Origin of the sequence: Candidatus Thiopontia autotrophica (genome assembly GCA_014384675.1) — a bacterium.
In the GTDB taxonomy this organism is placed as follows: Bacteria; Pseudomonadota; Gammaproteobacteria.
This window is the reverse complement of sequence record JACNFK010000027.1, coordinates 1-56,238: the sequence shown is the minus strand read 5'-3', so window position 1 is coordinate 56,238 and position 56,238 is coordinate 1. Positions and strand designations below refer to the sequence as shown.

Genomic DNA, 56,238 nt, shown 5'->3' with positions numbered 1-56,238 from the left:
ACCATGCTGGTCTTCCAGCAGCCAGAAGGCAAGAGGCCCATGAAAAATTCATGAGGGATGAGATCGATGTGGTGGTTGCGACAGTTGCCTTCGGAATGGGTATAGACAAGCCTGATGTTCGTTTTGTGGTCCACTACGATCTGCCAAAAAATATTGAGGGATACTATCAGGAGACCGGGCGCGCAGGGCGTGATGGCCTGCCTGCGGAGGCGCTACTGCTGTTTGGTGCGCAGGATATGGTGATGGCTAGACGTCTGGTGGAAAATAGCCAAAATGAGGAGCAGAAGAGAATAGAGACCCACAAACTGAACAGCATGATTGCATTTGCAGAGACACTTACCTGTAGGCGTAGGGTGTTGCTCAACTACTTTGGTGAAGAACTCGGTAAAGATTGTGGGAACTGTGATGTATGTTCTGATCCGCCGGAGTGTTATGACGCCACTGTAGATGCGCAGAAAGCACTCTCTTGTGTTTATCGTGTAGGACAGAGATATGGAATGCGCCATGTGGTGGATGTGCTACGAGGAATGGATAACGAGCGTATCAGAAATCTTCACCATAATGAGCTCACCACATACGGTATTGGTGGGGATCGTAGTGATGCAGAGTGGACAAGCCTGTTTAGGCAGCTTATTCATCGAGGCTACCTTATTCAGGATATAGCCAACTACTCCGTATTAAAACTTACACAAGATGCACGTTCGATTCTGAAAGGGGAGAAGAAGCTAGAGTTGGCCAAACCAAGACTCAAAGAGAAGGTCAAAAAGAGGAAAAAACTGGCAGTTGCTGTTGAGGGTAGAGATGAACTGTTGTTTGAACTATTAAGAGATCTTCGCAAGGATCTGTCAAACCAAGAGGGGATTGCGCCATTTATGGTTTTTGGAGATGCAACTCTGACTCAGATGGCCATACACCTTCCAAAAAATAGAGGTGAGTTCCTTGAGATCAACGGAGTTGGTGAGAAGAAGATGTATAAGTACGGTGAGATATTTCTGGGTGAGATTGCCGATTACATCGAGTCAAAATCTACTGTTGTGACTTAATCAGAGCTAACTGTCAGGCAAACACGGTGGCTGCATCAAACACAGGACCATCCACACAGACCCGTTTCATGGCAGGCCCTTCCGGTGTTTCAATCTGCACAACGCAGCCGGCACAGCCGCCAATTCCGCAGGCCATAAACTCTTCAAGTGATACCTGGCATGGCAGGTTGTACTCTTTTGCCAGTTTGGCAACTGCCTCCAGCATTGGATGAGGGCCGCAGCTGAAGAGCTCGACCTGATTGCGCTCTTCATCTGAAAGTGAGTTAAGCCAGTGTCTGGCAAGATCTGTTACATATCCATCATGAGTTCCAGGATAGCCCTGTAGACTGGATAGTCGACTTGGAATGCCCCAGTCCTCCAGTAGTGGCATTGAGCCGATAACACCATCAGGCATTCCAGGAATGACTATCTGTGAGGGGGTTACCGGGAACGGAAAGGGTACTTCTGAGCCAAGAATTACAAATGGTTTGTAGGCGGACTCACTCTGCAGTGAATCGGCAATAAATACCATTGGCGGCATGCCGACACCACCACCAATAAGAAGTGGGCGACTTCGTTCCGGATGGGGGGCAAATGGTTTTCCAATAGGGCCTAGTAGACTTAGTGGTTCACCAGTCTCGATCTCTGCCAGTGCTGCAGTTCCCTTGCCAAGTTTTTTGTAGAGTAACTCTATGGTTCCTTGTTCTTTGTTTGCACGCATTATGGATATAGGTCTGCGCAGGGTAAATTGTGGCCCACACTCTACATGTACAAAACTACCAGGCATGGCCCTGGAGGCAATCTCAGGCGCCTTGAGCTTGAGGATATGTTGATCACCATCCAGGTGGAGGTGCTCAAGGATGGTTGTCTCTTCCTTGAAGATAGAGTTTCGATCAGGATTCATGAACTATATTTCCACCCATTATGGTATGGGTAACTCTGCCCTGAAGCTCCCAGTTAAGGAAGGGGCTGTTCTTTCCTGTACTTTGCAGGCTTTCAGTTGTAACCGTCCACCATGCCTCTGGGTCAAAGATGGTGATATCGGCGCTTCTGCCTTCACCAAGTGTTCCTGCATCAATCCCCAGGATCTCGGCAGGCCGGTTGGTTACCATGGAGATGGCGTCAGAGATGGATATATCATGCTCTTTGGCAAGTCTGAGTGTGAGTGGCAAGAGGGTTTCAACACTGCTTATGCCGGGCTCTGTCTGTTCGAATGGGGCAGCTTTTGCATCCTCATCATGGGGTTGATGGTCGGAACAGATGGCCTGAATGGTTGATGAGAGTACTCCATTGACCAGGCCTGCACGATCACGTTCGGTGCGTAGTGGGGGCAGTACATGGCAGAGGCTGTTGAATTCACCAATATCCATCTCGGTAAGGTAGAGGTGGTGAACAGCAACATCAACACTTACCGGGAGCCCACTCTTCTGTGCAAGCTCAATCATCTGCAGAGCACGGAGACTGGAGATGCCGCAGAAGTGGGCACGTACACCAGTCTCACGAATTAGAACCAGGTCGCGTGCTACTCCAGCAGCTTCTGCTGCATCAGGAATTCCAGGTAAACCTAGACGGGTGCTTACAGTGCCTTCGTGTACGCATCCGCTATTGGTTAGCCACGGGTCTGCCGAGTGGAGGAAAACCGTCAGCTCATGGCTTGCTGCATACTCTAGTGCTCGTCGCATTACCAGAGAGTTGCTGATTGGTGATTGTGCATTGGAGACACCGGCACATCCCGCCTCTTTCAGTGCGCCCATATTACTTAGGTGCTCTCCGTCAAGCCCGTGAGTCAACGCCCCAAGAGGGATGACGGAGGCGTATCCAGAATCTTTTGCCCTGTTACGAATCAATTCAATGACTGCAGGCGTATCTATGATCGGCTGGGTATCTGGCGGTATGCATAGTGTTGTAACCCCGGCACTGGCGGCGGCACGGGTTTCACTCTCTATTGTTCCTTTATGGGTTTGTCCTGGTTCACGTAGCCGGGCACGCATATCCACCAGCCCAGGACAGACAATAAGATTGCTGGCATCAACTGTTTTATCAGCCTGGAAATCCTCTGTGGCAGAGATAATCTTGCCCTCCGAGATCCGGATATCACCGATCTGGTCTATACCATTGGCTGGGTCAATGATGTGCCCATTCTGGATCAGGATGTTCACTGTTCGCCTCCCTGTCCGCTTTGGCTCTGCATGGCCATTGAGAGGATAGCCATGCGGACAGCAATACCGTTTGTTACCTGTTGAAGAATGACGGAATGGCTGCTGTCTGCGACAGTGCTGTCGATCTCCACTCCACGGTTCATTGGCCCAGGGTGCATGATGATTGCATCATCAGCAGCCAGCTGGAGTCGCTCTTCGGTAAGGCCGTAGTATTGGAAGTACTCTTTTTTGCTCGGTAGATGTGCGCCACTCATCCGTTCATTTTGCAGACGTAGCATGATGATTACATCAACATCGTTTAGACCATCTTCTATGTTGGTAGTAACGTGTACGCCCAGGTCCTCCACATGAGATGGGATAAGTGTGCGTGGTGCAATAACCCGAACCTCTGGACACCCAAGTGTATTAAGTGCATGTATCTGCGAGCGCGCTACTCGTGAGTGCATTACGTCACCAATAATGGCGACCCGTAGACGGGTGAAATCTTCCTTGTGTCTGCGGATAGTAAACATATCAAGCATTGCCTGGGTAGGGTGTGCATGACGTCCATCACCAGCATTGATTACGCTGATATGGTTGGGAACATTCTGTGCCACAAAGTGTGCTGCACCACTGGCTGCATGGCGTACTACAAACATGTCGATCTGCATTGCAACCATGTTTTGCAGGGTGTCGAGAAGGGTCTCGCCCTTGGTGGTTGCAGAGGTGTTTATATTTATATTTAGGACGTCTGCCGAGAGTCTCTTCTCTGCGAGATCAAAGGTAGTGCGTGTTCTGGTGCTGGGCTCGAAGAAGAGGTTGGCAATGGTTTTGCCGCGGAGCAGAGGAACCTTCTTGGCGGTCTGGTTGCCTACACTTGTGAAGTGTTCTGCTGTGTCTAGTATTTCTGTAAGGAGATTACGGTTCAGCCCCTCAATAGAGAGGAAGTGGTGGAGTTTTCCGTTGGAGTCGAGCTGTATATTTCTCGACATAAATCTCATTCTCCTGACTGCTGAATCCTTAGTTCCAGTGGAACCGGCCCGTTGAGCTTGATTTGCTGCGCGGATTGTACATGAATATTGACTCCAGTGATATCTGCTTGTATCGGAAGCTCTCGTTCGTCTCTGTCTACCAGTACTGCGAGGAGTACTTTTGCAGGTCTTCCATAGTCGAATATCTCATTCAACGCGGCACGTATGGTGCGACCAGTGAAGAGCACATCATCAACCAGAATAATCAGTTTTCCATCAATATCAAAAGGTAGGTTGGAAGGGGTCACTTGAGGGTGGAGACCGATCTGGGTGAAGTCATCTCTATAGAATGAGATATTGAGTTCCCCCATTTGATGTTGGTTGTTTAACTCTTTGTGCAGCTGTTCTGCGACCCAGGTTCCACCAGTGTGTATTCCTATCAGGTGCGCACTCTCCAGCTGGTCTCCAAGCTGTTGGTGCAACTGATCAGCCATCTGGCTAATCAGTGCATCTACCGAAAGGGTATCTATGTCAATTGTATTCATCTCTATTCTGGTTGTTTAGCCAGCTCTGTAGTATTTGGGTTGCGGCGACTGCATCGATATCACGCTCTTCGGTTGGTCGTCGGTTTCCGCTATTTGAACGAATTATAGACTCTGCCTCGACTGAGGTCAGCCTTTCATCGATTTCATATACAGTCAGGTTGAATCTGCCACGTAGCTGATTACTGAATTTTCTTGAGAGCCGGCTCATCTCCTGCTCGTTTCCATCCATATCCAGAGGAATCCCGACGACTGCAGCAGTGACTCCCCACTCATGAATAAGCCCCTTAATCTGTTGCCAATCAGCATTTCTGTTGCTGCGATGGATGGTAGTAAGGGGTCGGGCTGATCCTGTGATCTCCTGACCAATGGCAACCCCAATACGGTGTGTCCCAAGATCAAAGCCCAGCAGGGTGTGGTCAGGCATGTCCCGCTTCTGTGGTAAGTGACGAGATATCAACCCCGATTCTGCCAGCAGATGATTCCCACCGTTTTGCATCATCGGTATCAAAAATCAGCTGGAGGTCTGCAGGAACACTGAGCCAGCTATTTTCACTGATCTCCTGCTCCAGTTGTCCGCCGGACCATCCAGCATAACCAAGAGTGACGATATGTTTTTCTGGCCCCTTGCCGGTTGCAATGGCATCCAGAATATCACTGGATGCGGTAATTCCAATTTCTGGTGTAACCTCGAGAGTGGAGTCCCAATTACCAACCGGGGTATGAATCACAAAGCCACGATCAGGCTGAACCGGGCCACCATTATGCAGCAGATTGTTTTTTGCTAGTGGAGCAGTGACTGTTATATCCATCTGTGCAAATAGTTCACCTATATGCAGGTTGGTGGGGCGATTGAGTACAAACCCCATGGCCCCCTCCTCATTGTGTTCACAGATAAGTGATACGGTATGGTCAAACCCTGAGTCTTGCAGTGAAGGCATGGCAATCAGCAGGTGGTTGCTAAGGTAGTTCTCTTTGCTATCTACTTTGTGGCTCATGGGTTTTTGTAATTTAGTTGCCGTATTTTGGGTGTTGTATCTTGCTGGAAATGAAGACGATCCTGCATCTCTGTAGTCATGTAAAAAATACCATCCTCACCAATAACCAAAACATACCTAATACCCATTTGAGCTGCAACCATTGATCGCTCTTCTGGTGAGGCAATCAACATGGCGGTTGCTGCAGCATCTGCAACCATGGCGTCAGAGGGGATGACGGTGGCAGAGCGGGCTCCTGTTGCAGGCCAACCTGTCTTCGGGGTGATAATGTGATGATAACGCTTGCCTGCATAGATAAACATCCTCTCATAGTCGCCAGAGGTGAAGATAGATTCATCATTTTGTGGATTAATAGAGGCTATTGCACCTTTCCCATCTGGCGATTGGATACCAATGCTCCATGCGCTTTCCCCTCTATTCCCTATGGCACGTAGGTCACCACCTGTATTTACTATGGCGTTTTTGATGCCTAGAGATTTGAGCTTGGTTATGGCGCGGTCTACGGCATAGCCTTTTGCGATACCTCCCAGATCAATTTTGATATTCCTGTTGTTGCTACTGACTGTTCCATTATTGAACTGGAGACCATCCATTGATGGACTGTTTTGTATCAGAATATCTATCTCCTCTTGAGAAGGGGGTGGCCCGCTCCACTCCTCACCATGAAACCCCCAGAGCGCAATGAGGTTGCCAATTGCCGGATTAAAAAGAGCTCCACTCTGACGGGAGAGGAGGGCGGTCTTCTTTAATAGCGAGGATGCCTCAGATGCAATCTGAATTGGAGCACCGTCCGCAAAGGCCTGGTTGATCTCACTTAGCAGGCCGCCCCTTTTCCATGCGTGCCAGGTGTCATGCATTGCGGCAAAGTCATCACGAATCACTCTGCTGGCTTTCAGGCTCTGCTCCTCGCTGCTGTCCCAGATAGAGATGGATACAATGGTTCCAAAGGCAAGGAACTGATCTCTGTAAACTTCCGGCGCTCGTTCGCATCCAGTAAGTATGAGAAGTGTGAAAAAGGATAGTGTCAGGCGGAATTTTATTGTCCCAGTCTCCGCTCAATTGCATCCATAAGATCTCCTGCAATATTCAGATCGTACTTATTATCAAGTTCTCTGATACAGGTTGGACTGGTGACATTGATTTCGGTGAGCCAGTCACCGATAACATCAAGGCCAACAAATAGCAGGCCTCTCTCTTGCAGAAGAGGAGAGACTTTTTGGGCAATCTCCAAGTCCCGCTCTGACAACGGAATACCTTCCCCACGCCCACCAGCAGCAAGGTTGCCGCGATTTTCACCTTCAGCCGGAATACGTGCCAGAGCATATGGAATAGGGTCTCCGTCAACCATCAGGATGCGTTTATCTCCTGCTGTAATTTCCGGAATAAAGCGTTGTGCCATTACGTAACTTGATCCGTTATTTGTAATTGTCTCGATAATAACCCCGGTATTCTGATCGCCTGAACGAAGACGGAATATTGATGTCCCACCCATGGCATCGAGTGGTTTCAGGATGATCTCCTCATGTGCATCAAGAAACTGTCTGATACGTGCCTCGTTGCTGGTTACCAGAGAGGGAGGAGAGAGTTCTGGAAACCATGATGTAGCAAGCTTTTCATTGAGGTCACGCAGAGCTTGTGGGCGGTTTACCACCATGGCGCCATCACGTTCTGCAAGTTCCAGAATGTGGGTAGCGTATAGATATTCTCTATCAAATGGAGGGTCCTTCCGCATCAGGATAACATCAAGATTTGATAGCGGCATGGCCTGTTTTTCCCCCAGAACATACCACTGCTTCATGTCATCCATAACCTGAAGTAGATGAGTCTGTCCCATGGCTGTGCCCTGTTCCAGAAAGAGGTCATCCATCTCCATGTAGTGGATCTCCCACTCCCGTTTCTGGGCCTCAAGCAGCATGGCAAGGCTGCTATCCTTGTATGGGTGGATCGTCTGAATTGGATCCATAACAATACCAATCCTCATGCGTTCTCTCCTCCAATAACTTCATGAATCTCTCTTGCGGCAGCCAGCATTGCGAGTCGTGCAATTACACCATAGGCATAGAAACGGTTTGGTTCTGCATCAGGTTCCTGGGTATGGTCTGGCAGATTGAGTGGGTTTGCAAATGAGAGTGGCTCAAAGTGCATGCCTGGTGCATTGAGATTTTCATTCGCTCCTCTTGAGGTGTGTACTCGATAAAAGCCGCCAATTACATGGTGATCCATCATGTAGACAACAGGCTCGGCAACGGCCTGATTTTCTCCAATGGTCTCAAATGTATATACGCCCTCCTGGATAATCACATCAGTAACCGATTGCCCCCCCTTGCTTTTTGCCATCTTGTTGCGTTGCTTGCGATTCAGTTCATGAACCTCACTGGCATTGTGGATAGTCATTATTCCCATTCCATAGGTGCCGGCATCTGCCTTGACCAGGACGAAGGGGGGCAGATCCACACCATACTGGTCATATTTTTTCTGGATCTCTTTTAACAGATGGTCAACATGGGCAGCCAGACACTCCTCTCCTTCGCGATTCTTGAAATCGATGGAGTCACATTTCTCGAACAGTGGGTCGATCAGCCATGGATCAATATCCAGTTGTGCAGCAAACTCGTTGGCTACCTGATTGTAGTGTTGAAAGTGGTCTGATTTTCTTCGGTTGTTCCACCCCAGTTCGAGAGGAGGAATAATTGATTGATCGACACCCTGTAGTATTTCGGGAATACCATCAGAGAGGTCGTTATTCAGTAGAATGATGCAAGGAACAAAGCCTTCCAGTTGTATATTGCTCCCGCTCTTCTGAATAGGTTCCAGAGTTATATCTGCGCCTGATGGTAGTGATATTGTCTCTGGATACTCCAGTGTCTCTATCAGGGAGCCAATACGAACGGCAAAACCGGCATGCTGGAGTAGCTTTCTCAGTGTTGCCAGACTTTCCAGATAGAAGGTATTGCGGGTATGGTTCTCTGGAATGAGAAGAATATTGCAGGCAGTAGGGCAGGCACGCTCCACTGCACTCTGAATTGCCTGTACCGATAGCGGAAAAAATGCCGGATTGATGTTGTTGAACCCAGCAGGAAATAGATTGGTGTCCACAGGCGCCAGTTTGAAACCGGCATTTCTCAGGTCTACTGAGGTATAAAAAGGGGCGGCACTTTTCTTCCATTCACTACGAAACCAGGTCTCAATCTGAGGCTGTCGCTCCAGCAGGTGAGATTCAATCTCCCGAAGTGGCCCAGTCAGAGCAGTTGTGAGGTTTGGAACTGGAGAATCTGATGTAAACATTGTGGCTATAAATCTCCCCAGAGTGTTTGCATAATGGTTATGGCTACGACAGATGCCGTCTCTGTTCGTAGAATTCGTGGCCCCATTGTTACCCCATGAAATCCTCTCTCGTGTGCAGAGATAATTTCTTGGTCAGTTAACCCTCCCTCAGGCCCTACTATGATACCAATACTTTCTGTGACTGGTTTTGGGGGAGGCAATTCAGAGAGCCTTTGCCTGGATTTTGGATCAAGTATAAATCCCTGTTTGGAATTGTTGTCAGCAAGCATTTTGTGCAGAGTTACTGGGGCATGAACTGGCGGAACAATATTGCGACCACACTGTTCGCAGGCAGAGATAACCACCTTTCTCCAGTGCCCGGTCTTCTTGTCGAGCCGTTTCTGGTCAAGTTTAACCACACTACGTTCACAAAAAACAGGGGTGATCTCTCTGACTCCGTTTTCAACAGCCTTCTGGATGGCGTAATCCATCCGCTCACCTTTTGATATCCCCTGGAACAGGTGAATGGCTAAGGGGCTTTCACGTTCCGGGTTTTCTCTATCTGTGATAAGAGCGGTAACTGACCGTTTTTCAATATGATCTATAGTGGCTGGAAATTCTCCTCCGTTGCCATCAAACAGAACAAGATGGTCATTCTGCTTTAGACGCAATACCTGAACAACGTGGCGTCGGCTTGCTTCACTCAGTTCAATGGTGCTGTTTGGAGACAGCTTGGACTCGCTGTAAATTCTGGGGATTGGCATGGGTGTGGGGGAGTATAATGTTTCAATGATAGTTAAGGAACCTCTGAACAAGCGTAATGGGATTGGGGTTTGGGGGAAGGGATCAACAGGTGCCCCCATAGGATAACTTGAGAGGGAGTTCTGATTGAGTCACGAAGTGACTTAATCAGAGCTTCCTTAAGGAATATGTAGTTGTCCTGAATGGTCAAAGGAGAGTTGCCAACAATGTATGATGTTATTGAGAAATATCTGAAAAGTTTTCGTGAGATCGCCTATCTGACAACAGAAAATGGCTGGGTTGATAACGCAACTCTCAAATTTGAGGTATTGGAGCAAGATGAGAAGAGGGCGCTGGTTGAGCTGAATTTTGAGGAGATCGTTATGAGCGCATCAGGCTGTACCATCAATCGGGTAGAGTGTTGGGGCAAGGTGGAGTTGCAGCTTGATGGACAAGAGGTGGTTGGGGTGACGATATTGTAGAAAATGGTTGCAACTACCTATATTGTTAATCTATAATATAGGGCTTGAGCTGATGTCGGATTCACCCTCCTCCTCGAATACCGTCATCAACAAAGGCTCATGCTGATGCGCTCTCTTTCCCCCAATTTAGAGAGCCGTCACCGCCGCCCTGGGCCCTGTGCTCAGAGGCGGTTTTTTTATGGGCGACTGGTGTACAGAAAATTATCTGGTTGGCTTTCCATCCATGCTGATCATGTTCTTCTCCTCCCAGTATTGACGGATTCCTTTTTCTCCCTTTTTCTCAATCCACTCATCCAGGGTCTCTCTCTTACCAAGAAACTCCATTCTTGGAACTCCAAACCCACATGAGCTATGGACAAGATCAACTTTAAGATCAATAAGTTGTCTTGCACCATTTCCTTGGGAGAAGTTGCTGTATAGATCATCCCACGAGGGTTCATCGGGGTGAATCGTCGATGCAGTTCCGTAGGCGCGAAGGATTAGTGGTTTTTCTTCAAAAGAGCAGAACATCAGAGTCATTCTGTGGTCCTCCAGCAGATGTGCTGCAGTCTCGTTTCCACTACCTGTAAGATTTAGCCAGAGTATGCGGTTGTTGTTGAGGACTCGGAGTGAGTCAAGCCCTTTTGGTGAGAGGTTGATGCGCCCCTCTTTGGGGGCAGTAGCAACAAAATAGATATGCTGCTGCTCAATAAATTCGATATGGCGCTCTTTCAGTGCGGAGAAGAGTTGTCCCATAGGTTAATCCTAGTTCAGATTGTTAAATACTTGTAGCGTTGGGGCTGATTGGTTCATGGTGTAGAAGTGGAGCCCTGGTGCGCCGGCACTTAACAGGTCCTGAGATAGTCTGGTAGTGACCTCCAGACCGAACGCACGCAGTGATTCCGTATCATCCCTATAGGCTATTAGACGCTCTTTGATCCAGCGAGGGATCTCTGCCCCACACATCTCGGAGAATCGTGCCAGATTGGTGTAGTTGGTGATTGGCATAATGCCGGGGACGATCGGTAGATCAAGCCCCATTGCAGCACAATCTTCACCAAAGCGGAGGTAGCCATCGATATTGTAGAAATATTGGGTAATTGCACTATCTGCACCAGCATCAACCTTGCGTTTGAAATTTTGCAGGTCGGTAAAGGCGTCTGGAGCCTGAGGGTGAAATTCCGGATAGGCAGCTACCTCAATATGAAAATGGTCGCCGCTCTCTTCACGGATAAATGAGACTAGTTCATTAGCGTAACGGAAGTCACCAGATGCCCCCATTCCAGACGGCATGTCACCCCGCAGAGCAACAATGCGGTGGATACCCTTCTCCTGATATCCTCTAAGAATTGCGGTGATGCTATCTTTGGTGGCACCAATACAGGAGAGGTGGGGAGCTGCATCAACCCCCTGTTGCTGGATCTCCATCACAGCATCATAGGTTCCCTCCTGGGTGCTACCACCTGCACCAAAAGTAACTGAGGCATAGGCAGGCTGTATCGTGCTGAATAGCTCTTTTTGAGCTGTCTGCAGTTTCTCTCTCCCCGCCTCTGTTTTTGGAGGAAAGAATTCCAGACTAAATTGTGGGGCTGATTGATTCATATATTTTGTCGTCTCGGTATCAGGAGGTTGGGTTATCCTTTTCCCCTCAGGCGCACCCGGTTTCGGCCAACAGGATAACTCAACCTCCTTGCAGTGCCTAGAGAATCTCTGAAAAAGCTAGTAGCGATAATGCTCTGGTTTATAAGGGCCATTTACCGGTACGCTGATATAGTCTGCCTGGGTCTTGCTTAGAGTGGTGAGATTGGCACCAATCTTCTCAAGGTGGTGGCGCGCAACCTCCTCATCCAGATGTTTCGGCAGGGTGTAGACCTCATTCTTGTACTCACCCTTCTGGTTGAAGAGTTCGATCTGTGCCAGAGTCTGGTTGGTAAAAGAGTTGGACATAACAAAGCTTGGGTGGCCTGTAGCACAACCAAGGTTAACCAGTCGTCCCTCAGCTAACAGAATGATCTTGTTGCCGCTTGGCAGGGTAATGTGATCAACCTGTGGTTTGATATTCTCCCACTCATACTTCTTCATGTTTACAACATCGATCTCATTGTCGAAGTGGCCAATGTTGCAGACGATGGTTTCATGCTTCATCTGTACCATATGGTCGTGAGTAATCACATTGAAGTTGCCGGTTGCGGTTACAAATATATCTCCCTGTGAGGCGGCATCATCCATGGTTACTACACGGTACCCTTCCATTGCCGCCTGTAGGGCACAGATAGGGTCAATTTCAGTAATCCAGACAGTTGCACCCAGGCCACGTAGCGATTGGGCACATCCCTTGCCAACATCCCCATAACCGAGAACAACGGCAATCTTTCCGGCAATCATTACATCTGTTGCACGCTTGATTCCGTCCACCAGTGATTCACGACAGCCGTAGAGATTGTCGAATTTTGATTTTGTGACGGAGTCGTTGACGTTAATGGCTGGGAATGGAAGCTCCCCATCCTCCTGCATCTGGTAGAGACGGTGAACGCCGGTTGTGGTCTCCTCGGTAACACCCTGAATGTTTTTCAGGATGTTGGAGTACCAGTTTGGGGATTCACTCAACTTGTTCTTGATCGCTGCATAGAGAACCTCCTCCTCCTCACTGGTTGGATTGTCCAATACGGAGAGATCACTCTCTGCCTTGGAGCCGAGAATAATAAGCAGAGTGGCATCACCACCATCATCCAGAATCATGTTCGGGGTGCTGCCATCAGACCACTCCATGATCTTGTGGCTATAGTCCCAGTAATCTTCCAGGCTCTCACCCTTGTAGGCAAAGACGGGAATTCCCTGGTCAGCAATAGCTGCCGCAGCGTGATCTTGTGTTGAATAGATATTACATGATGCCCAGCGCACCTCTGCACCAAGTGCGATCAGAGTCTCGATCAGTGCAGCAGTCTGGATGGTCATATGGAGAGAGCCGGCAATACGTGCCCCCTTTAGAGGTTTGTCCTCACCATATTTTTCACGCAGTGCCATCAGTCCAGGCATTTCACTCTCTGCGATACGAAGCTCTTTATGGCCCCAATCCTTGAGGCTCATGTCAGCGATGATGTAGTTGTCTGTGGTCTCGATATTGTTCATTCTCTTTCCTTTGTTTCAATAATCAATCAATCGAGAGCGCAGTTACTTGTATTTGCCTCAGTCCGGGCCTGGCGGGGGTGCCGTTGCAGCGCTCCCCGGGCTGAGGTTTTTGTGGTATTAAAAGTTCATCAGATTCCAGCAGCGTCGCGTAGCGCGTCAGCCTTGTCGGTATGCTCCCAGGTAAACTCATTTTCTGTTCTGCCGAAGTGTCCATAAGAGGCTGTCTTCTGATAGATTGGGCGTAGCAGATTAAGCATCTCGACAATTCCGCGAGGCTTCAGGTTGAAGAATTCCAGTACCAGCTCCTCTATTCTGGAGTCATCAATGACGCCGGTACCAAATGTCTCAACAGAGACCGAGGTGGGGTCAGCAACACCAATTGCGTAGGAGACCTGAATTTCGCAGCGTTCGGCCAGCCCCGCAGCAACAATATTCTTGGCAACATAACGTCCTGCATATGCCGCAGAGCGATCAACCTTGGATGGGTCCTTGCCAGAGAAGGCGCCACCACCATGGCGAGCCATGCCTCCATAGGTATCTACAATAATTTTTCTTCCGGTAAGACCGCAGTCACCAACAGGTCCACCTATAACAAAGTTGCCGGTTGGGTTGATATGGTATTTGGTATTGGCATCGAGCCACTCTGCAGGGAGGACAGGATTGATAATCTCCTCCAGTACAGCCTCTTGCAGATCCTTGTAAGCAATATCAGGATCATGCTGGGTAGAGAGCACTACTGCGTCAATACCAACCGGCTTGCCCTCACTGTAACGGAAGGTAACCTGGCTCTTGGCATCTGGGCGTAGCCATGGCAGTACACCGTTTTTGCGTAGCTCTGCCTGCCGCTCAACCAGTCTGTGCGAGTAGGTGATAGGGGCAGGCATAAGCACGTCCGTCTCGTTGGATGCGTAGCCAAACATCAAGCCTTGGTCACCAGCTCCCTGTTCATGCTCTTCTGATTCGTCCACACCCATCGCAATATCTGAGGACTGTTTACCAATTGCAGAGAGGACGGCACAGCTTTTCCCATCAAAGCCAACCTCGGCGGAGTCGTAGCCAATATCACAGACCACCTTGCGTACCAGCTCCTCGGTATCAACCCATGCATTGGTGGTGATCTCACCGGCCAGAACAACCATGCCGGTCTTGACCATGGTCTCACAGGCAACGCGTGAGTGAATGTCTTCCTTCAATAGCGCGTCCAGCACGGCATCAGATATCTGATCAGCCATTTTGTCGGGGTGCCCCTCGGATACTGACTCCGAGGTGAAAAGCGCTGTATTGTTTATATCGTTACTCATGTCGGTCTATCTCTCCATAAAAAAACCCGCTCAACCAGTTGGCGTGCGGGCTTTTGAATTCTGACCTGCATCGCTTTAGCCGTATTTTTATAGCGCTCGCAAGCTGAGCTCAAATCAGCGCTGAGGAGGATTCTCCATGATTGGCAGTTTTTCTGTCAAGTTTTTTTGTCAGGTATTTTGTAGAATTGGCAAAAAAACATAATAAGGAGATTGTAGTTATGGTTAGTCTGGAGACGCCTGTTTGTGAGTTTGGTGTAGTGCTACCAGATTTTGAGCTGCCTGATGTCTATGGTTCGTTATGGACGCCAGAGAGTCTTAAGGGTGACAACGGTTTGTTGGTCATGTTTATATGTAACCATTGTCCCTATGTTAAGGCCATTCGTGAGCGTCTGGTAAGAGACACCAGAGAGCTGAAGTCTATGGGGGTACATAGTGTTGCGATCATGTCAAATGATCCAACCCAGTATGAGGAAGACTCTCCTGAGAACATGAAAAGAATTGCCGAGGAGTTTGATTTTTCGTTTCCGTATCTGCTTGATGAGAGTCAGGAGGTGGCCAAGGCGTTTGGTGCGGTTTGTACCCCGGATTTTTTCGGATATAACGCGAATTTAACTCTTCAGTATCGTGGCCGACTGGATGAGAGTCGAAAAGAGACTGCTCTGGAGGGGGTGCGTCGGGACCTTTTTGAGGCGATGAGAGAGGTTGCGGAGAGTGGATCTGGTCCAAAAGAGCAAATTCCAAGCATGGGTTGTTCCATCAAATGGAAAGATGAGTAAGAGCAATATTTATGTAACATATTGTTTTTGATCTGTATTTGTTTTTGGGGTTACTTTCTATAATGGGGTAATCCAAAATTCTGAATGCCCATATCATTCTCATTGGTTGATCCGATGCCTCTACTGAGTGAAAATGCACCGTTCATTCGTGCCGAATAGATCGGCATAAAGATTTTTGTAAACCCTGCTTCGGGTATAACTCAATGAGTTTGCCAGAGGTGTTGATTTCTTGCAGAGAAGGGAGAAGTTAGTTATGTCATCAAGAAGAGAACTGGCCAATGCAATTCGTGCATTGAGCATGGATGCAGTACAGAAGGCCAATTCCGGACATCCAGGTGCCCCAATGGGTATGGCTGATATCGCTGAGGTTTTGTGGAATGGACATATGAAGTTCAACCCAACCAATGCCAAGTGGGCGGATCGCGACCGTTTTGTTTTGTCCAATGGTCATGGCTCAATGTTGATCTACTCTCTGCTTCATCTGTCCGGGTTTGATCTAAGTATGCAGGACATCAAGAATTTCCGTCAGCTTCATGCCAAAACAGCAGGCCATCCTGAATATGGTTATGCGGACGGTATTGAGACTACAACTGGTCCCCTCGGACAAGGAATTACCAATGCGGTTGGCATGGCAATTGCGGAGCGTACGCTGGCAGCAGAATTCAACAAGCCAGACCGCAAGATTGTAGACCACAACACCTATGTATTTATGGGTGATGGCTGTTTGATGGAAGGGCTCTCCCACGAGGCCTGTGCAATGGCGGGGACGCTCGGTCTGGGCAAGCTGATCGCGGGTTGGGATGACAACGATATATCCATTGATGGCCATATCTCCGACTGGATGGAGAAGGATGTTGGCGGACGTTTTGAGTCATATGGCTGGCATGTAATTCGTGATGTAGATGGTCACGATGCAGAGGCAATCAGCGCCGCAATTGAGGCAGCAAAGGGTGAGACATCCAAGCCTTCCCTGATTTGTGCACGTACAACGATTGGGTTTGGTTCGCCAAATCTGTGTGGTACACATGACTGTCATGGTGCCCCACTGGGTGATGATGAAATTGCAGCAACCCGCAAGGAGTTGGGCTGGGAGCATGGCCCATTTGAGATTCCAGAAGAGGTTTACGCTGGTTGGGACCATAAGGAGCAGGGCAAGGCCGACGAGGCTGCCTGGCAGGTTCGTTTTGATGCCTATAAAGCAGAGTATCCTACCGAAGCAGCAGAGTTTGAGCGTCGAATGGCTGGTGATCTACCTGCCAACTTTGAGGTGGAGATGGATAAATTCATCAACCAGACTCAGGCGGATATGCCAAATATTGCCTCTCGCAAGGCGTCCCAGAATGCCATCGAGGCGATGGGACCAATCGTTCCTGAGTTGTTTGGCGGTTCTGCTGACCTGACCGGATCCAACCTGACTAACTGGTCTCGTACGGTGAAAGTCACTCCAGACAATGCGAAAGGCAACTATATCTCTTGGGGCGTACGTGAGTTTGGTATGGCGCACATGATGAACGGCATGGTTCTGCATGGTGGCTTCAAGGTTTACGGTGCCACCTTCTTCATGTTCATGGAGTTCATGCGCAACGCACTGCGTATGTCTGCATTGATGAAGATCGGTACCATCTATGTGTATACCCATGACTCTATCGGTCTGGGTGAGGACGGTCCTACCCATCAGCCTGTTGAGCAGTTGGCAACAATGCGTGCAATACCTAACTTCCAGACCTGGAGAGCATGTGATGCAATCGAGTCTGCAGTCTCCTGGAAGATGGCAATGCTCCGTGGTGATGCTCCGACTGCACTGGTCTTCTCGCGTCAGAACCTGACTCCAATGGAGCGCAGTGCTGAGCAGCTCAAAAATATTGAGAAGGGTGGTTACGTAATTAAGGACTGTGCTGGTGATGCAGATCTGATCATGATTGCAACCGGTTCTGAGGTTGGTCTGGCAGTTGATTCTGCTGCAGCAATGGGTGACGTTAATGTGCGTGTTGTATCCATGCCATCAACAGATGCATTTGATGTACAGGATCAGGCTTATAAGGATTCTGTCCTTACCCCTGGTGTGAAGCGTGTAGCTATCGAGGCTGGTGTGGACAATGGTTGGCACAAGTATGTTGGTCTTGAGGGGGCTGTGGTCTGTATGGACTCATTTGGTGAATCTGCACCAGCTGGTCAGCTGTTTGAACAGTTTGGATTTACGGTAGACAACGTGGTTGCTACTGCAAAGAAAGTTTTAGGTTAATTTTTAAGGAGTAAAAGAGATGACAATTAAAGTCGGAATTAATGGATTTGGCCGTATTGGCCGTATGGTTTTTCGTGCCGTTTATGATGAGGCTGAGTTCAATGACATCGAGATTGTTGGGGTAAATGATCTGCTTGATGCTGAATACCTTGCCTATATGCTGAAGTATGACTCAGTACATGGTCGTTTCAGTGGTGAAGTCTCCTCTGAAGAGGGTGCCCTGATTGTTGATGGACGCAAGATTCGCCTCACTGCTGAGCGTGATCCTGCTGATCTTAAGTGGGATGAGGTTGGCGCTGATCTGGTTGTTGACTCTACCGGTTTCTTCCTGACTGAAGAGGGTTGTCAGAAGCATATTGATGCTGGTGCCAAGAAGGTTGTGCAGTCTGCCCCATCCAAGGATGGCACTCCAATGTTTGTATATGGGGTAAACCATAATACATACGCAGGTCAGGCTATTGTCTCAGCCGCATCTTGTACTACCAACTGTCTGGCTCCTGTTGCCAAGGTTCTTAATGACAAGTGGGGCCTGAAGCGTGGTCTGATGACTACTGTTCACGCCGCAACTGCTACTCAGAAGACTGTTGATGGCCCATCCATGAAGGATTGGCGCGGTGGTCGTGGAATCTTGGAGAACATGATTCCCTCTTCTACTGGTGCTGCAAAGGCTGTAGGTGTTGTTCTTCCTGAGCTGAATGGCAAGCTGACCGGTATGGCTTTCCGTGTACCTACTTCTGACGTATCTGTTGTTGATCTGACTGTAGAGCTGGATAACGAGGCAAGCTACGATGATATCTGTGCTGCAATGAAGGAAGCATCTGAAGGCGAGATGAAGGGTACTCTTGGTTATACTGATGAGAAGGTTGTCTCTACAGACTTCCGTGGAATCAGCCAGTCATCAATCTTTGATTCCGAGGCTGGTATTGCACTGGACGGAACTTTTGTGAAGGTGGTCTCCTGGTACGACAATGAGTACGGATACACCTGCAACATGATGCGTTTTGTTCAGCACGTTGCAAATAACTAAGTTGAATATGTGATAGATCAGCCCCCAATATTGGGGGCTGATTTGTTTTGGGACCACTTAAACCAATAGAGTTTTTCGCAAAATGAAATTTTGCAAAAAACTTTTAAATATTCAGGAGTAATAGAATGTCTGTAATCAAGATGACCGAACTGGAGCTTGCGGGTAAACGTGTATTGATTCGTCAGGATCTCAATGTGCCGATCAAGGATGGCAAGGTGAGCAGTGATAAGCGCATTCGTGCATCCATGCCCACTATCGAGCACTGTATCAAGGCAGGTGCACAGGTGATGCTGATGTCTCATCTGGGACGTCCAACAGAGGGTGAGCCTGCTGCAGAGTTTTCTCTGAAGCCAGTTGCCGATTACCTGGCAGATGCTTTGGGCAGAGAGGTTGCACTGGTTACCGATTATCTGGACGGCGCACCATCCATGAATGATGGGGATGTGGTGCTGTTGGAGAATGTTCGCTTTAATGTGGGTGAGAAGAAAAATGATGAGGCGCTATCTGCAAAATATGCATCTCTCTGTGATCTTTATGTAATGGACGCATTTGGTACTGCACATCGTGCACAGGCCTCTACTCATGGTGTTGCTAGTGCCGCACCTGCTGCCTGTGCCGGACCTCTATTGGCTGGTGAGCTGGATGCACTGGGTAAGGCTCTGGATAATCCAGCGCGCCCAATGGCCGCCATTGTTGGTGGCTCCAAGGTCTCTACCAAGCTGACTGTTTTGGAGTCACTTTCTGGTGTGGTTGATCAGCTTATTCCTGGCGGGGGTATTGCCAATACATTTATTGCAGCTGCAGGGCATAATGTTGGTAAATCCTTGTTTGAAGAGAATCTGATTCCTGAAGCTCAGCGCCTGATGGATGCAGCAAAGGCCAAGGGCGGCGAGATTCCTGTGCCAACTGATGTAGTGGTTGGCAAGGAATTCTCCGAGTCTGCCGAGGCAATAGTCAAGAAGGTTGAGGATGTTGAAGATGATGATATGATTTTTGATATCGGCCCAGAAACTTCAGCCCGTTTTGCAGAGATGATGAAGGTTGCTGGTACAGTTGTCTGGAATGGCCCGGTTGGAGTTTTTGAGTTTGACCAGTTTGGTGAGGGCACCAAGTCACTTGGAATGGCTATTGCCAACTCTGATGCATTCTCCATTGCTGGTGGTGGTGATACCCTGGCAGCAGTGGACAAATATGGTATTTCCGACAAGGTCTCCTATATTTCCACTGGTGGCGGTGCATTCCTTGAGTTTCTTGAAGGTAAAAAGTTACCTGCAGTAGCTATTCTCGAAGAGCGCGCAAAAGGATAGAATGGGAGCTTCATTTATCCTTATGGTGGGAACAGTATGCTAAGACGTACAAAAATCATTGCAACTCTTGGTCCGGCAACGGATTCACCAGAATCGCTGGACAGGCTTATTGAGGCTGGCATTGATGTAGTACGGCTGAACTTCTCTCATGGTACAGAGGAGGATCACCTGAAGCGTGCCGAGGCTGTTCGTAATCGTGCACGTGCTCATGGTAGACAGGTTGGTGTAATTGCCGATCTGCAAGGGCCAAAGATTCGTATAGGACGCTTTGAGAATGGCAAGATTGAACTTGTTGAGGGAGATCGGTTCTGTGTTGATATGGATCTGGATATTGATTCTGGACATCAACAAGCTGTAGGATCAACCTACAAGAGCCTCCATAAAGATGTATCCAGAGGTGATTCCCTGTTGCTTGATGATGGACGAATTGTTCTCTGGGTCTCCGAGATTGATGAGAGAAAGATCTGCTGCAGGGTGACAACAGGCGGAAAACTCTCTGATAATAAAGGTATTAACCTGCAGGGTGGAGGGCTCTCTGCCTGCGCATTGACTGAGAAAGATAAAAACGACCTCAAGATTGCTGCAAAGATGCAGGCTGACTATATAGCTGTCTCTTTTGTTCGTAGTGCAGAGGATGTTCGTGAGGCCAGAAAACTGCTGGAAGAGGCAAACTGGGGCAACTGTGGAATTATCTCCAAGATAGAGAGGGCAGAGGCAATCTCTGTGGCTGATGATATTGTTGCGGAATCTGATGGAATTATGATTGCCCGCGGTGATCTGGGTGTGGAGATAGGTGATGCATCTCTCCCTCCTGTACAGAAACGGTTGATTAAATTGGCCCGCTCCATGGATCGTATTGCAATTACTGCTACTCAGATGATGGAGAGCATGATTGAGAATCCAATTCCCACTCGTGCCGAGGTCTTTGATGTAGCCAATGCAGTACTGGATGGCACTGATGCCGTGATGCTCTCTGGAGAGACTGCAGTTGGAAAATACCCTGAGAAGGTGGTTGAGGCGATGGCAGAGATCTGTCTGGAAGCTGAACAGCAGCGTGTCGCCAAGGTCTCCGGCCATAGAATGAATGAACATTTTACTCGTCGAGATGAGGCTATTGCGATGGCTGCAATGTATACAGCCAACCATCTTGGTGTAAAGGCGATTGCCTCACTGACCGAGTCCGGCGCCACAGCACTCTGGATGTCGAGGATCAGCTCTGGTATCCCTATCTTTGCAATGACACGCAATCTGCAGACTCGTCGCAAGGTTACCCTCTATAGAGGAGTTTATCCTGTGAGTTTCGATTTGACTAACAAGAGCAAGGATGAGGTGAATCAGGAGATGATTGATGAGCTGACCCGCAGAGGGGTTGTAAGAACAAAAGATACTGTAATTCTTACCAAGGGGGATTTGGTAGGTGAAGGTGGAGGGACAAATACGATGAAGATCTGTCGTGTTGGAGAAAGAGTTATTTCGTAACTATGCAGCGTTGATCTGTATAGTTACTGTTTTGTTAATTGTTATATTTGATTGTTTTAAGTTAATTTAAGGAGAAGATCGATGCTGATTTCAATGCGTCAATTGCTGGATCATGCGGCTGAAAATGGCTATGGAATGCCTGCATTCAACGTTAATAATATGGAGCAGGTGCATGCAATTATGCAGGCTGCAGATGAGACTAATAGTCCCGTAATCATGCAGGGTTCTGCTGGTGCGCGTTCTTATGCAGGTGAGCCATTCCTGCGTCATCTGATCTCTGCTGCGGTTGAGATGTATCCGCATATTCCTGTTGTTATGCATCAGGACCATGGCTCTGAACCAGCAATCTGCCTGCGTTCCATTCAGTCCGGTTTTACCTCGGTCATGATGGATGGCTCACTGATGGCAGACTGCAAGACCCCATCAACGTTCGAGTACAACGTTGATGTTACAAAGACAGTTGTAGATATGGCTCATGCTGGCGGTGTATCTGTTGAGGGTGAGTTGGGTTGTCTCGGATCACTGGAGACTGGTGAGATGGGTGAGGAAGATGGCCACGGTGCAGAGGGCAAGCTTGATCTGGATATGTTGCTGACTGATCCTGAAGAGGCTGCAACTTTTGTAAAAGAGACCGGGGTTGATGCTCTGGCAATCGCTATCGGTACCTCTCATGGTGCCTACAAGTTTACCCAGGAGCCAACCGGTGAGGTGTTGCGAATTGATCGAATCAAGGAGATCAATGCACGAATTCCAGATACTCATCTGGTTATGCACGGTTCATCTTCAGTACCTCAGGAGTGGTTGAAGATTATCAATGACTTCGGTGGAGATATGGGCCAGACCTATGGTGTTCCGGTTTCTGAGATTGTGGAGGGAATCAAGAATGGTGTGCGCAAGGTAAATATTGATACTGATCTGCGTATGGCATCTACCGGTTCTGTGCGCCGCCATCTTCAGGAGAATGCATCCAACTTTGATCCACGCAAGTTCCTCAAAGAGGCAACCAATGGAATGAAAGAGATCTGCAAGAATCGTTACCAGGAGTTTGGTTGTGAGGGTATGGCAGACAAGATCAAGCCAACTTCGCTTGAGGTTATGTTTGGTCGTTATGGATCTGGCGAGCTTGATCCAAAGATCAACTGATCAGTTTTCTGCTGTTATTAAAAAAGCCCGCAACTGCGGGCTTTTTTATTGTGGGAATGACGAAGATTGGGTTTTTTCAGCCTCCTTAACGGTTTCTCAGCTGAGTTGTTGTTTGATAGATAGTGCGCAGATATTTATCATTAAAAGGGCCATGGGTAATTCCAAGAAGGTCATAACTGCTCGTGTCACTGGCTTGTCGTACAGCAAGTTGGCTCTTTAGCAGTATCGCAACCTGAATAGTATCCACCTTGTCCCAATCAGAGATATCGTTGGCATCCAGATAGCGATCAATTGAGCCATCTTCATCAAGGTCGATACCAAAACGAAACTGTAACCCATCAATATAACTGGTTAGTGTCTGTGGGGATGGTGATGAGGAGCCATTCCCATTGCACATAAAATTACTGTTATCCAGATAGTATAAAACAGTAGTAGAGGATGATCCGGCACAATCTTTTGCCCCTTGGTAGCTAATGGTTAGAGAGTCACTGCTCTTTTCACCACTGTCATCAGTGGCTGATAGAGCCGTTCCAGAGAAACTGTCGGCAGGGTACCCAATTTTTTTGATCTCTGCAGATAGGAACTGGACAAGATGACGGCCTCTCTCATGTAGATCAAGCCACTGCTGTTCATATTGAAAGCTCTCTCTGCTATCAACAAATAGCTGGGTTGTTGTGAGTAGTATAGTAATTCCCAGGGTAATTGAGACCAGTAGTTCAACAAGAGTAAAACCACTACTATCAGTAGAAGTTGACATTATCGAGGATAAAAAGTGAGCGAGTAGGATGGAGTAGCCTCACCATCTGCCCATGTAATAGTTACTTGATACATGTTGCCTGCAGGATTGCTAATATCGCCAGTCCCAGATGGGAGCATGCTGGCGTTTTGCCGGTTCCATTCTCGGAAATCAAATCTGGCCATATTTTCAGGGTCACAGTGCGCTGTTGTGCAATCTGTTCCTGACGGCTCTCCTGAGAGACCAAGATAGGTGCCCGCATCAACCGCAGACGGGTTGGCTCTGATTCTCTCCACCATACCCATCCCCTGCATGGTGGCCAGATCGTGCATGGTTGCTCCATGTGATGACTTTAGTGATATGGCGTAAAGAGCAGCAAGTCCAAGTAGTGCTGTCGTAAGCAGGAAAAGAGAGATCAGTGTCTCAATCAGGGTGTATCCACCTGGCCAACCAGCAGGGAAGATGTTTTGTTTATGGGTGCTATTCATTGTCAGTAAAATAATAGCTGTTGCGACCAGAGATCTTCAAGTCACGATTAAGGATCTGCATCCATGGGTACGGGCGTTGCCTCTAGTGGTATAGTCCTCAGTCATGAATGAATCATTTCGTGGCTTTCTGCATACGCTATTTGGAAGTTTGCGTGATCTGGCACCGATCATACTGGTGATCGGATTTTTTCAGATGGCCATTCTGCAGCAACCGATAGAGAATATATCAGCTATTGTAGCAGGACTTTTTCTGGTGGTGCTGGGGTTAACCTTCTTTATCTATGGTCTTGAGATGGGGCTGTTTCCTGTGGGAGAAGGTATGGCGGAGGCATTGGCCAGAAAAGGCAGTCTTCCATGGTTGATGGCATTCTCTTTTCTGCTTGGGTTCGGGACGACGATTGCTGAGCCAGCACTGATTCTTGTGGCAGAGAAAGCGTCAGAGGTGGCTGCAGTAGGGGGGATGATTGGTAATAGTTCCCAAGAGAAGATGGAGTATGCGCTGGGGTTGCGTTATACGGTTGCTTTTTCAGTAGGGCTGGCAATTCTGTTGGGGGTGATCAGGATTCTTAAAGGGTGGCCAATACAGTATCTTATTATTGGAGGATACGTTGGGGTTGTGATCATGACGCTATTTGCCCCAGATGAGATTATTGGTCTTGCCTATGATGCAGGCGGTGTGACTACTTCAACGGTAACAGTGCCACTGGTGACGGCATTGGGTGTGGGGTTGGCCAGTAGTATCCGTGGAAGAAATCCACTGACTGACGGGTTTGGACTGATCGCCTTTGCCTCTCTTACCCCCATGATCTTTGTTATGGGATACGGGATGGTGATTTAGAGTGGATTTTCTGGCATCTTTTTCCGACTCACTACTCTCAACAGCATGGGACATGTTTCCTATTGTCGTCATCATATTTGGTTTTCAGTTTTTGGTTATTCGCAGACCAATATCCAACTTGCGCCAGGTGTTGGTTGGTTTCTTTTATGTTTTGCTGGGCCTCTCACTGTTTTTGATGGGGCTGGATCAGGCGATTTTTCCACTAGGTGAACAGATGGCAATACAGCTCTCTGACCCACTATTTATCAGTGGAGAGTCAGGTGATGCCGTAGCTGAGCTTTTGTGGAGTGACTACGGTTGGGTCTATCTTTTTGCTGCAACCATTGGTTTTTCAACAACAATTGCAGAGCCATCCTTGTTGGCTGTAGCCCTGAAGGCAGAGGACGTGTCCGGTGGCACGGTTGAGGCGAACGGTTTAAGAGTTGCGGTTGCCATTGGTGTTGCAGTTGGGATTTCCCTGGGAGCGTGGCGAATTGTGGTTGGTATACCGCTCTACTATTTTATTATTTCTGGTTATGTCATTGTGATGATACAGACATATTTTGCTCCCAAATTTATTACCGCACTGGCTTATGATTCTGGGGGGGTTACAACATCAACGGTAACAGTGCCGCTGGTGGCTGCGTTGGGGTTGGGGCTCGCAAGTTCCGTGCCGGGGAGAAGTGAGTTGATGGATGGGTTCGGTCTGATTGCGTTTGCCAGTCTGTTTCCGATTATTGCTGTTTTGGGATATGTGCAACTCTCTGAATGGAGTGCACGTAAGTATAAAAATAGGGAGTGAGTGGTTATGTATTTTAAAACGCTGATTATGACAGGAGAAGAGTAATGCATTTCAAATTATTGATCGCATTGGTTGGAGAGAATAAAACTGAAACGGTGCTCAATGCCGCCAGAAATGCCGGGGCAACAGGCGCCACAGTAATCAACCATACACGGGGAGAGGGGCTGAAAGTAACCAAGACATTCTTCGGACTCTCGTTGGAGACAAATCGAGACATGATAATGTTCATTGTTGAGGAGCACCTTAGTAGAAAGATTCTGGAGACCATTGGAGATGTAGGTGGTTTCAGTAAACCGGGAACAGGCGTGGTTTTCCAGATTGATATTGAGGATGTGGTTGGGATCTCGAAACAGATCGAGAGTTTGACTGATGTTGTAGAGGAGCAAATATGATGGAAAGAGAAAAAGTTGTCCGCGTAAAGGATGTAATGAAGAAGAATTTCGATATGGTTGATGGCCTTGCCACAATCTCTGAGGCATTGACTGAGATGAATCATGTTGAGAACAAATCACTGATTGTGGACAAGCGCCATGATGATGATGAGTTCGGGATCTTGTTGATCTCCGATATCGCCAGACTGGTACTGGCCAAAGGGCGTGCTCCGGAACGTGTCAATGTCTACGAGATCATGTCCAAGCCAGTCATCACCGTCGATTCGGATATGAATATTCGGTACTGCGCAAGGCTGTTTGAACGCTTCAAGCTCTCCCGAGCTCCGGTAGTGGATGACAGGAAGGTTGTCGGTATAGTCAGCTTTACCGACCTGGTTCTGAAGGGGATGTGTGAGATCTCTGAATCTTGTAACCAGGACTGATTTGAATACCTCGATTTTCTCTATTGATGGTGGTGGCTGGATCATTGAGGCAGATAAAGTTTCATCACCTAATTGTGATGAGCGACCTGATGGCGATGAGATTGATCTGCTGGTTGTTCATGGAATAAGTTTGCCAGCTGGTAAGTTTGGAACCCCGTACATAGATCAGCTGTTTACCAACCAGCTGGATACCACAGAAGTTCAGGAGCTTGAGGCATTAAAAGATCTGAGGGTGTCGGCACATCTACTCATTCATCGTGATGGGCGACTGGTACAATATGTTCCACTGTCAAAACGTGCCTGGCATGCTGGAGTATCCTCCTTCAGAGGAAGAGAGCGTTGCAATGACTTCTCAATAGGGGTTGAGTTGGAAGGGAGTGATTATATCGCCTATACAGACATCCAATATAATCGTCTGGCATCTTTGATTGCGGCAATAAAAAGAGAGTATCCTCAGATTGTTAAAGATAGAATTGTTGGTCACTCGGATATCGCACCAGGCAGAAAAAGTGATCCTGGACCGGCTTTTGAGTGGGAGAGGTTGTTTGAGAAAATGGAGACAAAACTGTGACACTGTTGGCTATATTGATCACCCTGGGAATTGAGCGTTTCTACCGTGTTCTGGATGAGTACAGAAACCTGGGATGGTTTTCTGTCTGGGGGCGCTGGGTGGTTCGTCATCAATCGGTTCAGGGAGAGTGGGTTGGTATAGCCACAACCCTGCTGATACTTTTTGTGCCTCTGCTTATAGTGGAGCAGCTAAACTGGTGGATGGCTGATGGAGGATGGCTTCCTGAGATGCTTTTTAGCGTGGTTGTTCTTGTTCTATCCATAGGCCCCAGAGATCTCCGCGGGCAGGTTGAGAGCATATTGGAGAGTTGGTCAAAAGATGATATCGAGGGTGGACTTCTCCATGCGGAGGGGATGCTTGAAGGTGAGCTACCAGAAGATAAACAGGGTGTGGTTAGAGCGTTGACTGAGTCTGTCTTGATAGAGGCAAACTCTCGACTCTTCTCGGTAATATTCTGGTTTGCTCTTTTTGGCCCGGCGGCAGGGTTACTGGTCAGGCTTGGATTGATGTTGGAAGATATTCAGAGTAGTGATGATGGCGAACCAACCATGATTCAGCAGCTAAATCAGTTACTGGCGTGGCCACCAGCACACATAGTTGCGATAAGTTATGCAATGGTCGGGGATTTCTCCTCATCGTTCCACAATATCAGAGAGCATGCGGGTGACTGGAGCAGCAACAGTGATATTTTACGAAACTCAGGACTGGGTGCTATACGTCTAGAGCCTGTAAAGAGTAGTGAGCCTGCTGATCTGCAAGAGGTATGGGATGCGTTGGAGATGGTCAGAAGATCAGAGATTGTATGGGTAACCTTCCTGGCGCTGTTAATCCTGTTTGGATATGGTGGTTAGTGGTTTCACAAGCTCTGCCTGATAACATGGAGTTCACCACTGTCGATCTTATTCGTCATGGAGAGCCAGAGGGCGGAAGCCGCTATCGAGGGCATATTGATGATCCACTCAGCAAGAGAGGGTGGGAGCAGATGCGCAGTGTGGTAGAGGAGTTCGCGCCATGGAACAGGGTATTAACATCACCATTGAGTCGTTGTCGTGAGTTTGCGGTCGAGCTTGCGGAGAGAGAGCAGATTCCAATGGAAGAGATTCGGGATTTTATGGAGATTGGGTTTGGTGCCTGGGAGGGAAAAAGTGCCAAGGAGTTAATGGATGATGATCCTGAGTCCCTTCGCCGTTTCTGGAGTGATCCAATAAATAATACGCCACCAGATGCAGAGACCATTGGTGATTTCTCTCAGCGGATTACTGTACGGTGGGAACAGATAATTAATGATTTTCGAGGAGAGCATATGTTGGTGGTGGGGCATGCAGGGGTGATCAGGATGATTATTAGCCATGTTCTGGGAATGCCAATGGAGAGAATGTTCCGTATAGATGTGCCAAACGCAGGAATCAGCAGAATTCAGATAGACCATTTTGGTGAAGAGTCTCTGCCAAGACTTATTTTTCATGCAGGCATACTTGAACAACATGGAGCCTCTGAAAAAGCTTGATGGGATGGGGGTTTTGGGGGAATGGCTCCATAGGTAACTTAAAAGGATAGCAGTATGGGTTGGGCAGGAAAAATATTGGGTGGTGCATTTGGCTTTATGTTGGGCGGGCCGCTCGGCGCATTGATTGGCGCCTCATTTGGACATAATTTTGACAAAGGGATGCGTAGCGCCTCATCGTCTGGTGGATGGGGTATTGGCAATCAACAGAGGGTGCAGACTGCGTTCTTTACCGCAACATTCTCTGTTATGGGGCATGTGGCCAAAGCTGATGGAAAGGTAACGGCAGATGAAATTCAGATGGCACGTGCCGTTATGGATCACCTTCAGCTTGATGCCAATCTTCGCAAGGCAGCAGAGAAGCTGTTTAACGAGGGCAAGAGAGCAGGCTTCCCGCTGGACGACCTTCTTCATCAGTTCCGTCAAGAGACAAGCAGGCGTACAACATTAATCCAGATGTTTATGGAGATTCAGCTCCAGGCAGCCTATGCGGATGGGGTATTGCATCCTGCAGAGAAGAAGATTCTTCTCCACATAAGCTCCATTCTGGGTATTCCCCGCGCCCTCTATGATCAACTGGAATCCATGGTTAAATCTGGTGGTAGCACTCAACGTGGGTCATCAAACAGACCAACGCTAAGCGCTGCTTACAAGGCGCTTGGTCTGAAACAGGATGCAACCGATGCGGAGGTGAAGCGTGCCTATCGTCGCTTGATGAGTCAGCATCACCCTGACAAGCTGGTAGCGAAAGGATTGCCTGAAGAGATGATGAAAATGGCTACAGAGAAGACCCATCAGATCAGGATGGCCTATGAGGCAATTCAGGAATCCAGAAAAAAATAGTTTCCCCTGGGGAAATGAAAAATATCCCCCCATCCTGTAGAGTTCCCATTTTGATTAACTCATTTTTGAAGGAATAAACATGAAAGATAATCTGATTGCCCCATCCATCCTGTCGGCTGATTTTGCAAAACTGGGAGATGAAGTAGATAAGGTGTTGGCAGCAGGTGCTGATGTTGTCCACTTTGATGTAATGGACAACCATTATGTTCCAAACCTTACAATTGGTCCTCTAGTGTGTGATGCACTACGTAGTCATGGGGTGACTGCCGAGATTGATGTACATATGATGGTAAAGCCGGTGGACAGAATTATTCCAGATTTTGCCAAGGCTGGGGCATCCTATATTACATTTCATCCAGAGGCCTCAGAGCATATCGATCGCTCGTTGGCATTGATCAAGGAGCAAGGTTGCAAATCCGGTTTGGTCTTTAATCCTGCGACCCCGTTGAGTCATCTTGATTATGTAATGGACAAGATTGATATGGTGTTGCTGATGTCAGTGAACCCTGGTTTTGGGGGGCAGAGCTTTATTCCGGCTACCATGGACAAGTTACGTGCAGCCCGCAAGATGATTGATGAGAGCGGGTATGACATCCGTCTGGAGATTGATGGCGGCGTCAAGGTTAACAATATTCGTGAAATCAGAGAGGCTGGAGCAGATACCTTTGTGGCAGGTTCAGCGATATTTGGTGCAGGGCAGGATTCTGATCCAAATCGTTACGATAGCGTCATTGGAGAAATGCGCGCTGAGCTGGCTAAAGCGTCTGTATAGAGAGCCAAGTAGTTGAAGCTTCCCGGTATGGTGTTGATCGATGTTGATGGAACACTGGTAGACAGTGTTCCTGATCTGGCGTGGTGTGTGGACGAGATGATGTCCAAAATCGGTATGCCAACACGCGGCGAGAGCAGAGTGCGTGAGTGGGTTGGGAATGGTGTGGAGCGACTGGTTGGTCGCGCATTGACCAATTCTCTGGATGGTAAACCTGAGGGAGAGTTGTTTGAACAGGCGCTTCCTATATTTTCAGAGCTTTATGCAGAAAATACCAGCAAGCGTAGCCAGCTCTATCCAGGTGTTGAAGAGGGGCTGGAGTGGCTCAAAAGTCAGCCGGTTCGCCTTGGTTGTGTAACCAACAAGGCGGCACGCTATACAAACCCGCTACTGAATGATCTTGGTATTGCAGATGCATTTGAGATAGTGGTGAGTGGCGATACCCTGAGTGTAAAAAAGCCCGATCCAGGGCCACTGCTCCATGTGTCCAATTTCTTCGGTCTTGCACCAAATGAAGCACTTATGGTTGGAGACTCAGTAAGTGATGTAAAGGCAGCCAGAGCGGCCGGATTTGAGATCGTCTGTATGTCATACGGCTATAACCATGGGGAGGATATTCGCACCTCCAACCCGGATGCAGTAATTGATTCGATGGCTGAATTGCCGTCACTTTTTCAATGAACCAATCAACATTCCAGGATCTTGCAGACAGCTCTATACAGCAGGGATATAACCGGATTCCTTTAACCCGAGAGGTCATGGCAGACCTGGATACACCGCTGTCGGCATATCGCAAGGTTGCAGAGGGGCCATGGAGCTACCTGTTTGAGTCAGTGCAGGGTGGAGAGAAATGGGGGCGTTACTCCATTATAGGGCTACCGGCAAAGACAGTTATCCGGGTTAATGGCCATGCAATTACTATCGAAACAGATGGTGAGGATATTAAATCACTGGAGAGCAGCGATCCGCTGAGCTGGATAGAGGAGTATAGATCACGTTTCAAAGTTGCCGAGTGTGATGGGCTGCCAAGGTTTACCGGCGGGGTAGTTGGTTGCTTTGGTTACGATACCGTACGCCTGATTGAAGAGCGCCTGTCAGATATTCCAGAGGCGGACCCTCTTGATAATCCCGACATTATCCTAATGGTCTCTGAAGAGGTGTTGGTGTTCGACAACCTTAGTGGCAAGCTCCACATTGTTATCCATGTTGATCCAAAACAGCAGAATGCGTGGCAGCAGGGGCAACAGAGACTTGATGAAATAGCTACCAAACTGAATACACCAATTCCAGTTATGGGAGAGGGGCTACGGCGCAGGGTAAAGGAGGATGATTTTGTCTCTGGGTTCAGTCAGGACAAATTTGAGCATGCAGTAGAGAAGATAAAGGAGTACATTGTTGAGGGTGATGTGATGCAGGTAGTAATCTCGCAGCGTCTCTCTATCCCGTTTCATGCCCCACCACTTAATCTATATCGTGCGCTGCGTACACTTAACCCGTCCCCTTATATGTACTACCTGGATCTGGGTGATTTTCATGTTGTTGGTTCATCCCCAGAAATTCTGACCAGAGTAGAAGATGGCATTGTTACAGTGCGCCCGATTGCCGGTACAAGGCGTCGAGGTCACAATGAAGAGGAGGATCTGGTTCTCGAGAAAGAGTTATTGGCAGACCCAAAAGAGCTGGCAGAGCATCTTATGCTGATTGATCTTGGACGCAACGATGTTGGTCGTGTGGCTGAAACTGGAACAGTTGAGCTGACAGAGAATATGAAGATTGAGCGCTACTCCCATGTGATGCATATCGTCTCAAATGTCACCGGAAAGCTGAAAAAGGGGATGAGTGCAATGGATGCACTACGTGCAACTTTTCCTGCAGGAACAGTCAGTGGGGCACCAAAAATTCGTGCCATGGAGATTATTGATGAGCTGGAACCAGTCAAGCGCGGAATTTATGCTGGAGCAGTCGGCTATATTGGCTGGAATGGAAACATGGATACTGCGATAGCAATTCGTACAGCAGTTATAAAAAATGGGGAACTTCACGTCCAGGCAGGCGCTGGAGTGGTGCATGACTCTATTCCAAAACTGGAGTGGAAAGAGACCATGAACAAGGGCCGTGCAATATTCCGCGCCGTAGAGATGGCAGAGGCTGGTTTGGACAACAGAGAGAGCACCTGCTGATGGAAGTAAATGCAGTTGGTCTTAACTGAAAGTTAAGGTGCTGTGTTAAGGAACCTCTGAAAAAGCGTAATGGGATGGGGGTTTGGGGGAAGGGCTCAACAGGTGTTGTTGTAACATACTGAACTATAATCCTTCCCCCATAGGATAACTTGAGAGGGAGTTCTGATTGAGTCACGAAGTGACTTAATCAGAGCTTCCTTAATCAAATATCAATGTGGCCACCAGGTTCCTGTTGCCACCATGAGACCTGTGCTCATTAAGATAGATTCCCTGCCATATTCCAAGATTTGGTCTGCCGTCAGTTATTGGAATGGTAATGGTTGATCCAATGATTGATGCCTTGATGTGTGATGGCATGTCGTCAGGCCCCTCATCGGTGTGAGTGTAATACGGTTTGTTGTCACAGATCTCCGTGAAGAAATTCTCCATATCTGTAAGTACCCGGGGGTCGGCATATTCGTTGATGGCGATAGATGCACTGGAGTGTTTGATGAATATGGTTAGTTGTCCAACTTTTGCCTCCGAGATGAAAGGAATCTGTTGAAGTACCTCATCTGTAACCAGGTGAAAGCCACGAGACTTTGCAGCTAGTGTTATTTCGCACTGTTTTATCTTCACTAGTTATTTTTCCTCAAGATACTCACTTTTTAGGCGAACATAGTTGTCTGCCGAAATTCTGAGCCAGTTAAGCTCTGCATCGGTCAGTGGACGAGCTTTTACTGCAGGTGCCCCTCTCCAGAGATATCCGCCTTCAAGTTTTTTACCTGGGGCAACCAGGCTTCCAGCCGCGAGTAGCACCTCATCCTCGAGAATTGCCCCATCAAGTATGGTCGCCCCCATTCCGATGAGACAGCGGTTGCCAATGGTGCAGGCGTGAAGGATTGCACCGTGACCAACTGTGACCTCATCTCCAATAATCAGAGGGTATCCGTCTGGTGCGGTATCGTTGGGTTGGGTTACGTGGAGGACGGAGTTGTCCTGGATGTTGGTGCGCTCGCCAATCTCTATGCGATGAACATCCCCGCGCACAGATACCAGCGGCCAGATTGAGCTGTCCCTGCCTATGGTTGTCCTCCCTATCACCTGTGCGGAGGGGTCAATAAAGACTGTCTCGTCAAACTCTGGATTCCACTCCCTGTAGGGGCGAATGTTGTTCATCTACTTATTCCGTTGCGTATCATTGGTTGAACTGATAGTTTACCGGATCTTCTCACCAATACGTAATGACGACGGTACAGATAATGGATCATGCAAACCCGCTACTCTCTATGGAGGGGCTACCGCCCTTCTCTAAAATTGAGCCAGAACATGTCAAGCCTGCCATTGAGGCACTACTTGAGCAGAACCGTGCTGCTGTAGAGCAGTTGTTGAATGGCGCAGATCCAGTCGAGTGGGATACATTGATTCAGCCCCTGGAAGAGTTGGAGGATCGCCTGGGACGGGCCTGGTCACCTGTAAGCCATCTGAACTCAGTAAAGAATAGTCATGATCTGCGTGATGCCTATAACAGCTGTCTGCCAATGTTGTCAGATTATGCAACAGAGATGGGGCAGCATAAGGGGCTCTATCGGGCATTTAGAGAGATTGCGGATAGTGAATCATTCAGAATGCTTGAGCCATCCCAGAAGAAGATTATTGAGAATGCGCTACGAGATTTTCGTCTCTCGGGAATAGATCTGTCTGCCGATAAGCAGGAGCGTTACCGGGAGATAAGTCAGTCACTCTCGGAGTTGACCTCAAAATTTGGGGAGAATGTACTGGATGCGACGAATGGATGGGAGAGGCTGATTTCTGATGAGGCAGAGCTCGCAGGGCTACCTGAATCCGCCAGAGCAATGGCCAGGCAGACTGCAGAGCAGCGTGAGAAAGATGGATGGCTCCTTACTCTGGAGTTTCCATCGTATATCTCGGTTATGACCTATGCGGATAATCGATCCCTGCGGGAAGATGTGTATGAGGCGTATGTTACCCGCGCATCAGATCAGGGGCCCCATGACTCATCATTTGACAACACTCCGATCATGGCTGAGATTCTGAGATTGCGACACGAGAAGGCAGAGTTGTTGGGCTTCTCAAATTATGCCGAGTATTCACTCTCCACCAAAATGGCAAATGAGCCGGATCAGGTTGTCGAATTTCTGGAGGATCTTGCGGGACGTTCTCTGGAGACCGCACGTGGTGAGCTGGAGGAGCTTAGACTCTTTGCTGAGCAAGAGGATGGCATCACAGATCTGCAGTCATGGGATATGGCCTACTATGCCGAAAAGTTAAAGCAGCAGCAGTACAGCCTCTCTGAGGAGGAGCTGAAGCCGTGGTTTCCGATTGATCGAGTGTTGGAGGGGATGTTTGAGGTTGTGCACAGACTCTATGGCATCACAATCAGTCAGAGAGAGGGGGTCGATGTCTGGGATGAATCTGTCCGTTTCTTTGAGGTTGTGGGAGAGGATGGCGAGTTGCGTGGGCAGTTTTATACTGACCTCTATGCGCGTCAGCACAAGCGTGGAGGTGCATGGATGGATGATTGCATGACCCGTAGCAAAACCGAGGATGGCATTCAGACTCCAGTGGCATACCTTACCTGTAATTTTACCCCTCCAATTGGTGATGCTCCGGCGCTGCTTACGCATGATGAGGTTTTGACCATGTTCCATGAGTTTGGTCATGGCCTCCACCATATGTTGACCCAGATCGATTTCCCCAGTGTGGCAGGAATTGGAGGAGTGCCCTGGGATGCGGTTGAGTTGCCCAGTCAGTTTATGGAGAACTGGTGTTGGCAAGAGGAGGCGCTGCCACTATTTTCAGGCCATTACAAAACTGGCGAGCCGTTGCCAAAACAGAAATTTGAGCAGCTGCTTGCATCCAGAAACTTTCAGTCCGGCATGTCAATGGTGAGACAGCTTGAGTTTGCCCTGTTTGATTTCAAGATGCATCTGCAGTTTGACCCCAGGCAGAAGAATGATGGGGGGGAATTTATATATGATCTATTGTCGCAGGTGAGAAATCAGGTCTCTGTTATGGCGCCACCATCATTTAATCGCTTTCCCCACAGTTTCTCCCACATATTCGCAGGGGGTTATGCCGCTGGTTACTATAGCTATAAATGGGCAGAGGTGCTCTCGTCTGATGCATTCTCAAGTTTTGAAGAGAATGGAATTTTTGATCGTGACACAGGGCTGCACTTCCTATCCTCAATTCTGGAGCAGGGTGGCTCGAGAGAACCCATGGAGCTGTTTGTGGAGTTCAGAGGGCGAGAGCCACAGATTGATGCACTACTTCGTCACTCTGGTATAACCATTGGATAGTGGAATTAGTTAAATATGCAGAGAGACCAGATTTACTCAACTGAACATGATCTTGTAGAGGAATTCCGCTTTGATCAGTCGGTTGCGAATGTCTTCCCGGATATGATTCAGCGCTCTGTTCCCGGCTATGGAGTGATCATCTCTCTGGTTGGCCTGCTGGCGGAACAGTATCTGCAACAGGGAAGTTATGGTTATGATCTGGGCTCTTCGCTTGGAGCATCCACGCTGGCAATGGTTGGGGCTGCAGAAGAGAAGAGGTGCAGGATTATCGCCGTTGATAGCTCAAGTGCCATGATTAAAAAGTGTCGTGAAAATCTGGCAACAGCAGGTTTGGATAGATCTTCTGTTATAGATTTGCGTTGTGAGGATGTTCGGGATACAAAAATCGAGAATGCCTCGTTTGTAACCATGAACTTTACTCTGCAGTTTATTCCAGTTGCCGAGCGGGAAGATATGTTGCGAAGAGTTGCAGATGGCATCTCTCCTGGTGGCGGGTTTATGCTGTCAGAAAAGATCGGGTTTGATGATTCGGAGCAGCAGAAGAGGATGGAGTCACTGCATCACGCCTTCAAAAGAGCAAATGGATATAGTGAGCTGGAGATAAGTCAGAAGCGGACTGCTCTGGAGGATGTGCTGGTACCAGAAACTCTGCAGCACCATTTTGCCCGTCTTGAGAGAGCCGGGTTCTCTCGGGTTGAGGTGCTTTTTCAAGCACTTAACTTTGTCTCTATGCTGGCAGTTCGATGAGTGATCTGCCTCTGCAGCTGGATAGTTCTCTGGGTGCTCTGCGTGAGAACGGGATGGCTCGCTGGAGTGGGCAGCTGGAGAGAGAGCTGCCACTGCTGTTTGAGCCTGGGAGAAATGGCAACCTGCCACGTTGGCTGGATCTATTGGATAGACTGCCGGTGATAAAGGCAGAGACAGTAGATCTTGGATCTGCCAGAGTACAGATCGGTACCAAGAATGAGTGTGATACTACCCAGCAACATAATATAGAGGAGTTGATGAGAGAGCTACACCCCTGGCGCAAGGGGCCTTTCGATCTGTTTGGGGTTCATATAGATAGTGAGTGGCACTCTGACTGGAAGTGGGAGAGGTTGGCGCAGGAGATACAGCCACTTGAGGGGAGAAAAGTGCTGGATGTTGGTTGTGGGAATGGTTACTACGCTCTGAGAATGGCCGGTGCGGGGGCAGACTTTGTAGTCGGGATTGACCCAAATATCCTGTTTTTATTACAGTTCAGAGCCTTGACCAGTTTTCTTCCGGCTCCACCCGAGGTCCACTTTATTCCTGTTGGAATGGAGTCCGTTCCAAATAATACGCAGTGGTTTGACACAGTTTTCTCTATGGGAGTGTTGTACCATCGACGTTCACCAATGGATCATCTTTATGAACTTCGTGGTGCTCTTCGCCAGGGGGGCGAGCTGATTCTGGAGACTCTGGTGATAGAGGGTGGACGGGGAGAAATTTTGGTTCCGGAGCAGAGATATGCCAAAATGAGGAATGTCTGGTTTATCCCTACTGTGGATGAGCTTATTCACTGGTTGGAGAGGGTTGGATTTACACAGGTGCGTTGTCTCAATCAATCGTTAACAACGACAGATGAACAGAGGGTAACCTCATGGATGCAGTTTGAGTCGTTGGCCGATTTTCTTGATCCGGAAGATCCAACCAGGACTATTGAGGGTTACCCGTCACCAAGGCGGGCACTGTTGAGTGCAGTTGCACCCTAGTGCAGACTCAATGAAATAACAGGGAGTTAGTGAGCATGGTCAAGAGAATATGGGAGCAATACAGTAGCCTTATCCAGTGGTCGGTTGTGTTGTTGTTGGTGCTGTTGCTGCTGGTTATCTGGATGGGTGGTGAAGATGATAATAAGGTGGCTGAAGAGATAGCCTCTGTTGTAGAGCCACTAAAGCCGGAGGTTGTGGTGGCTACAGCGCCAGAACCAGCACCAGAACCAGAACCAGAACCAGCACCGGAACCACTGTTGGATGAGTCACCGGTTGTTATTGAAGAGGTGGAGCCTGAGGTGAAACCAGAACCAGAACCAGAGCCCAGGCCAGAACCGGTTGTCGAGGAGGAGACCGTAGCGCTGGTCTGTCCACAGTGGACAGAGTCTGTAGCAGTATCTCGAGGAAGTTTTACCAGTGGTGTAGAGAGAAACAGTCGTGAGCCGGTTGATTCAATATGTCAGCTGGGGACAGATAATCGCAGAATATTCTACTTTAGCGATCTCCATAATCAGTTTGGAAAACATATTTATCATCTCTGGGAGTATGAGGGCAGGGAGATGGCAAAAGTCTCTCTGGGGAGAGTTAATGGCCCCCGCTGGCGCGTATGGTCAAGCAAGAATCTGATCCCCGGATGGAGTGGGGAGTGGATAGTCAAGGTAGTTACCAAGGATGGAACAATTCTCCATCAGGAGAGCTTTATATACCGATGAGTAGCTCAGACCTCAGGGATTTTATCAGCCAACTGGAGGAGCAGGGGGAGCTTAAGAGGGTATCTCGAGAGGTTGATCCTTACCTTGAGATGACTGAAATTGCAGATCGGGTATTGAGGGCTGAAGGGCCGGCCCTGCTGTTTGAGAACCCAAAAGGGTCTGATGTTCCGGTGCTAGCCAATCTGTTCGGTACTCCAAAACGTGTTGCCATGGGCATGGGTTATGATTCTACAGATCACCTTAGAGAGGTTGGCCAGATACTGGCGTACCTCAAGGAGCCAGATCCTCCAAAAGGGTTCAGGGATGCAGTTGAGAAGTTGCCAATTTTTCGGCAGGTTCTGAATATGTCACCAAAGGTGCGTTCAACTGCAGTGTGTCAGGAGGTGGTGTTGGAGGGTGAGGCTGTTGATCTCTCCAGGTGGCCTGTCCAAACCTGCTGGCCTGGTGATGCTGGACCTCTGGTGACATGGGGGCTGGTGGTTACCCGTGGTCCAAATAAAGAGCGACAAAATCTGGGCATCTACCGTCAACAGGTGATTGGTAAAAATCGTCTGATTATGCGTTGGCTCTCTCATCGTGGAGGTGCCATTGATTTTCGTGAATGGAAGGAGGCGAATCCGGGGAAACCATTTCCGGTTGCTGTGGTGATTGGGGCAGATCCGGCTACCATACTTGCTGCAGTGACTCCTGTGCCAGACGCACTGTCAGAGTATGCATTTGCCGGGTTATTGCGCGGCTCGAAGACAGAGGTTGTCAGGTGCAAGGGCTCTGATCTTCAAGTTCCGGCCAGTGCCGAGATTGTTCTGGAAGGAACCATAGATCTTGATGAGGTGGCAGAGGAGGGACCATTTGGTGACCATACTGGCTACTACAACGAGGTTGAAAAGTTTCCGGTATTTACTGTAGAGCGTATCACCCATCGAAAGAGTCCTATATACCACTCAACCTATACGGGGCGCCCACCTGATGAGCCTGCTGTGCTTGGGTTGGCACTGAATGAGGTGTTTGTCCCTATTTTAAAGAAGCAGTTCCCTGAGATTGTTGATTTTTACCTTCCACCCGAGGGGTGCTCCTATCGTATGGCTGTAGTGAGTATGAAGAAGCAGTATCCGGGACATGCCAAGAGAGTGATGATGGGGGTCTGGTCATTTCTTCGACAGTTTATGTATACCAAATTCATCATTGTTACAGATGACGATATAGATATCAGAAATTGGCAGGATGTAATCTGGGCTATGACAACCAGAATGGATCCGGCACGGGATACCACGCTGATTGAAAACACCCCGATTGATTATCTTGATTTTGCCTCACCGGTATCGGGCCTGGGGTCCAAGATGGGAATGGATGCAACCAACAAATGGGAAGGTGAGACTGTGCGTGAGTGGGGTAGCGCAATAACCATGGATGCTGCAGTCAAACAGCGGGTTGATGATCTCTGGGATGAGCTCGGAATTGATTCCTGAATTTCAGTTGATTTAGAGCTAATAACACAGCAAAATACTCAACTTTATTATTCACAATAAAGTACAGGAAAAAATAAATGTCTAATCGTGTCCAGCTACAACCAAGCGGCAAAGAGTTCGAGTTATCTGATGGTGAAACTATTCTTGATGGAGCGCTGGCGCATGGGATTGGGTTTCCATTCGGCTGCCAGAACGGTTTTTGCGGAGCCTGTAAGGCAAAGGTGGTTTCTGGTGAGTACGAGTATCAGGATGAGTACAACGCACAATCTCTGACAGAAGATGAGCTGGCCAACGATGTTGTAATCTGTTGTAAGGCAGAGGCAAAGAGTGATCTGGTGGTTGAGGTGCATGAGCTGGTGGCGGTGGAGGAGATTGAGGTTAGAACCATGCCGGTCAAGGTCTCAAAGATTGAGCATCTGGCTGAGGATGTGATTCGTCTCTGTCTGAAGCAGCCAGAGGATGAGAGTCTGCAATTTCTCGCTGGGCAATATATTGAGGTTATTCTGGAAGGCAATCGTCGCCGCGCATTTTCGATCGCCAATGCCCCACACAACAACTCGGAGATCGAGCTACATCTGCGCAGGGTTGATGGGGGTCTCTTTACTCCCCATGTCTTCAATGAGATGAAGGAGAAGGACATTCTCCGTGTTGAGGGACCTCTGGGCACCTTCTTCTTGCGTGAGGACTCAGCTAATGATCTGATCTTGGTTGCTGGCGGTACAGGATTTGCGCCTATCAAGGGTATGGTGGAGCACGCCATTGAAATGGGGATGGATAACCACATCAAGATCTACTGGGGAGCCAGAGGTCATGATGATCTCTACCTGGATAGTCTTGCCAGAGAGTGGGCAGATAGTCATGAGAACATCAGTTACATTCCCGTGCTCTCTGCCGCGGACGAGTCATGGAGTGGACGCAGAGGTTACGTGCATGAGGCTGTTGTGGAGGACCACTCTGATCTCTCCGCAGTAGATATCTATATGGCTGGCCCACCGGTGATGATAGATGCTGGAAAAAGTGCCTTTAGTGCTCTTGGGTTAACAGCAGATCATCTCTACTTTGACTCGTTTGAAGTGGCTGGGGAGGCAGGAAGGTAGAGGATTTTTCGTAATATTCCAGGGCGCCAGCAGGGTCACCATTTGTTTTTCTGATGATCCCCATCTCCTGATAGGCATCATGACTTGGGGAAATTTCAATGCTCTTCTTCAGGTGTTGTTCAGCTTGTCCCCATATCTCATTTTTTAGATAGAGTCTTCCCAGAACAAGATGAAGTGCTGCACTGTCGGCGTGGTGTTTTAGCCACTTTTCGGCATTTTGAATCTGCTGGTCTGTAGAATCTGATTGTATTACTCCATAGAGAGAGACTAGATCATCGGACCATTGCCGTTTAATCTCCTTGTACAGCAACTTCTCACTTAAGCTGCCATCACCTTGTCTGTTTAGCAAGTTTGCATAGTGATAGATAAGTTTTGGGTTTTTATGGTCGCCGCGTGAGAACTGCTTCCACTGCTGTTGCAGTGCATCATCATTCCCGGATTTTGCGCTCTCTGTTAAAAGTTGAATCTGTCCGTGATGTTCCAGTTGTGCCAGTTCATCACTGCCCATGCTTTTTCTTTTACGTAAAACTGGAGTCAGTCCAAGCAGTTGAGACCACTGCTTTTGTGCTGTGAGTGTTTGCGCCAACAGTCGAAGCAGTTTTGGATGGTTCGGTTTCTGTTTTCTCAGATGGGTAAGTGTATCTAGTGCATCATCATATTGTTGATGGGCAACCTGTTGTTCGGCTTGGGTTAGTCGAATAACAAAATCGGCATTTGGAGCCGCTTGATGGGCAAGTTTCAGATAGTGGTCTCTACGTTCATCAGAGTGTTGGTGTTGTGCAGCATTGGCAGCACCCAGATAGTGCATCAGTGGGTTATCACTATTTGCAGCAGACTGCCCAAGCAGTTTCTCAGCCTTCTTCCAGTTGCCTTCAGCCAGGGTGATCATCCCTCTATTCAGGTCTGCTTGAGCTCGTCTGGTTTTTTGTCGATTACGCCATATGCCAATATCCCGTGGAGCATGGATGAAACGCAACAGGATACGAACAAGCAGCAACAGCAGTGAAAATGTTACAAAAGTGGCAGTGATGGCAAAACTGACACTGGTCTCAATGGTCCATTCACCTATTTCCAGCATGATGTGACCACTGTGCCCTCTTAATTGCAGGGCAACAATGCTTGTTGTAACCAGCAGCAGGGTGAGGATCAGGATGCGCCTCATTCGATCAGCTCTTCCGCCAGCTCGTTGGGAGATTCTTTCAGAATCTCTTTTAGTTTTTTATGTGCCTGCCCTATTAACGGCAGAACAGGGGAGAGCTGGATGGATTTTAGCTCAGCAAGTTGCTGCTGCATGGCTGTTGTCACCGTGCTCTTCTGATCAAAAATCTTTACCCACTCCTCGGCACTGTTGATGCGATCCCGAAAGAGTTCACCGTCTCTTAATAACAGGGCGCTCTGTGCCTGTTCCAGACGAAGCTGAAGAATTTGCCTGCTGCTCTGTTGCCCGGCCAGTGAGGTTATTGCCGGTAACTCCTGCTCTCTCTTCTCTACACGCACCAGAGTGAGCAGATCCTGCCATATCTTGTGCAGGATATTTTCCCAATCCCATATTGATGATTCATCAGCAGGATTCTGTGCTACGGTATTTTCAGGGTTAGGCTCCCCGCCGAATTTGTTGGTAGATGGGAATGGAATGGTGTCAATGCTGTTAATTAGTGTAGTCAGTTTTGTTGTGGCCGCATAGATGTCAGGCAGACTGACCTGGTTCACCAGCCTGATCTCCTCTCTGATCATCCCTTGAATTGGGAGCAGTGTGGGGTCACCACTCTCACCAAGCTGTCTGTTTGCCTGGGTCAGAGCCTGTTTTGTTGTCTCTAGATTGTTGACGATCATTAATTGCTCTTCAGCAATCTGGAGTAGACGTAGCGCTGCAGAGAGATGGAGATTATCTTCTCTCTGTTCAATGCGCCTTGCCAGAGTGGCAATGCTCTGGTTGAGTTGCTGGGTCTCTCTTATGTTCGAGTCGATAGATCTCTGCAGCAGAGTGCTTTGCTGCTCCAGTTTTTTGTTAAAGCTGTTGCCAAGGGCTGAAAGTTTTTTCTGTTGGCTGGATTGGTACGCTATATTTGCATCCTCCCTGTTCTGTGCTCTCTTCTCAATATCTTGAACAGTTGTTGTAATGCGTCTCTCTATTGCCGCTATCTCCAGGCTGTTTTTGGCCGCACTCTCTGATGCAGTCTGGTTCTCTTGCTGCATGGATTGGGTAAGAAGCCAGACGATTCCAGCCAGAACGGTTAGTGCAAGTATTGCCCCCCCAATTATCGTAAGGTTCTGTGTATTCAAAAAAGGGGAGTTGCTATGTTCAGATAGAACCTCCGCATCGATAATGTCTTCTCGCCTTCTGCTCATGCCAGATTGTGCCTTTTTAGCTGTCGCTGTTCTTTTGCGCCCATCTGCTGAGTGTATCAAGGATTGCATCATCGCTGGGTGGTGTTGCCAGCATCAATTTGCCACTGAAACCACTCTCTCTGGCAACCTCTCTGGTACGTTCACTTATTACTACCAGAGGGGTTTGTAACAAGAATTGTTCACCAGCTTTACCTACCATCTGCATCAGATTGGTCAGCCCCTGGTTACTGGTTATAACTGCCGCATGAATACTGTTATGTTTCCAGGCTTCAATGATTGGTGACGGATCTGTCTGGGGGATAGTTCTGCGATAGATCTCTGCATAGGTAACAGCTCCGCCACGATCACGAAGCGTTTTTGCAAGAAGCTCTCTCCCCCCTTCGCCTCGAATAATCAGTATGTTTTTACCGTTGATATCCTGTAGCTGTGGGGTTGCCAGTAATCCTTCGCTATCAAAACTGTTCTCTGGAAGAATATCAGCGGAATATCCAGCCATCTCCAGAGCACGGGCAGTTGCCAATCCAACTGCAGCAAACTGAATGGTTTTTGGGATATCCCCCTCTTGCTGCATCATCTCCACCCCAATACGTGCAGCATTGGCACTGATGAAAATAGCTATGTCAAAACGGTCAAGATGATGGAACAGTGTTAGTGCTGGTGTGATATCCCGTGGCTGGATAATTTCCATAACCGGAAAGGGGAATACAACACCTCCGTGAGACTCAATCTGCTTGATCAGTTGCTGCGCCTGGTGGGCTGGGCGGGTAACCAGAATGCCCTTGCCATTCAGTCGTAACTCATTCGGCACTGTCGTATAGCTCTTGAAGGATCTCTTTGGCCCCATTTGCCAGCAACTGTTCCGCAACCTCGACACCGAGAGACTCGGCATCATCCTGTGAACCACGAATCTCTTTACGAATAATCTCGGAGCCATCCACAGCTCCTACGAGACCACGCAGATAGATCTCGCTCCCCTCCAAAATTGAGTAGCTACCAATAGGGACCTGGCATCCACCTTCCAGACGGTGGTTGAGAGCACGTTCTGCACGGACTCGAATGGATGTTTCATGATCATTAAGAGGTTCAATAATATCAAGCACACGCTGATCCCCGGTTCGGCATTCGATCCCAACTGCCCCTTGACCAACTGCCGGAAGAATTACCTCAGGCTGGATTCTGCTACGGATTCTCTCTGCCATCTCCAGACGAATCAGCCCGGCAGAGGCTAGTATAATGGCATCAAATTCTCCCTCATCAAGTTTTCTCAGACGAGTGTTTACATTGCCACGTAGATCAAGAATCTCAAGATCAGGTCTTAGGTCAAGCAGTTGACACTTGCGACGCAGGCTGGATGTTCCAACCCTGGCACCATGAGGAAGATCTTCAAAACTCTCATATTGGTTGGAGACAAATGCATCCAGCGGAACCTCACGTTCACATATGACTGGAAGAAACAGTCCTTCAGGGAACTCCATCGGAACATCTTTCATTGAGTGAACCGCAATATCACAGTCACCTTCAAGCATTCGTGCCTCCAACTCCTTTACAAACAACCCCTTGCCTCCGATTTTTGCTAGTGGAGTGTCCAGAATTTTATCCCCTTTTGTGCTCATGGTTACAAGCTCAACCTCAAGATCATGATGGATTTCAAGTAGACGACTTTTTACATATTCAGCCTGCCACAGTGCTAGTGGACTCTTTCTGGTTGCAATTCGAAGCTTGGATGACATTGATGAATCTCTCTTTATTTATGTTTTTCTTTGGGTTACCGAAGTGTGGGGGGTACAATGACTCAGTTTTTGAATTCGTGAGAGTATACCACTGCGGGTAATCAATATTGCCTGCGGTAAGGAATCTCTGAAAAAGCCCAATGGGATGGGGTTTTGGAGAAGGTCTGTACAGGTGCTACTATAATGTACTGAAATATAACCCTTCCCCCATAGGATAATTTGTAAGGAGACTCTGATTGAGTCACGAAGTGACTTAAATCATAGCTTCCGTAACGATAGTAACAGAGGAAAGAGGAGGCGATGTCTCTACAGATGGACAAGCAGTTTTTTGGTGATTTATTCAGAACAGTCATCATATCCGTACTTATACTGAGCTCATTGAGCAGTGTTGCTGTAGCAGGCACACCGGAAGCTGTGGAGCATGTGATTGTAAGCGCCAACCTGCAGAGGGATGGCCAGCTTGCAACACAACGAGAGGTACCGCTTCTGCTTATGGTGTCAGCGGAAGAGTGTCCTTACTGTATGGTGATGGAGTCAGATTATCTGGTTCCGCTATTGCGTAATCGGGATTATGACGACAAGGTTCTGATACGAAAGATTCATCTGGACAGTTTTGACGATATCATTGGTTTCTCTGGGGAGTCTGTAGCGCCAACTGATCTGAGTCAGGATTATGGGGTCTGGGTGACACCAACCCTACTCTTTCTTGATGGAAAGGGAAAAGAGGTTCAGAAGAGGATGATTGGTCTGGGGGTGCGCGATTTTGTCAGTGCCTATATAGATGAATCTCTGGTAAGAGCAACGGATGCCATGAAACGGCTTTTGCCCTAAAGAAATTAGAGTAGTAATTAAGATATGGAACAACCAGAAACAACCGAAAAGCCCTGGACAGGACGTTTTACCGAGCCGACAGATCTCTTTGTTGAGGCATTTACAGCTTCTGTAACCTTTGATCAGCGTATGGCGGATTATGATATCCGTGGATCAATTGCACATGCCAGGATGTTGGCTGAGGTAGATGTTATTGCCGCTGAAGAGCGTGATCAGATTATTGAGGGTCTGGAAGAGATTCTTGAAGAGATTAGAAGTGGCTCTTTCAAATGGTCAATTGCTCTGGAAGATGTGCATATGAATATCGAGTCCAAATTGGTCCAGAAGATTGGCGATGTCGGTAAAAAACTGCATACAGGACGTTCTCGTAATGATCAGGTTGCAACAGATATTCGTCTTTGGCTACGAGATGAGATTGATGCCATTCTGGCAGAGATAGACCGCCTGCAAGAGGGGTTACTGATACTGGCTGAGCGTGAGGCGGAGACTATAATGCCCGGCTTTACCCATCTGCAGACGGCACAGCCAATCACCTTTGGTCATCACATGATGGCATGGCACGAGATGCTGGTCCGTGATCATGGCAGACTGACTGATTGTCGCAAACGAGTGAATGTCATGCCTCTTGGTGCTGCGGCCCTGGCAGGGACAACCTATCCGATAGATCGTTTTATGACGGCCAAATTGCTTGGTTTTGATGCCCCTGCCGAAAACTCGCTGGATGCGGTAAGTGATCGTGATTTCTCTATTGAATTCACCGCCGCTGCATCACTGCTGATGATGCATCTATCACGCTTTTCTGAGGAGTTGGTGCTCTGGACCTCTGACCTATTCAGCTTCATCGAATTGCCAGATAGTTTCTGTACCGGCTCATCAATAATGCCGCAGAAGAAAAATCCTGATGTTCCTGAGTTGGTAAGAGGCAAGACCGGGCGGGTTTATGGTCATATGATCGGACTGCTTACCCTGATGAAGGGGCAGCCACTGGCATATAACAAGGATAACCAGGAAGACAAGGAGCCGCTGTTTGATACGGTGGATACTCTAAAGGGATCACTTAAGGTCTACGCAGACATGATGCCTACAGTGGTTGTTAATATAGAGAATACTCGCAACGCAGCAGGTCGGGGCTTTTCTACAGCAACAGACCTGGCAGATTATGTGGTACGTGCGGGTGTTCCATTCCGCGATTCTCACGAGATTGTGGGCAAGGCGGTTCGGTATGGTATCGAACAAGGAAAAGATCTGGCAGAGATGACATTGGCGGAACTTCAGCAGTTTTCTGATGTCATCAAGGAAGATGTATTTGAGGTGTTAACTCTGGAAGGGTCGGTTGCTGCTCGTAACCATCGGGGAGGCACGGCACCAGAGCAGGTTCATGCGGCAGTGCGCAGGGCCAGACGCAGAAAAGCGGAAGAGCTTTCCGGTACTGCCTCGTTTCAAGATCAGTCATATTAAGGAAATTAGAGATGGCTTCACGTTCACGGGCAATACTTCCCGTCACTATTATTGTTCTTCTGTTTGTGCTCCTTTATGTGGGGCTCTACTTGAATCCACGCCACGAGAGTGATGATTCCCCAATGATAGGCAAGTTGTCGCCAGAGTTTGATCTGCCTGACCTGCTCGTTCCTGGGGAGCGTTTTTCTCGAGCAGACCTGAATGGTCAGGTAACTCTTCTCAATGTATGGGCGACCTGGTGCCCAGCATGTCGTGCAGAGCATGATGTGCTGATGCGTCTGGCAGCTACCGAGGATGTTCCTATCTACAGTATTAACTGGAAAGACAGAGAAGAGTCTGGTGGCAGCAGAGCTGCTGCAATACGCTGGCTTGACGTTTTGGGTAATCCATACGACAAGACAGGAGATGATGGGGATAATATTGCTGGTCTTGAGTGGGCGGTGACTGGCGCACCTGAGACCTATCTAATTGATGTGGAAGGGAGAATTTGTGAACGTATTACGGGGCCACTCAATGACCTCGAGTATCCAAATCCGGAAAACTCTCAAGAGGTCAAAAATAATGTGGGTAATATAATGGCCATAATTCGCAAGATGAGAGCAGCGGATGGCAGGTGTTTGCCAAAGGGATAATCCAGGAGGAGAATTATGAAAATGAATTTATGGAGTATGGTTAAGACCGTCTTGGCAGCCTCACTGCTGCTTATTTCTACAGCCACAAACGCAGCACCAATTGATAGTTTTTCGTTTAATACTCAGGCTGAAGAGGATCGCTACAAAGCTTTGATTGAAGAGATTCGTTGTGTGAAGTGTCAAAATACAAATATTGCAGGCTCCAATGCAGATCTTGCCAGAGATCATCGAACCAAGGTTTACGAGATGATACAGCAAGGCAAGACAGACACAGAGATCAGAGAGTGGTTTGTGGTTCGTTATGGTGACTTTGTGCTATATCGTCCAGCAGTTGACTCACGAACCTGGCTATTATGGGGATTGCCACTGTTGTTGGTCCCGATTGGTGGAGTTATGTTGGTGTTGCAGGTTCGCAGACAACGTAAAGTGGCTACGGAAGAGGTGGCAGAAGAGACAAGTTTAAGTGCAGACGAGCAGAAACAGCTGGATGAGGTGTTGAAATGATGAGTAGTGAAGTAATGTTTTGGTCAGGCTCCATTGTAATGGTTGCCATCGCCCTGTTTTTCTTGTTGCCTCCACTGCTTGGTAGAGGAAAAACTGTTGGAGTAGCACGACGAGAGACAAATTTAACCATCTTCCAACAGCGTCTGGAGGAGCTAAAGGATGATCGTGAGAGTGGTGAGATCAGTAGTGAACAGTTTGAGCAGGCAGAGGCTGATCTGAAAAGAGAGTTATTGGCAGATCTTGAAGGGGAAGAGCACAAGGTGGAGCAGAACAGCTCTGCTGGGCGTGTCGGCGCACTAATTGCCATAGTGCTGGTGCCCCTGATCGCTTTTGGTATCTATGGGAAGATTGGTGCCCCAGAGGCTATTAATGTAAAAGTGGCATCCGCATCAGCACAACAGCAGCAAAGTACAAAAAACTTTGAGGATGTAGTTGCCCAGTTGGAGAAAAAACTGGAGCAGAATCCGGATAACTCGGAGGGCTGGATGATGTTGGCAAAATCGTACGAAGTTCTGGGGCGCAACTCGGAGATTGTAAATGTGTACGAGAGGGCAATAGAGAAGATGGGTGAGAGTGTCGACTCTCAGCTGTTTATGGAGTATGGCGAGGCTCTGGCAACACGTAATGGTGGTTCCTGGATGGGGAAACCTGTCGACCAGCTTACTAGAGCTCTGGATATTGATCCAACCAACAGAGATGCGCTCTGGATCTCTGGCCACGCATATTTCGATCTTGGTAAATATGAGAAGGCATTAGGTTTTTGGGAGCGCCTGGCCAATACCGCACCTACCGATGATCCGGAAATTGTAAACATGATCAATGAGGCAGCGTATGAGGCTCAGGAGCAGTTGGGGCGTGAGAAAACAGCGCTGCTGAAACTGGTAGCAGTGCCTGCAGGTACGGTCTTGACTGTTGCAGTCGCTCTTGACCAGTCTCTACAGGAGATGGTTAGTGCAGAGGATGTAGTCTTTATTTATGCAAAGGCACAGGGCAAAAAGGGGCCACCCTTGGCGGCTCAGCGTCTGACAGTTGCATCACTCCCAACAACTATTCAGCTTGATGACACTATGGCCATGATAGCTAGCAATAACCTGTCATCCGCAGACCAGATTGTGGTTGGGGCAAAAGTCTCAAAAAGCGGGGTTGCAACTGGTGGGTCAGGAGACCTGGTCGGTACAGTTGAAACCACAACCAGTCAAACCGATACAATAAAACTCGTGATTAACCAGATAGTAGAATAGAGAGTGTTGATCTACATTGCCATTGCATTCATTTTAATGATGGTCTGGATGGTAATCTAATACCTGTAATTACCAATAGTGTAATTTCCCAAGGAAAACCTTAAAACATGTCTTTTGAATCTCTCGGCCTGTCGGCCGAAATCATGCGTGCTGTAACAGAACAGGGCTATAGTGAACCAACGCCAATTCAGTTTCAGGCCATCCCGGTAATACTACAAGGCAAGGATGTTCTTGCTGGTGCCCAGACTGGTACTGGTAAGACAGCAGGTTTTACTCTGCCTCTGCTCGAGCTGCTGCTTAAACATGCGCAGGGAAAAGGGAGAAGACCCGTACGTGCCCTGGTGTTGACCCCCACCAGAGAGCTGGCTGCTCAGGTTGGTGAGAGCATAGAGACTTATGGAAGACATTTGCCACTGCGCTCCACAGTGATTTTTGGCGGAGTAAAAATCAATCCACAGATCCAAAAATTACGTCATGGGGTAGATGTTCTGGTTGCTACACCGGGGCGTCTGCTTGATCATGCCCAACAGAAAACTGTGGACCTTTCTCATGTAGAGATCCTGGTGTTGGACGAGGCTGACCGTATGCTGGATATGGGTTTTATCCATGATATTCGTAGAGTGCTGAAACTGATGCCTCGTGAACGTCAGAATCTACTGTTCTCGGCCACCTACTCAAACAAGATTAAACAGTTGGCAAATGATCTGCTAAACAATCCTGAGCTGATTGAGGTTGCACGTCAAAATACCACAGCTGAGACAGTTGATCAGGTTATCTATCCGGTTGACAAAAAACGTAAACGTGAACTTTTATCACATATGATTGGCTCCAAGAATTGGCGTCAGGTGCTGGTATTCACCAGAACCAAACATGGTGCCAACAGGTTGGCAAAGCAGTTGGAAAAGGATGGTCTGACCGCGTCCGCAATTCATGGCAATAAAAGTCAGGGGGCTCGTACCAGGGCTCTGGCAGGCTTTAAACGAGGGGATGTCAGAGTACTGGTGGCAACAGATATTGCCGCCCGTGGATTGGATATTGACCAGCTGCCCCATGTGGTGAATTTTGAGCTACCAAATGTGCCGGAAGATTATGTTCACCGTATTGGCCGAACTGGGCGCGCTGGAAATGAGGGTGAGGCGGCATCCCTGGTTTGTGTGGATGAGCATGGGTTATTGAGAGATATTGAGCGACTGCTGAAACGGGAGATATCTAAAAAGGTTATTCCAGGTTATGAAGTAGATCCATCAATAAAGGCGGAGCCTGTCAAGAGTGGCCGGGGAGGAGGAAAAGCGGGGCGCAAGCACCCAGGAAAACGGGCTAATAGAGGGAGAGGAAGAGGCCAAACATCTGCATCCAAAAGAGGTTCTCGGAGCAGGCCAAACAGAATGAGTTAATTGTTGTCTGCTATTCCTACCATGGTGTAGGCATCATTCCCATTCTCATGCCGTCAAAGTTCGGCATTACCCCGGTCCCCTGGCGATTTCGTCTTTGACGTGGCTTATTGAGCCCGTGTTTCTGTTTGTAGTACTGCCTTTTTTGGCGCGCAATTTCGTAACATCTTGATAACGAATCATCATCGTTATTTGCACGCTGAACACAGCGGATCTCCTGTTCCAGCAACGATGTCTTCTCTATTGAGCGCACCAATTTCTTGCCTAGAAATTCTATAATTTCCTCTTTTGACGGGCCTTGTGTTTCGTCAGCATATGTATCATCAGCAACTTGAGATTGCCATTGGTCCTGAGTACCAAATGCACTATTGCGTGTGTCATCAGCAATCGCTGAAGATGTCATCAATACTGCTACGAGCAGTAATCCACATTTGTTTGGCATAAGAAAACCTTGCTGTAATTTAGGTATGCGTATGGTCGCACAGTTTTATTGAGGATGGTCAGGAATATTCTGGATATCAGGCTTGGGGCAATATCCTGACAGAAAATTTACGCCCCTTTATCTTGCCATTTTTTAGGCGTGAACAGGCTTTATCGATTGAGTCACGTGCAATGGCAACGTAACTCTGGTGGTCGTGAATGTCAATTTTTCCTACCGATGATCCAGCAATTCCGGCTTCACCTGTCAGGGCTCCAAGAAGATCACCTGGTCGTATTTTCTCTTTTTTGCCTCCATTAACCATTAGGGTTAGATTTTTTGATGTCAGGCTAGTGACGTCAGTACCGGATGATGTTTTGATGTTTTCAAAAAGACGATTTGTATTGTTATAGGTATCAGCTTTCATGGCCTCACTCGGAGTGAAGAGTGTGGTGGCCACTCCTTCGCTACCAGCACGGCCGGTTCTTCCAATACGGTGGATATAGGTCTCTTCATCATGGGGCAGATCGTAGTTCACAACCATCCCCAGCTCTTTGATATCCAGCCCTCTTGCAGCTACATCAGTTGCAATTAGTACAGAGCAGCTGTGGTTTGAGAACTGTACCAGTACATCTGTACGTTGATACTGTTCCAGATCTCCATGAAGGGCCATAGCTGCTATCCCCTTGTTACGGAGTGTGTTGGCAATAGTCTCTGTTTTAATTTTTGTGTTGCTGAAAATGATGGCGCTATCTGGCTTATGGTGGGATAGCAGTTGAATCAGTGCGGAGCCCTTGTTGTCTGGAGAGACCTCATAGAAGTATTCAGTGATTGGGTTGGCCTTCTCGCTGGAAGTGGTATGAATATGGATGGCACTTTTTTGTATGGTATTGCTTAGCTCCATGATCTCCTCTGGATAGGTTGCCGAGAAGAGCAGGGTCTGACGCCTTTCTGGGGTATGAGAGATGATTTTGCTGATCTCTTCAATAAAGCCCATGTCCAGCATGCGGTCAGCCTCGTCAAGCACCAGAGTCTCGAGTGTATCCAGGGTGAGTGAGTTTTTAGCGATATGTTTGAGTATGCGTCCAGGTGTACCAACCACAACATGGGCACCATGACGAAGAGACCCCTGTTGCGGCCCAAATGGGACCCCGCCAGAGAGGGTCAAGATTTTTACATTATCAGTTAAGCGGGCCAGGCGACGCAGCTCCTTGGCCACCTGATCTGCCAATTCTCGTGTTGGGCAGATGACTATGGATTGGACTCTGAAGTTTTTTCTATTTAGCCTGTTTAACAGGCCGATACCAAAAGCTGCTGTCTTGCCACTGCCTGTTTTTGCCTGAGCAATGACATCACGATTTTTCAGGATATGGGGCAAGGCTTGGGACTGTATAGGGGTCATCTGTTTTAGACCGATCCCTTCAAGGTTGTGTAGTATGGATTTGGAGATAGGTAGTGCTGAGAATTTGGTGCTGGTCATGGTGTAAACTGGCCTGATGAAGATATGGGTGGATGCAGATGCTTGTCCTGTGGTTATCAAGGATATCCTTTTTCGGGCAGCGGAACGTACAAAATTGGAGATGACATTGGTGGCAAATCAGTCAATACGCATACCGAGGTCGTTATATATCAGTTTTCTTCGAGTCGCCTCCGGGTTTGATGTGGCTGATAACGAGATCGTCAAGAGAATGAGTGAGGGTGATCTTGTTGTTACCGCTGATATCCCTCTGGCCGCTGATGTGATTGAGAAGGGGGGAGAGGCACTAAGTCCTCGAGGCGAGCTTTATACCGCCAGTAATATAAAGGCACGACTGGGGATGAGGGATTTCATGGATACTTTGAGGTCCAGCGGCATCGATACTGGTGGCCCATCTGCTCTAAACCAGAATGACAGACAGGCATTTGCAAATCAGCTGGACAGGATATTAAGCAAGTTCTTGAGAAAAAGGTAGATTGTTTAGCGGCAGCTATTAGGGTTTGATAAGATTTGTCGATGCTTTTGATGATCGACAATTATGACTCCTTTACCTATAACCTGGTTCAATATTTTGGTGAACTTGGGGCAGAGGTTGAGGTACACCGAAATGATCAGATTACACTTGATCAGATACGGGAGCTGGCACCTGAAAAGATTGTGCTCTCTCCCGGCCCATGCACGCCGAATGAGGCGGGGATTTCGCTTGATGTAGTAAATATGATGTCTGGAGAGCTCCCTATTCTTGGAGTATGTCTTGGGCACCAAACCATTGGTCAGGCATTCGGAGGGAAGATTGTTCATGCTGGTGAAATCATGCATGGCAAGACCTCGATGATTCACCATAATGATAGTGGTGTATTCAAGGGTCTTTCCAACCCTATGGAGGCAACTCGTTACCACTCGTTGGTGATTGACAAGGATAGTCTGCCCGATCTGTTTGAGGTTACGGCATGGACAGAGAATAGTGATGGTTCGATGGATGAAATTATGGGGGTTCGTCATAGGGAGCTGGATATTGAGGGTGTCCAGTTTCACCCCGAGTCAATTTTGACCGCAGAGGGGCATGCTCTATTGAAGAATTTTTTAGATCGGTAGATATGAATTCAAAATTATAAATAAAGGGTAACGAAGAAGATGGAGATTCAGGCAGCTATTCAGGCAGTAATCGATGGTAGAAACCTCAGTCGTGAGGAGATGCAGTCGGTGATGCAGGCAATCATGACTGGTGAGGCAACTCAGGCACAGATTGGAGGTTTCCTGGTTGGTCTACGAATGAAGGGGGAGACGGTTGATGAGATCAGTGCCGCAGCCTCGGTTATGCGTGAACTGGCAACGCCAGTAGCAGTCTCTGGAGATTATATGGTTGATACTGCAGGAACTGGAGGGGATGGCGCAAAAACATTCAATATCTCAACAGCCTCTACATTTGTAATTGCAGCGGCAGGTGGCCAGGTTGCCAAACATGGAAATCGTTCTATCTCCAGTAGTTCAGGTAGTGCAGATCTGCTGGAGGAGGCAGGGGTCAGGCTTGATCTCTCTCCTGACCAGGTAGCAAACTGTATTAATGAGATTGGAGTTGGCTTTATGTTTGCGCCTATGCATCACAGTGCGATGAAGCATGCAATTGGTCCGCGCAAGGAGATGGCTGTACGTACCGTATTTAATCTTCTGGGCCCGCTTACCAATCCGGCAGGGGCTCCAAATCAGGTTATTGGTGTCTTTGATGCAGCATGGGTGGAGCCATTAGCCCAGGTGCTGAAGCAGCTTGGAAGTCGCCATGTTATGGTGGTTCATGGTAGTGATGGATTGGATGAGATTACTATTAACGGGGCAACAGAGGTGGCAGAGCTAAAGGATGGTGAGGTTAGTACTTATACTATTACACCGGATCAATTTGATATGGATAGCTCACCGCTTGAGTCGCTTTCAGTGAAGAACGCTAGCGAGAGCCTTGCTGTTGTACAGAGTGTACTGGATGGCGAGAGTGGCGCTGCCAGTGATATTGTTGCACTTAATGCCGGGGCCGCTATATATGTTGCCGGGCTGGCTGGTTCACTGGAGGATGGGGTTAAACAGGCGCAGCAGGTGATTGCCAGTGGGGAGGCAAGGGCCAAGCTAGACGGGTTGGTTAGCTGCTCTCAACAGCAGTAGTATGGTTCAGTCATGAGTGATGCTCCAGATATCCTTAAAAAGATAATTTGCCGCAAAAACGAGGAGATAGCGTCACGTTCAAGAAAGATCGGGACAGAAGAGCTAATTTTGCGTGCAGCTGATGCATCTGGTGTACGTGGGTTTGTCGAATCCATGCGTCGCAAGATTGCTGTCGGTAATCCAGCAGTTATCGCCGAGATCAAGAAAGCATCTCCAAGTAAGGGGTTGCTACGTGAAAACTTTATTCCATCAGAAATCGCAAAGAGTTATGAGAGGGGCGGGGCGGCATGTATATCTATTCTGACTGATCGTGATTTTTTTCAGGGTCATGAGGATTACCTTATTGAGGCACGTGAAGCCTGTAGTCTTCCGGTGATCCGTAAGGATTTCATTATTGATCCCTATCAGGTCTATGAGGCCAGGGCTATAGGTGCAGACTGTATCTTGTTGATTGTTGCAGTACTTGAGGATGGACAGATGGCTGATCTGTCAGGATTGGCACATGAGTTAGGCATGGATGTTCTGGTTGAGGTGCATGATCAGGTCGAACTGAAGCGTGCGCTTCCTCTAAAACTGCCGTTGATGGGGATAAATAATCGTAATCTCCGAACTTTTGAAACCTCACTTCAAACCACGTTGGGGCTGTTGGATCAGATTCCGCAACGGACAATAGTGGTTACGGAGAGTGGAATTCACCAAAAAGAGGATGTGCAGCTCATGCGCAACCATCAGGTTAATGCCTTTTTGGTAGGGGAGGCATTTATGCGGGCAGAAGATCCTGGGGAGCAGTTAAATGAGCTGTTTTATTAATTTAAGAAAGAGGGTTCTGGTATGAAAATGAGATCATCAGTGAAATGGACCGGCGGTATGCAGTTTGTGGGAGAGACTGGGAGTGGTCATTCAGTTGTGATTGACGGTGCTCCGGAAGTTGGCGGCAGAAATACAGGTATGCGCCCAATGGAGATGGTCTTGTTGGCTGCTGGTGGCTGTACAGCAATGGATGTGGTCTTTATCCTGAATCGAGCACGCCAGCCACTTGAGAAGTGTTGGATTGAGATTGAGGGGGAGCGTGTTGAGGATATTCCAAAGGTATTTGAAAAAATGCATCTCCATTACGTTATTGTTGGAGATGGCCTAGATGAGAGCAAGGTGCAGCGGGCAGTTGATATGTCAGCCGAAAAATACTGTTCGGTTTCACATATGTTGAGGAGTTCAGTAGAAATTACCCATGATTTTGAGATTAGATCATCTGCAGAAGCAGATGATTCTTGAGCAGAGTCGGAAATAAATCGTTTTTTTGCAGTAATTTAGTGATTATCGGTTGACAGCAGAGAGGTAGATCATCAAAATATCGCCTCCTGTTTTTCGGAGGGGTTCCCGAGTGGCCAAAGGGGGCAGACTGTAAATCTGCTGGCTCCGCCTTCGGTGGTTCGAATCCACCCCCCTCCACCAATTTTAGTGAAGATAGGTAGTGTTGGACGATTGAGTCCATGAAATAAGGTTGTTCAGCGGGTGTAGTTCAATGGTAGAACTTCAGCCTTCCAAGCTGATTATGTGGGTTCGATTCCCATCACCCGCTCCAGTTTTTTGGGGTTGAATGGCCTTGAATGTTGAGCAATATATAGGCTCATATAGCTCAGTCGGTAGAGCACTTCCTTGGTAAGGAAGAGGTCACCGGTT

Annotated in this window: 60 protein-coding genes, 2 tRNA genes and 2 riboswitches (1 of these 64 only partly in view); of the genes, 38 read left to right on the top strand and 24 right to left on the bottom strand. The window is 48.2% G+C overall.

The genetic code is table 11. The features are described from left to right. Window positions 1-1,043, top strand: the 3' portion of a protein-coding gene (gene recQ, locus H8D24_05365; GenBank protein MBC8519816.1) for a DNA helicase RecQ. Its footprint begins 772 nt before the window's first position; the window shows 1,043 of its 1,815 coding nt (coding positions 773-1,815); its start codon lies beyond the left edge, outside the window; it ends in the stop codon at window positions 1,041-1,043. Between the two features lie 13 nt (window positions 1,044-1,056). Here recQ and H8D24_05360 read toward each other — a convergent pair whose 3' ends face one another. From H8D24_05360 to H8D24_05315, 10 genes are read right to left on the bottom strand one after another with little or no spacing between them, the layout of a single operon-like run. Beyond that, a complete protein-coding gene (locus H8D24_05360) occupies window positions 1,057-1,926 on the bottom strand; it encodes a dihydroorotate dehydrogenase electron transfer subunit (GenBank protein ID MBC8519815.1) in 870 nt (289 codons plus the stop codon). Continuing rightward, the gene (locus H8D24_05355; GenBank protein MBC8519814.1) at window positions 1,916-3,181 is read right to left on the bottom strand and encodes a dihydroorotase; all 1,266 of its coding nucleotides are present in this window, start codon (window positions 3,179-3,181) and stop codon (window positions 1,916-1,918) included. The genes H8D24_05360 and H8D24_05355 overlap by 11 nt, the downstream gene beginning before the upstream one ends. Next, window positions 3,178-4,152: an aspartate carbamoyltransferase catalytic subunit gene (locus tag H8D24_05350; GenBank protein ID MBC8519813.1), complete on the bottom strand. Its 975-nt coding sequence runs from the start codon at window positions 4,150-4,152 to the stop codon at window positions 3,178-3,180. Before H8D24_05350 ends, H8D24_05355 begins: the two co-directional genes overlap by 4 nt. 5 nt (window positions 4,153-4,157) lie before the next feature. Further along, on the bottom strand, window positions 4,158-4,676 hold the full coding sequence (gene pyrR / locus H8D24_05345) for a bifunctional pyr operon transcriptional regulator/uracil phosphoribosyltransferase PyrR (GenBank protein MBC8519812.1): 519 nt from the start codon (window positions 4,674-4,676) through the stop codon (window positions 4,158-4,160). Continuing rightward, window positions 4,663-5,100: a Holliday junction resolvase RuvX gene (gene ruvX, locus H8D24_05340; GenBank protein ID MBC8519811.1), complete on the bottom strand. Its 438-nt coding sequence runs from the start codon at window positions 5,098-5,100 to the stop codon at window positions 4,663-4,665. The genes pyrR and ruvX overlap by 14 nt, the downstream gene beginning before the upstream one ends. Further along, window positions 5,093-5,671, bottom strand: a complete 579-nt coding sequence (locus H8D24_05335; protein ID MBC8519810.1) for a YqgE/AlgH family protein — start codon at window positions 5,669-5,671, stop codon at window positions 5,093-5,095. The genes ruvX and H8D24_05335 overlap by 8 nt, the downstream gene beginning before the upstream one ends. Next, window positions 5,668-6,711 carry an FAD:protein FMN transferase gene (locus H8D24_05330; GenBank protein ID MBC8519809.1) on the bottom strand — a complete coding sequence of 348 codons (1,044 nt, stop codon included), beginning with the start codon at window positions 6,709-6,711 and terminating at the stop codon, window positions 5,668-5,670. The genes H8D24_05335 and H8D24_05330 overlap by 4 nt, the downstream gene beginning before the upstream one ends. Continuing rightward, a complete protein-coding gene (gshB, locus tag H8D24_05325) occupies window positions 6,708-7,652 on the bottom strand; it encodes a glutathione synthase (protein MBC8519808.1) in 945 nt (314 codons plus the stop codon). The genes H8D24_05330 and gshB overlap by 4 nt, the downstream gene beginning before the upstream one ends. Further along, window positions 7,649-8,956 carry a glutamate--cysteine ligase gene (gshA, locus tag H8D24_05320; GenBank protein ID MBC8519807.1) on the bottom strand — a complete coding sequence of 436 codons (1,308 nt, stop codon included), beginning with the start codon at window positions 8,954-8,956 and terminating at the stop codon, window positions 7,649-7,651. Before gshA ends, gshB begins: the two co-directional genes overlap by 4 nt. 5 nt (window positions 8,957-8,961) lie before the next feature. After that, window positions 8,962-9,699, bottom strand: coding sequence for a 16S rRNA (uracil(1498)-N(3))-methyltransferase (locus H8D24_05315; protein MBC8519806.1), 738 nt, complete (start codon window positions 9,697-9,699; stop codon window positions 8,962-8,964). 180 nt (window positions 9,700-9,879) lie between these two features. Here H8D24_05315 and H8D24_05310 point away from each other — a divergent pair, with 180 nt between their 5' ends. After that, a complete protein-coding gene (locus H8D24_05310; protein ID MBC8519805.1) occupies window positions 9,880-10,158 on the top strand; it encodes a hypothetical protein in 279 nt (92 codons plus the stop codon). Window positions 10,159-10,359: 201 nt separating this feature from the next. Here the strand turns inward: H8D24_05310 and H8D24_05305 are convergent, their stop codons facing one another. From H8D24_05305 to H8D24_05290, 4 genes are all read right to left on the bottom strand, one after another. Further along, window positions 10,360-10,893 (bottom strand): pyridoxamine 5'-phosphate oxidase family protein, encoded by a 534-nt coding sequence (locus tag H8D24_05305; protein ID MBC8519804.1) that lies wholly within the window; start codon window positions 10,891-10,893, stop codon window positions 10,360-10,362. Between the two features lie 9 nt (window positions 10,894-10,902). Further along, on the bottom strand, window positions 10,903-11,739 hold the full coding sequence (metF, locus tag H8D24_05300) for a methylenetetrahydrofolate reductase [NAD(P)H] (GenBank protein MBC8519803.1): 837 nt from the start codon (window positions 11,737-11,739) through the stop codon (window positions 10,903-10,905). Between the two features lie 117 nt (window positions 11,740-11,856). Continuing rightward, window positions 11,857-13,266, bottom strand: coding sequence for an adenosylhomocysteinase (locus tag H8D24_05295; protein ID MBC8519802.1), 1,410 nt, complete (start codon window positions 13,264-13,266; stop codon window positions 11,857-11,859). 27 nt (window positions 13,267-13,293) lie between these two features. Then, window positions 13,294-13,369: riboswitch (S-adenosyl-L-homocysteine riboswitch) on the bottom strand. 25 nt (window positions 13,370-13,394) lie between these two features. After that, a complete protein-coding gene (locus H8D24_05290) occupies window positions 13,395-14,567 on the bottom strand; it encodes a methionine adenosyltransferase (protein ID MBC8519801.1) in 1,173 nt (390 codons plus the stop codon). A gap of 54 nt (window positions 14,568-14,621) precedes the next feature. Further along, window positions 14,622-14,698, bottom strand: a riboswitch (SAM riboswitch). Window positions 14,699-14,785: 87 nt separating this feature from the next. Between H8D24_05290 and H8D24_05285 the strand changes: the two genes are divergently transcribed. The 6 genes from H8D24_05285 to H8D24_05260 all read left to right on the top strand — a co-directional run bounded on the left by H8D24_05285 (window position 14,786) and on the right by H8D24_05260 (window position 22,541). After that, a complete protein-coding gene (locus H8D24_05285; GenBank protein MBC8519800.1) occupies window positions 14,786-15,343 on the top strand; it encodes a thioredoxin family protein in 558 nt (185 codons plus the stop codon). 253 nt (window positions 15,344-15,596) lie between these two features. Then, on the top strand, window positions 15,597-17,585 hold the full coding sequence (tkt, locus tag H8D24_05280) for a transketolase (protein ID MBC8519799.1): 1,989 nt from the start codon (window positions 15,597-15,599) through the stop codon (window positions 17,583-17,585). A gap of 19 nt (window positions 17,586-17,604) precedes the next feature. Further along, window positions 17,605-18,612 (top strand): type I glyceraldehyde-3-phosphate dehydrogenase, encoded by a 1,008-nt coding sequence (gap, locus tag H8D24_05275; GenBank protein ID MBC8519798.1) that lies wholly within the window; start codon window positions 17,605-17,607, stop codon window positions 18,610-18,612. Window positions 18,613-18,737: 125 nt separating this feature from the next. Continuing rightward, a complete protein-coding gene (locus tag H8D24_05270) occupies window positions 18,738-19,919 on the top strand; it encodes a phosphoglycerate kinase (GenBank protein MBC8519797.1) in 1,182 nt (393 codons plus the stop codon). Window positions 19,920-19,955: 36 nt separating this feature from the next. Further along, the gene (gene pyk, locus H8D24_05265; protein ID MBC8519796.1) at window positions 19,956-21,398 is read left to right on the top strand and encodes a pyruvate kinase; all 1,443 of its coding nucleotides are present in this window, start codon (window positions 19,956-19,958) and stop codon (window positions 21,396-21,398) included. An 81-nt stretch (window positions 21,399-21,479) separates the two neighbouring features. Beyond that, on the top strand, window positions 21,480-22,541 hold the full coding sequence (locus tag H8D24_05260) for a fructose-bisphosphate aldolase class II (GenBank protein ID MBC8519795.1): 1,062 nt from the start codon (window positions 21,480-21,482) through the stop codon (window positions 22,539-22,541). An 85-nt stretch (window positions 22,542-22,626) separates the two neighbouring features. On the opposite strand, the gene H8D24_05255 is transcribed toward H8D24_05260, so the two are convergent. Both H8D24_05255 and pilV read right to left on the bottom strand, forming a co-directional pair. Further along, on the bottom strand, window positions 22,627-23,298 hold the full coding sequence (locus H8D24_05255) for a PilW family protein (GenBank protein MBC8519794.1): 672 nt from the start codon (window positions 23,296-23,298) through the stop codon (window positions 22,627-22,629). Continuing rightward, window positions 23,298-23,765: a type IV pilus modification protein PilV gene (gene pilV / locus H8D24_05250; protein ID MBC8519793.1), complete on the bottom strand. Its 468-nt coding sequence runs from the start codon at window positions 23,763-23,765 to the stop codon at window positions 23,298-23,300. Before pilV ends, H8D24_05255 begins: the two co-directional genes overlap by 1 nt. A gap of 103 nt (window positions 23,766-23,868) precedes the next feature. On the opposite strand from pilV, the gene H8D24_05245 reads away from it, so the two are divergent. The 11 genes from H8D24_05245 to H8D24_05195 all read left to right on the top strand — a co-directional run bounded on the left by H8D24_05245 (window position 23,869) and on the right by H8D24_05195 (window position 32,065). Then, window positions 23,869-24,603, top strand: coding sequence for a DUF1538 domain-containing protein (locus H8D24_05245; GenBank protein MBC8519792.1), 735 nt, complete (start codon window positions 23,869-23,871; stop codon window positions 24,601-24,603). 52 nt (window positions 24,604-24,655) lie between these two features. Next, window positions 24,656-25,384: a DUF1538 domain-containing protein gene (locus H8D24_05240; GenBank protein ID MBC8519791.1), complete on the top strand. Its 729-nt coding sequence runs from the start codon at window positions 24,656-24,658 to the stop codon at window positions 25,382-25,384. Between the two features lie 44 nt (window positions 25,385-25,428). After that, the gene (locus H8D24_05235; protein MBC8519790.1) at window positions 25,429-25,776 is read left to right on the top strand and encodes a P-II family nitrogen regulator; all 348 of its coding nucleotides are present in this window, start codon (window positions 25,429-25,431) and stop codon (window positions 25,774-25,776) included. After that, on the top strand, window positions 25,776-26,198 hold the full coding sequence (locus tag H8D24_05230; protein MBC8519789.1) for a CBS domain-containing protein: 423 nt from the start codon (window positions 25,776-25,778) through the stop codon (window positions 26,196-26,198). The genes H8D24_05235 and H8D24_05230 overlap by 1 nt, the downstream gene beginning before the upstream one ends. 1 nt (window position 26,199) lies before the next feature. Beyond that, the gene (ampD, locus tag H8D24_05225) at window positions 26,200-26,769 is read left to right on the top strand and encodes a 1,6-anhydro-N-acetylmuramyl-L-alanine amidase AmpD (GenBank protein ID MBC8519788.1); all 570 of its coding nucleotides are present in this window, start codon (window positions 26,200-26,202) and stop codon (window positions 26,767-26,769) included. Continuing rightward, window positions 26,766-27,620, top strand: coding sequence for a regulatory signaling modulator protein AmpE (ampE, locus tag H8D24_05220; protein MBC8519787.1), 855 nt, complete (start codon window positions 26,766-26,768; stop codon window positions 27,618-27,620). Before ampD ends, ampE begins: the two co-directional genes overlap by 4 nt. Before the next feature lie 26 nt (window positions 27,621-27,646). Further along, window positions 27,647-28,276, top strand: a complete 630-nt coding sequence (gene cobC / locus H8D24_05215; protein ID MBC8519786.1) for an alpha-ribazole phosphatase — start codon at window positions 27,647-27,649, stop codon at window positions 28,274-28,276. 54 nt (window positions 28,277-28,330) lie between these two features. Then, on the top strand, window positions 28,331-29,116 hold the full coding sequence (djlA, locus tag H8D24_05210; GenBank protein MBC8519785.1) for a co-chaperone DjlA: 786 nt from the start codon (window positions 28,331-28,333) through the stop codon (window positions 29,114-29,116). Window positions 29,117-29,195: 79 nt separating this feature from the next. Continuing rightward, entirely contained in the window at window positions 29,196-29,888 is a 693-nt protein-coding gene (gene rpe, locus H8D24_05205) for a ribulose-phosphate 3-epimerase (protein ID MBC8519784.1), read from the top strand. Between the two features lie 27 nt (window positions 29,889-29,915). Further along, window positions 29,916-30,566 (top strand): phosphoglycolate phosphatase, encoded by a 651-nt coding sequence (locus tag H8D24_05200; GenBank protein MBC8519783.1) that lies wholly within the window; start codon window positions 29,916-29,918, stop codon window positions 30,564-30,566. After that, on the top strand, window positions 30,563-32,065 hold the full coding sequence (locus H8D24_05195) for an anthranilate synthase component I (protein ID MBC8519782.1): 1,503 nt from the start codon (window positions 30,563-30,565) through the stop codon (window positions 32,063-32,065). Before H8D24_05200 ends, H8D24_05195 begins: the two co-directional genes overlap by 4 nt. A 198-nt stretch (window positions 32,066-32,263) precedes the next feature. Here the strand turns inward: H8D24_05195 and H8D24_05190 are convergent, their stop codons facing one another. Then, on the bottom strand, window positions 32,264-32,683 hold the full coding sequence (locus tag H8D24_05190; GenBank protein MBC8519781.1) for a YjbQ family protein: 420 nt from the start codon (window positions 32,681-32,683) through the stop codon (window positions 32,264-32,266). Between the two features lie 3 nt (window positions 32,684-32,686). After that, window positions 32,687-33,223 (bottom strand): gamma carbonic anhydrase family protein, encoded by a 537-nt coding sequence (locus H8D24_05185; protein MBC8519780.1) that lies wholly within the window; start codon window positions 33,221-33,223, stop codon window positions 32,687-32,689. Between the two features lie 83 nt (window positions 33,224-33,306). Between H8D24_05185 and prlC the strand changes: the two genes are divergently transcribed. The 6 genes from prlC to H8D24_05155 all read left to right on the top strand — a co-directional run bounded on the left by prlC (window position 33,307) and on the right by H8D24_05155 (window position 40,376). Beyond that, window positions 33,307-35,367: an oligopeptidase A gene (gene prlC, locus H8D24_05180; GenBank protein ID MBC8519779.1), complete on the top strand. Its 2,061-nt coding sequence runs from the start codon at window positions 33,307-33,309 to the stop codon at window positions 35,365-35,367. Between the two features lie 15 nt (window positions 35,368-35,382). Then, on the top strand, window positions 35,383-36,114 hold the full coding sequence (gene cmoA, locus H8D24_05175; protein ID MBC8519778.1) for a carboxy-S-adenosyl-L-methionine synthase CmoA: 732 nt from the start codon (window positions 35,383-35,385) through the stop codon (window positions 36,112-36,114). Next, window positions 36,111-37,100 (top strand): tRNA 5-methoxyuridine(34)/uridine 5-oxyacetic acid(34) synthase CmoB, encoded by a 990-nt coding sequence (gene cmoB, locus H8D24_05170; GenBank protein ID MBC8519777.1) that lies wholly within the window; start codon window positions 36,111-36,113, stop codon window positions 37,098-37,100. The genes cmoA and cmoB overlap by 4 nt, the downstream gene beginning before the upstream one ends. A 35-nt stretch (window positions 37,101-37,135) precedes the next feature. Further along, window positions 37,136-37,813, top strand: a complete 678-nt coding sequence (locus H8D24_05165) for a DUF2914 domain-containing protein (protein ID MBC8519776.1) — start codon at window positions 37,136-37,138, stop codon at window positions 37,811-37,813. Further along, the gene (gene ubiD, locus H8D24_05160) at window positions 37,810-39,279 is read left to right on the top strand and encodes a 4-hydroxy-3-polyprenylbenzoate decarboxylase (protein ID MBC8519775.1); all 1,470 of its coding nucleotides are present in this window, start codon (window positions 37,810-37,812) and stop codon (window positions 39,277-39,279) included. The genes H8D24_05165 and ubiD overlap by 4 nt, the downstream gene beginning before the upstream one ends. 77 nt (window positions 39,280-39,356) lie before the next feature. Then, window positions 39,357-40,376 (top strand): CDP-6-deoxy-delta-3,4-glucoseen reductase, encoded by a 1,020-nt coding sequence (locus H8D24_05155; GenBank protein ID MBC8519774.1) that lies wholly within the window; start codon window positions 39,357-39,359, stop codon window positions 40,374-40,376. On the opposite strand, the gene H8D24_05150 is transcribed toward H8D24_05155, so the two are convergent. The 4 genes from H8D24_05150 to hemC are packed head-to-tail and all read right to left on the bottom strand — an operon-like array spanning window position 40,303 to window position 44,455. Then, on the bottom strand, window positions 40,303-41,538 hold the full coding sequence (locus tag H8D24_05150) for a hypothetical protein (GenBank protein ID MBC8519773.1): 1,236 nt from the start codon (window positions 41,536-41,538) through the stop codon (window positions 40,303-40,305). The two genes, H8D24_05155 and H8D24_05150, sit on opposite strands and share 74 nt — an antisense overlap. Beyond that, complete coding sequence (locus H8D24_05145; GenBank protein MBC8519772.1) at window positions 41,535-42,725, bottom strand: uroporphyrinogen-III C-methyltransferase; 1,191 nt, start codon at window positions 42,723-42,725, stop codon at window positions 41,535-41,537. The genes H8D24_05150 and H8D24_05145 overlap by 4 nt, the downstream gene beginning before the upstream one ends. 16 nt (window positions 42,726-42,741) lie before the next feature. Continuing rightward, complete coding sequence (locus H8D24_05140) at window positions 42,742-43,569, bottom strand: uroporphyrinogen-III synthase (GenBank protein MBC8519771.1); 828 nt, start codon at window positions 43,567-43,569, stop codon at window positions 42,742-42,744. After that, entirely contained in the window at window positions 43,523-44,455 is a 933-nt protein-coding gene (gene hemC, locus H8D24_05135) for a hydroxymethylbilane synthase (GenBank protein ID MBC8519770.1), read from the bottom strand. Before hemC ends, H8D24_05140 begins: the two co-directional genes overlap by 47 nt. 300 nt (window positions 44,456-44,755) lie before the next feature. Between hemC and H8D24_05130 the strand changes: the two genes are divergently transcribed. The 6 genes from H8D24_05130 (at window position 44,756) to H8D24_05105 (ending at window position 50,515) form a co-directional block, all read left to right on the top strand. Beyond that, complete coding sequence (locus H8D24_05130) at window positions 44,756-45,286, top strand: thioredoxin fold domain-containing protein (GenBank protein MBC8519769.1); 531 nt, start codon at window positions 44,756-44,758, stop codon at window positions 45,284-45,286. 24 nt (window positions 45,287-45,310) lie between these two features. After that, window positions 45,311-46,744 carry an argininosuccinate lyase gene (argH, locus tag H8D24_05125; GenBank protein MBC8519768.1) on the top strand — a complete coding sequence of 478 codons (1,434 nt, stop codon included), beginning with the start codon at window positions 45,311-45,313 and terminating at the stop codon, window positions 46,742-46,744. Window positions 46,745-46,755: 11 nt separating this feature from the next. Continuing rightward, window positions 46,756-47,376: a DsbE family thiol:disulfide interchange protein gene (locus H8D24_05120; GenBank protein ID MBC8519767.1), complete on the top strand. Its 621-nt coding sequence runs from the start codon at window positions 46,756-46,758 to the stop codon at window positions 47,374-47,376. 21 nt (window positions 47,377-47,397) lie between these two features. After that, window positions 47,398-47,880, top strand: a complete 483-nt coding sequence (locus H8D24_05115; protein MBC8519766.1) for a cytochrome c-type biogenesis protein CcmH — start codon at window positions 47,398-47,400, stop codon at window positions 47,878-47,880. After that, window positions 47,880-49,121 carry a c-type cytochrome biogenesis protein CcmI gene (ccmI, locus tag H8D24_05110; GenBank protein ID MBC8519765.1) on the top strand — a complete coding sequence of 414 codons (1,242 nt, stop codon included), beginning with the start codon at window positions 47,880-47,882 and terminating at the stop codon, window positions 49,119-49,121. Before H8D24_05115 ends, ccmI begins: the two co-directional genes overlap by 1 nt. 107 nt (window positions 49,122-49,228) lie before the next feature. Further along, window positions 49,229-50,515, top strand: a complete 1,287-nt coding sequence (locus tag H8D24_05105) for a DEAD/DEAH box helicase (GenBank protein MBC8519764.1) — start codon at window positions 49,229-49,231, stop codon at window positions 50,513-50,515. Window positions 50,516-50,531: 16 nt separating this feature from the next. On the opposite strand, the gene H8D24_05100 is transcribed toward H8D24_05105, so the two are convergent. Together H8D24_05100 and dbpA are read right to left on the bottom strand one after the other, a co-directional pair. Further along, window positions 50,532-50,915 carry a hypothetical protein gene (locus H8D24_05100; GenBank protein ID MBC8519763.1) on the bottom strand — a complete coding sequence of 128 codons (384 nt, stop codon included), beginning with the start codon at window positions 50,913-50,915 and terminating at the stop codon, window positions 50,532-50,534. A gap of 115 nt (window positions 50,916-51,030) precedes the next feature. Beyond that, window positions 51,031-52,410 carry an ATP-dependent RNA helicase DbpA gene (dbpA, locus tag H8D24_05095; protein ID MBC8519762.1) on the bottom strand — a complete coding sequence of 460 codons (1,380 nt, stop codon included), beginning with the start codon at window positions 52,408-52,410 and terminating at the stop codon, window positions 51,031-51,033. A 16-nt stretch (window positions 52,411-52,426) separates the two neighbouring features. On the opposite strand from dbpA, the gene H8D24_05090 reads away from it, so the two are divergent. The 7 genes from H8D24_05090 (at window position 52,427) to H8D24_05060 (ending at window position 56,140) form a co-directional block, all read left to right on the top strand. Continuing rightward, window positions 52,427-52,882: a YaiI/YqxD family protein gene (locus H8D24_05090; protein MBC8519761.1), complete on the top strand. Its 456-nt coding sequence runs from the start codon at window positions 52,427-52,429 to the stop codon at window positions 52,880-52,882. Between the two features lie 41 nt (window positions 52,883-52,923). Continuing rightward, window positions 52,924-53,502, top strand: a complete 579-nt coding sequence (locus H8D24_05085; GenBank protein MBC8519760.1) for an aminodeoxychorismate/anthranilate synthase component II — start codon at window positions 52,924-52,926, stop codon at window positions 53,500-53,502. A 39-nt stretch (window positions 53,503-53,541) separates the two neighbouring features. Continuing rightward, window positions 53,542-54,558, top strand: a complete 1,017-nt coding sequence (gene trpD / locus H8D24_05080; protein MBC8519759.1) for an anthranilate phosphoribosyltransferase — start codon at window positions 53,542-53,544, stop codon at window positions 54,556-54,558. A 12-nt stretch (window positions 54,559-54,570) separates the two neighbouring features. Beyond that, the gene (trpC, locus tag H8D24_05075; protein MBC8519758.1) at window positions 54,571-55,368 is read left to right on the top strand and encodes an indole-3-glycerol phosphate synthase TrpC; all 798 of its coding nucleotides are present in this window, start codon (window positions 54,571-54,573) and stop codon (window positions 55,366-55,368) included. Window positions 55,369-55,395: 27 nt separating this feature from the next. Then, a complete protein-coding gene (locus H8D24_05070) occupies window positions 55,396-55,830 on the top strand; it encodes an OsmC family protein (protein ID MBC8519757.1) in 435 nt (144 codons plus the stop codon). A gap of 95 nt (window positions 55,831-55,925) precedes the next feature. Beyond that, a tRNA-Tyr gene (locus H8D24_05065) sits at window positions 55,926-56,010 on the top strand. Window positions 56,011-56,066: 56 nt separating this feature from the next. Next, window positions 56,067-56,140, top strand: a tRNA-Gly gene (locus H8D24_05060). Window positions 56,141-56,238: the final 98 nt, after the last annotated feature.

Bases quoted from the DNA above. Each gene is read 5' to 3' on its own strand.
- H8D24_05140 (MBC8519771.1), bottom strand. From the start codon at position 43,569: ATGGGGCCAAAGAGATCCTTCAAGAGCTATACGACAGTGCCGAATGAG.
- H8D24_05105 (MBC8519764.1), top strand. From the start codon at position 49,229: ATGTCTTTTGAATCTCTCGGCCTGTCGGCCGAAATCATGCGTGCTGTA.
- H8D24_05150 (MBC8519773.1), bottom strand. From the start codon at position 41,538: ATGAGGCGCATCCTGATCCTCACCCTGCTGCTGGTTACAACAAGCATT.
- H8D24_05290 (MBC8519801.1), bottom strand. From the start codon at position 14,567: ATGAGTAACGATATAAACAATACAGCGCTTTTCACCTCGGAGTCAGTA.
- H8D24_05120 (MBC8519767.1), top strand. From the start codon at position 46,756: ATGGCTTCACGTTCACGGGCAATACTTCCCGTCACTATTATTGTTCTT.
- gshB (MBC8519808.1), bottom strand. From the start codon at position 7,652: ATGAGGATTGGTATTGTTATGGATCCAATTCAGACGATCCACCCATAC.
- cmoB (MBC8519777.1), top strand. From the start codon at position 36,111: ATGAGTGATCTGCCTCTGCAGCTGGATAGTTCTCTGGGTGCTCTGCGT.
- prlC (MBC8519779.1), top strand. From the start codon at position 33,307: ATGGATCATGCAAACCCGCTACTCTCTATGGAGGGGCTACCGCCCTTC.
- H8D24_05090 (MBC8519761.1), top strand. From the start codon at position 52,427: ATGAAGATATGGGTGGATGCAGATGCTTGTCCTGTGGTTATCAAGGAT.
- H8D24_05100 (MBC8519763.1), bottom strand. From the start codon at position 50,915: ATGACATCTTCAGCGATTGCTGATGACACACGCAATAGTGCATTTGGT.
- ruvX (MBC8519811.1), bottom strand. From the start codon at position 5,100: ATGCCTGACCACACCCTGCTGGGCTTTGATCTTGGGACACACCGTATT.
- metF (MBC8519803.1), bottom strand. From the start codon at position 11,739: ATGAATCAATCAGCCCCACAATTTAGTCTGGAATTCTTTCCTCCAAAA.
- cmoA (MBC8519778.1), top strand. From the start codon at position 35,383: ATGCAGAGAGACCAGATTTACTCAACTGAACATGATCTTGTAGAGGAA.
- pyk (MBC8519796.1), top strand. From the start codon at position 19,956: ATGCTAAGACGTACAAAAATCATTGCAACTCTTGGTCCGGCAACGGAT.
- pilV (MBC8519793.1), bottom strand. From the start codon at position 23,765: ATGAATAGCACCCATAAACAAAACATCTTCCCTGCTGGTTGGCCAGGT.
- H8D24_05285 (MBC8519800.1), top strand. From the start codon at position 14,786: ATGGTTAGTCTGGAGACGCCTGTTTGTGAGTTTGGTGTAGTGCTACCA.
- H8D24_05085 (MBC8519760.1), top strand. From the start codon at position 52,924: ATGCTTTTGATGATCGACAATTATGACTCCTTTACCTATAACCTGGTT.
- tkt (MBC8519799.1), top strand. From the start codon at position 15,597: ATGTCATCAAGAAGAGAACTGGCCAATGCAATTCGTGCATTGAGCATG.
- trpC (MBC8519758.1), top strand. From the start codon at position 54,571: ATGAGTGATGCTCCAGATATCCTTAAAAAGATAATTTGCCGCAAAAAC.
- argH (MBC8519768.1), top strand. From the start codon at position 45,311: ATGGAACAACCAGAAACAACCGAAAAGCCCTGGACAGGACGTTTTACC.
- H8D24_05315 (MBC8519806.1), bottom strand. From the start codon at position 9,699: ATGCCAATCCCCAGAATTTACAGCGAGTCCAAGCTGTCTCCAAACAGC.
- H8D24_05165 (MBC8519776.1), top strand. From the start codon at position 37,136: ATGGTCAAGAGAATATGGGAGCAATACAGTAGCCTTATCCAGTGGTCG.
- H8D24_05195 (MBC8519782.1), top strand. From the start codon at position 30,563: ATGAACCAATCAACATTCCAGGATCTTGCAGACAGCTCTATACAGCAG.
- djlA (MBC8519785.1), top strand. From the start codon at position 28,331: ATGGGTTGGGCAGGAAAAATATTGGGTGGTGCATTTGGCTTTATGTTG.
- H8D24_05335 (MBC8519810.1), bottom strand. From the start codon at position 5,671: ATGAGCCACAAAGTAGATAGCAAAGAGAACTACCTTAGCAACCACCTG.
- ubiD (MBC8519775.1), top strand. From the start codon at position 37,810: ATGAGTAGCTCAGACCTCAGGGATTTTATCAGCCAACTGGAGGAGCAG.
- H8D24_05360 (MBC8519815.1), bottom strand. From the start codon at position 1,926: ATGAATCCTGATCGAAACTCTATCTTCAAGGAAGAGACAACCATCCTT.
- H8D24_05270 (MBC8519797.1), top strand. From the start codon at position 18,738: ATGTCTGTAATCAAGATGACCGAACTGGAGCTTGCGGGTAAACGTGTA.
- H8D24_05305 (MBC8519804.1), bottom strand. From the start codon at position 10,893: ATGGGACAACTCTTCTCCGCACTGAAAGAGCGCCATATCGAATTTATT.
- H8D24_05130 (MBC8519769.1), top strand. From the start codon at position 44,756: ATGTCTCTACAGATGGACAAGCAGTTTTTTGGTGATTTATTCAGAACA.
- ccmI (MBC8519765.1), top strand. From the start codon at position 47,880: ATGAGTAGTGAAGTAATGTTTTGGTCAGGCTCCATTGTAATGGTTGCC.
- H8D24_05260 (MBC8519795.1), top strand. From the start codon at position 21,480: ATGCTGATTTCAATGCGTCAATTGCTGGATCATGCGGCTGAAAATGGC.
- H8D24_05255 (MBC8519794.1), bottom strand. From the start codon at position 23,298: ATGTCAACTTCTACTGATAGTAGTGGTTTTACTCTTGTTGAACTACTG.
- hemC (MBC8519770.1), bottom strand. From the start codon at position 44,455: ATGTCATCCAAGCTTCGAATTGCAACCAGAAAGAGTCCACTAGCACTG.
- H8D24_05145 (MBC8519772.1), bottom strand. From the start codon at position 42,725: ATGAGCAGAAGGCGAGAAGACATTATCGATGCGGAGGTTCTATCTGAA.
- gap (MBC8519798.1), top strand. From the start codon at position 17,605: ATGACAATTAAAGTCGGAATTAATGGATTTGGCCGTATTGGCCGTATG.
- H8D24_05350 (MBC8519813.1), bottom strand. From the start codon at position 4,152: ATGTCGAGAAATATACAGCTCGACTCCAACGGAAAACTCCACCACTTC.
- H8D24_05070 (MBC8519757.1), top strand. From the start codon at position 55,396: ATGAGATCATCAGTGAAATGGACCGGCGGTATGCAGTTTGTGGGAGAG.
- H8D24_05310 (MBC8519805.1), top strand. From the start codon at position 9,880: ATGGTCAAAGGAGAGTTGCCAACAATGTATGATGTTATTGAGAAATAT.
- trpD (MBC8519759.1), top strand. From the start codon at position 53,542: ATGGAGATTCAGGCAGCTATTCAGGCAGTAATCGATGGTAGAAACCTC.
- H8D24_05230 (MBC8519789.1), top strand. From the start codon at position 25,776: ATGGAAAGAGAAAAAGTTGTCCGCGTAAAGGATGTAATGAAGAAGAAT.
- H8D24_05235 (MBC8519790.1), top strand. From the start codon at position 25,429: ATGCATTTCAAATTATTGATCGCATTGGTTGGAGAGAATAAAACTGAA.
- pyrR (MBC8519812.1), bottom strand. From the start codon at position 4,676: ATGAATACAATTGACATAGATACCCTTTCGGTAGATGCACTGATTAGC.
- rpe (MBC8519784.1), top strand. From the start codon at position 29,196: ATGAAAGATAATCTGATTGCCCCATCCATCCTGTCGGCTGATTTTGCA.
- H8D24_05200 (MBC8519783.1), top strand. From the start codon at position 29,916: ATGGTGTTGATCGATGTTGATGGAACACTGGTAGACAGTGTTCCTGAT.
- cobC (MBC8519786.1), top strand. From the start codon at position 27,647: ATGGAGTTCACCACTGTCGATCTTATTCGTCATGGAGAGCCAGAGGGC.
- gshA (MBC8519807.1), bottom strand. From the start codon at position 8,956: ATGTTTACATCAGATTCTCCAGTTCCAAACCTCACAACTGCTCTGACT.
- H8D24_05295 (MBC8519802.1), bottom strand. From the start codon at position 13,266: ATGAACAATATCGAGACCACAGACAACTACATCATCGCTGACATGAGC.
- H8D24_05185 (MBC8519780.1), bottom strand. From the start codon at position 33,223: ATGAACAACATTCGCCCCTACAGGGAGTGGAATCCAGAGTTTGACGAG.
- H8D24_05240 (MBC8519791.1), top strand. From the start codon at position 24,656: ATGTTTCCTATTGTCGTCATCATATTTGGTTTTCAGTTTTTGGTTATT.
- H8D24_05115 (MBC8519766.1), top strand. From the start codon at position 47,398: ATGAATTTATGGAGTATGGTTAAGACCGTCTTGGCAGCCTCACTGCTG.
- H8D24_05155 (MBC8519774.1), top strand. From the start codon at position 39,357: ATGTCTAATCGTGTCCAGCTACAACCAAGCGGCAAAGAGTTCGAGTTA.
- H8D24_05245 (MBC8519792.1), top strand. From the start codon at position 23,869: ATGAATGAATCATTTCGTGGCTTTCTGCATACGCTATTTGGAAGTTTG.
- dbpA (MBC8519762.1), bottom strand. From the start codon at position 52,410: ATGACCAGCACCAAATTCTCAGCACTACCTATCTCCAAATCCATACTA.